Source organism: Coleofasciculus sp. G3-WIS-01 (assembly GCF_040223135.1).
Taxonomy (GTDB): Bacteria; Cyanobacteriota; Cyanobacteriia; order Cyanobacteriales; family Coleofasciculaceae; genus Coleofasciculus.
In genome coordinates, this window is record NZ_JAVJZI010000209.1 from 1 (window position 1) to 53,310 (window position 53,310).

Annotated in this window: 35 protein-coding genes, 2 pseudogenes and 1 riboswitch; of the genes and pseudogenes, 12 read left to right on the forward strand and 25 right to left on the reverse strand. The window is 44.9% G+C overall.

The window, feature by feature from the left end:
• Positions 1-131: 131 nt before the first annotated feature.
• The 5 genes and pseudogenes from RIM23_RS21450 to RIM23_RS21470 all read right to left on the reverse strand — a co-directional run.
• A pseudogene (locus RIM23_RS21450) lies at positions 132-362 on the reverse strand (ferritin family protein); the annotation flags it as partial.
• Between the two features lie 297 nt (positions 363-659).
• Positions 660-5,078, reverse strand: a complete 4,419-nt coding sequence (locus RIM23_RS21455) for a response regulator (RefSeq protein WP_446369132.1) — start codon at positions 5,076-5,078, stop codon at positions 660-662.
• A gap of 594 nt (positions 5,079-5,672) precedes the next feature.
• Positions 5,673-11,144, reverse strand: coding sequence for an AAA family ATPase (locus RIM23_RS21460; protein WP_446369134.1), 5,472 nt, complete (start codon positions 11,142-11,144; stop codon positions 5,673-5,675).
• Positions 11,145-11,503: 359 nt separating this feature from the next.
• A complete protein-coding gene (locus RIM23_RS21465; protein ID WP_446369136.1) occupies positions 11,504-12,490 on the reverse strand; it encodes a type IV pilin-like G/H family protein in 987 nt (328 codons plus the stop codon).
• A 30-nt stretch (positions 12,491-12,520) separates the two neighbouring features.
• Positions 12,521-13,534 (reverse strand): SH3 domain-containing protein, encoded by a 1,014-nt coding sequence (locus tag RIM23_RS21470; protein ID WP_446369138.1) that lies wholly within the window; start codon positions 13,532-13,534, stop codon positions 12,521-12,523.
• A gap of 300 nt (positions 13,535-13,834) precedes the next feature.
• Between RIM23_RS21470 and RIM23_RS21475 the strand changes: the two genes are divergently transcribed.
• The 4 genes from RIM23_RS21475 (at position 13,835) to RIM23_RS21490 (ending at position 17,483) form a co-directional block, all read left to right on the forward strand.
• Entirely contained in the window at positions 13,835-14,884 is a 1,050-nt protein-coding gene (locus tag RIM23_RS21475; RefSeq protein WP_446369140.1) for a hypothetical protein, read from the forward strand.
• Positions 14,885-14,887: 3 nt separating this feature from the next.
• Positions 14,888-16,582: a tetratricopeptide repeat protein gene (locus RIM23_RS21480; protein WP_446369142.1), complete on the forward strand. Its 1,695-nt coding sequence runs from the start codon at positions 14,888-14,890 to the stop codon at positions 16,580-16,582.
• A 170-nt stretch (positions 16,583-16,752) separates the two neighbouring features.
• Positions 16,753-17,079 (forward strand): ATP-dependent Clp protease adapter ClpS, encoded by a 327-nt coding sequence (gene clpS / locus RIM23_RS21485; RefSeq protein ID WP_446335918.1) that lies wholly within the window; start codon positions 16,753-16,755, stop codon positions 17,077-17,079.
• Positions 17,080-17,189: 110 nt separating this feature from the next.
• Entirely contained in the window at positions 17,190-17,483 is a 294-nt protein-coding gene (locus tag RIM23_RS21490) for a DUF2103 domain-containing protein (RefSeq protein WP_446369144.1), read from the forward strand.
• Positions 17,484-17,500: 17 nt separating this feature from the next.
• On the opposite strand, the gene RIM23_RS21495 is transcribed toward RIM23_RS21490, so the two are convergent.
• Positions 17,501-23,731: a CHAT domain-containing protein gene (locus tag RIM23_RS21495; protein WP_446369146.1), complete on the reverse strand. Its 6,231-nt coding sequence runs from the start codon at positions 23,729-23,731 to the stop codon at positions 17,501-17,503.
• A gap of 501 nt (positions 23,732-24,232) precedes the next feature.
• Between RIM23_RS21495 and RIM23_RS21500 the strand changes: the two genes are divergently transcribed.
• Both RIM23_RS21500 and RIM23_RS21505 read left to right on the forward strand, forming a co-directional pair.
• Positions 24,233-25,987, forward strand: a complete 1,755-nt coding sequence (locus RIM23_RS21500) for a hypothetical protein (protein ID WP_446369148.1) — start codon at positions 24,233-24,235, stop codon at positions 25,985-25,987.
• Positions 25,988-26,496: 509 nt separating this feature from the next.
• Positions 26,497-26,670 (forward strand): hypothetical protein, encoded by a 174-nt coding sequence (locus RIM23_RS21505; RefSeq protein ID WP_446334757.1) that lies wholly within the window; start codon positions 26,497-26,499, stop codon positions 26,668-26,670.
• A 171-nt stretch (positions 26,671-26,841) separates the two neighbouring features.
• Here RIM23_RS21505 and dndD read toward each other — a convergent pair whose 3' ends face one another.
• From dndD to RIM23_RS21535, 6 genes and pseudogenes are all read right to left on the reverse strand, one after another.
• The gene (dndD, locus tag RIM23_RS21510; protein WP_446369150.1) at positions 26,842-28,827 is read right to left on the reverse strand and encodes a DNA sulfur modification protein DndD; all 1,986 of its coding nucleotides are present in this window, start codon (positions 28,825-28,827) and stop codon (positions 26,842-26,844) included.
• A 135-nt stretch (positions 28,828-28,962) separates the two neighbouring features.
• Positions 28,963-29,100, reverse strand: a pseudogene (locus RIM23_RS21515) (restriction endonuclease subunit R); the annotation flags it as partial.
• Between the two features lie 110 nt (positions 29,101-29,210).
• Positions 29,211-30,854, reverse strand: coding sequence for a DNA phosphorothioation system sulfurtransferase DndC (gene dndC / locus RIM23_RS21520; RefSeq protein ID WP_446369152.1), 1,644 nt, complete (start codon positions 30,852-30,854; stop codon positions 29,211-29,213).
• 32 nt (positions 30,855-30,886) lie between these two features.
• A complete protein-coding gene (locus tag RIM23_RS21525; protein ID WP_446369154.1) occupies positions 30,887-31,843 on the reverse strand; it encodes an HNH endonuclease in 957 nt (318 codons plus the stop codon).
• Positions 31,840-32,952, reverse strand: a complete 1,113-nt coding sequence (gene dndB / locus RIM23_RS21530; protein WP_446369156.1) for a DNA sulfur modification protein DndB — start codon at positions 32,950-32,952, stop codon at positions 31,840-31,842. Before dndB ends, RIM23_RS21525 begins: the two co-directional genes overlap by 4 nt.
• 73 nt (positions 32,953-33,025) lie before the next feature.
• Positions 33,026-33,217 carry a hypothetical protein gene (locus RIM23_RS21535; RefSeq protein ID WP_446369158.1) on the reverse strand — a complete coding sequence of 64 codons (192 nt, stop codon included), beginning with the start codon at positions 33,215-33,217 and terminating at the stop codon, positions 33,026-33,028.
• A gap of 339 nt (positions 33,218-33,556) precedes the next feature.
• On the opposite strand from RIM23_RS21535, the gene RIM23_RS21540 reads away from it, so the two are divergent.
• Together RIM23_RS21540 and RIM23_RS21545 are read left to right on the forward strand one after the other, a co-directional pair.
• Positions 33,557-35,155: a DGQHR domain-containing protein gene (locus RIM23_RS21540; protein WP_446369160.1), complete on the forward strand. Its 1,599-nt coding sequence runs from the start codon at positions 33,557-33,559 to the stop codon at positions 35,153-35,155.
• A 105-nt stretch (positions 35,156-35,260) separates the two neighbouring features.
• On the forward strand, positions 35,261-35,995 hold the full coding sequence (locus tag RIM23_RS21545; RefSeq protein ID WP_446369162.1) for a class I SAM-dependent methyltransferase: 735 nt from the start codon (positions 35,261-35,263) through the stop codon (positions 35,993-35,995).
• A 1-nt stretch (position 35,996) separates the two neighbouring features.
• Here the strand turns inward: RIM23_RS21545 and RIM23_RS21550 are convergent, their stop codons facing one another.
• The 5 genes from RIM23_RS21550 to RIM23_RS21570 all read right to left on the reverse strand — a co-directional run bounded on the left by RIM23_RS21550 (position 35,997) and on the right by RIM23_RS21570 (position 42,906).
• On the reverse strand, positions 35,997-36,458 hold the full coding sequence (locus RIM23_RS21550) for a hypothetical protein (protein WP_446369164.1): 462 nt from the start codon (positions 36,456-36,458) through the stop codon (positions 35,997-35,999).
• A 6-nt stretch (positions 36,459-36,464) separates the two neighbouring features.
• A complete protein-coding gene (locus RIM23_RS21555; RefSeq protein WP_446369166.1) occupies positions 36,465-38,447 on the reverse strand; it encodes an AAA family ATPase in 1,983 nt (660 codons plus the stop codon).
• Positions 38,444-38,641 (reverse strand): hypothetical protein, encoded by a 198-nt coding sequence (locus tag RIM23_RS21560; RefSeq protein WP_446369167.1) that lies wholly within the window; start codon positions 38,639-38,641, stop codon positions 38,444-38,446. Before RIM23_RS21560 ends, RIM23_RS21555 begins: the two co-directional genes overlap by 4 nt.
• 2 nt (positions 38,642-38,643) lie before the next feature.
• Positions 38,644-40,605 (reverse strand): DEAD/DEAH box helicase family protein, encoded by a 1,962-nt coding sequence (locus RIM23_RS21565; RefSeq protein ID WP_446369169.1) that lies wholly within the window; start codon positions 40,603-40,605, stop codon positions 38,644-38,646.
• A gap of 519 nt (positions 40,606-41,124) precedes the next feature.
• Positions 41,125-42,906 carry a WD40 domain-containing protein gene (locus RIM23_RS21570; protein ID WP_446369171.1) on the reverse strand — a complete coding sequence of 594 codons (1,782 nt, stop codon included), beginning with the start codon at positions 42,904-42,906 and terminating at the stop codon, positions 41,125-41,127.
• A gap of 323 nt (positions 42,907-43,229) precedes the next feature.
• Between RIM23_RS21570 and RIM23_RS21575 the strand changes: the two genes are divergently transcribed.
• A complete protein-coding gene (locus RIM23_RS21575) occupies positions 43,230-43,823 on the forward strand; it encodes a Uma2 family endonuclease (RefSeq protein WP_446369173.1) in 594 nt (197 codons plus the stop codon).
• A gap of 74 nt (positions 43,824-43,897) precedes the next feature.
• Positions 43,898-44,491, forward strand: coding sequence for a Uma2 family endonuclease (locus tag RIM23_RS21580; RefSeq protein ID WP_446369175.1), 594 nt, complete (start codon positions 43,898-43,900; stop codon positions 44,489-44,491).
• Positions 44,492-44,704: 213 nt separating this feature from the next.
• Here the strand turns inward: RIM23_RS21580 and RIM23_RS21585 are convergent, their stop codons facing one another.
• The 8 genes from RIM23_RS21585 to RIM23_RS21620 all read right to left on the reverse strand — a co-directional run bounded on the left by RIM23_RS21585 (position 44,705) and on the right by RIM23_RS21620 (position 51,784).
• The gene (locus tag RIM23_RS21585) at positions 44,705-45,172 is read right to left on the reverse strand and encodes a DNA phosphorothioation-associated protein 4 (RefSeq protein ID WP_446334740.1); all 468 of its coding nucleotides are present in this window, start codon (positions 45,170-45,172) and stop codon (positions 44,705-44,707) included.
• A 172-nt stretch (positions 45,173-45,344) separates the two neighbouring features.
• Entirely contained in the window at positions 45,345-47,186 is a 1,842-nt protein-coding gene (locus RIM23_RS21590) for an N-acetylmuramoyl-L-alanine amidase (protein ID WP_446369177.1), read from the reverse strand.
• A 24-nt stretch (positions 47,187-47,210) separates the two neighbouring features.
• Complete coding sequence (gene cobW, locus RIM23_RS21595; protein ID WP_446369179.1) at positions 47,211-48,245, reverse strand: cobalamin biosynthesis protein CobW; 1,035 nt, start codon at positions 48,243-48,245, stop codon at positions 47,211-47,213.
• A 12-nt stretch (positions 48,246-48,257) separates the two neighbouring features.
• Positions 48,258-48,689, reverse strand: coding sequence for a DUF1636 family protein (locus RIM23_RS21600; protein ID WP_446369191.1), 432 nt, complete (start codon positions 48,687-48,689; stop codon positions 48,258-48,260).
• A 278-nt stretch (positions 48,690-48,967) separates the two neighbouring features.
• Positions 48,968-49,813 carry an energy-coupling factor ABC transporter ATP-binding protein gene (locus RIM23_RS21605; RefSeq protein ID WP_446369181.1) on the reverse strand — a complete coding sequence of 282 codons (846 nt, stop codon included), beginning with the start codon at positions 49,811-49,813 and terminating at the stop codon, positions 48,968-48,970.
• A gap of 14 nt (positions 49,814-49,827) precedes the next feature.
• The gene (cbiQ, locus tag RIM23_RS21610; protein WP_446369183.1) at positions 49,828-50,709 is read right to left on the reverse strand and encodes a cobalt ECF transporter T component CbiQ; all 882 of its coding nucleotides are present in this window, start codon (positions 50,707-50,709) and stop codon (positions 49,828-49,830) included.
• Between the two features lie 10 nt (positions 50,710-50,719).
• Entirely contained in the window at positions 50,720-51,016 is a 297-nt protein-coding gene (locus RIM23_RS21615; protein ID WP_446369193.1) for an energy-coupling factor ABC transporter substrate-binding protein, read from the reverse strand.
• A gap of 9 nt (positions 51,017-51,025) precedes the next feature.
• Positions 51,026-51,784 (reverse strand): energy-coupling factor ABC transporter permease, encoded by a 759-nt coding sequence (locus tag RIM23_RS21620; protein WP_446369185.1) that lies wholly within the window; start codon positions 51,782-51,784, stop codon positions 51,026-51,028.
• A gap of 196 nt (positions 51,785-51,980) precedes the next feature.
• Here RIM23_RS21620 and RIM23_RS21625 point away from each other — a divergent pair, with 196 nt between their 5' ends.
• Both RIM23_RS21625 and RIM23_RS21630 read left to right on the forward strand, forming a co-directional pair.
• Positions 51,981-52,160, forward strand: a complete 180-nt coding sequence (locus RIM23_RS21625) for a hypothetical protein (protein ID WP_446369187.1) — start codon at positions 51,981-51,983, stop codon at positions 52,158-52,160.
• Positions 52,161-52,165: 5 nt separating this feature from the next.
• A riboswitch (cobalamin riboswitch) is annotated at positions 52,166-52,312 on the reverse strand.
• A 353-nt stretch (positions 52,313-52,665) separates the two neighbouring features.
• Entirely contained in the window at positions 52,666-53,139 is a 474-nt protein-coding gene (locus tag RIM23_RS21630; RefSeq protein ID WP_446369189.1) for a TspO/MBR family protein, read from the forward strand.
• The last annotated feature ends 171 nt before the right edge of the window (positions 53,140-53,310 follow it).

A 53,310-nucleotide genomic window follows, 5' to 3' on the forward strand; every position in this document is an offset into this window, starting at 1 on the left:
GTTTGAACTCGTAGGTTAAATTAAACAATTGCATCACCTCCTAACACCATTATACAACTGTTTGACAAAATAACAGGACGATTTATCAAATAAAAAGCCGCCCGATAAGGACGGGGCTTGTATCCCCAATTTTCGGTCAAAGAGGCGAAATCATCTACGGTGAGTTCTGGATGTAGCAAGCGAAAATGAGCAAAAGCGTGTTCAGTTTCTTGATTAGCCGTTTCTTTAAAGAGTTTGGCAAGCTCTTGCATCCCTAGCTTTTTCGTTACTTCGGCAAAAAATAAATACTTGCGATTAGCCATTGATTCTCCACCAAAGGCAGCTTCGAGGTTTTTTGCCGTATTGTTATTAGATAAGTCCATTCTTTGTTCAACTTCCTTGTTTGTTATCGCGATTATATTACAATTTTTACGTTCTATCTGTCAACTCACTTAAAAAATAAACAAACCCTGAATTGAATGATATTATTTAGTGGAATGCAGCCATTTAGGAAATAAACGGGTTAATCTCGGCGGCGATGATTATGTTAGCGATCGCGTGGCGACTCAGCCATTCCCATCCAACCCAGCCAAACTTTTTGCAAGTGGTTAGAGATATTGCTCATTCAGGTGATATCAAATAACAAAGGACAAAGGACAAATGACAAATGACAAATAACATTATCGCATCCGATGCTGACAGCGTTTGAGGTAATGTTGCGCCACTTTATCCTCTGGAATAACCTGCAAACATTCGCTAAAATGTTGAGCCGCTTCTGAGAGGCGATCGCGATAATACAACATTAGCCCTTGCTCGAACCCCGTTTTCGTCGTCCGCTTCGCCCTTCGCATCTGGGGCGGATCAGCCTCAAAGACTTCATAGACGGTCACTTTTTGCGCTTTCCCTTTCACATTCACCTTATCAATGAGGCGCATCCCATAGTCCTCGGAATCCGACAACTTCAAGAACGTATGGTGCGAGATTAACAGTCGAACTTGATAGATTTTGGTTAATTCTTCCAGGCGGGCTGCTAAATTCACCGCATCACTAATCACCGTGCTATCCATGCGGGAAAATCCCCCCACGGTTCCCAGCATCAATTCCCCAGTATTAATTCCTATACCAATCTCAATGGATGTATAGTTACAATTAGCCCGATGTTGATTATATAAAGCCAACCGCTCAAACATAGCAATTCCCGCTTGCAGTGCTTCATCAGCATTGCCACTGAACAGTGCCATAATTTCATCACCAATATATTTATCGACAAAGCCATTATTTTCCCGAATAGCAGGTTCCATGCGACTCAAAAATGCATTAATAAAATTAAAATTTTCCCGAGGATTCATCTGCTCTGATAGAGCCGTAAAGTTACGAATATCGGCAAAAAGAACAGACATTTCCCGTTGGACATGATCTCCTAGTTGTACATCCACAATACTTTTTTTCTGCAAAAACTGGAGAAATTGACCAGGAACAAAGCGTTCGTAGGCTTGATTGAGTTGAAATAGCTCACGAGTAAAAGCTTCCCGTTCCGCTTCCGCTTTTTTGCGATCGCGGATATCTTGAAAGGCGACAATCGCATAAGCAACCTCCCCCTGTTCCTCATAAATCGGAGTTCCCCAAAGCTCAATCGGGATAATCTGATCCCCTCGGTGAATTTCCATATCATTAATTGTGGCAGGTTTACCCTGTAATGCCAGCATGAAGGGCATTTGGTTAGTGGGGTAGAGTTGATCCGTTCCCGCACGATAGGTTTGGTAAACCTCGGCTAATTCTTCAATAGTGACAGATTCGACAATTCCTTGACCTAAAATCTGCTTAGCCGCTTCATTAGCATAGTAGGGTTTGCCCTTGGCATCAAGGATAAAAATCCCCACAGGTACGGCGTCTAAAAATTGCGTCAACCTCCGCTCACTTTCACGCACGACTGAGTAAAGTTTGGCATTTTCTTTAGCAATTATTGATAAGCGTAAATGAGTTTTAATTCTAACCAAAAGTTTATTTTTGGCAATTGGTTTTGTTAAATAATCATTCACGCCCACACTAAATCCTGCCACTAAGTCATTCACTTTCTCGTTCGCCGTCAACATCAACACAGGCAGTTCAGTAGCTGGATAGGATTCACGCAGTTTTTTACAAACATCATACCCAGTCATGCGCGGCATCATCGCATCTAGTAAAACCAAGTCAGGCTGAAAACCATTTTTAATGATGTCTAAGGCTTCTATACCATTGGCGGCTTGGGCAAGTTGATAATTCTCCAACGATAAATAGTTTGCCAATATCTGACGATGCACTGGTTCATCATCGACAATTAAGATTTTGAAGGGATTGATTAAGGGTTCGTCATACTGGAGATCTTGGTGTTGGTGCATGGTTAGGGAAGTCTGATCCAATGTTAGCAAGAGGGGACAAGAATTACCGACACTGGGATATGGAATCCTCGACGAATTAGCACTAAAAGCAGTCTGAGACATTGCCGCCATTGCCTCACCTATATCTGGCATGAAGTGTTCAATCTGACCCTCAAAGATGGGCAACGTAAATGTAAACTGAGAACCGACTCCTAAGGTTGATTGCACCTCAATGGTTCCCCCATGCAACTCCACTAGCTTTTTTGTCAGGGCTAACCCTAACCCTGTACAGCCATACTGACGCCCCAGGAAACCCTCCCCTTGTTCAAAGGATTCAAAAATACTGTTTAATTCAGACTTTGGGATACCAATCCCTGTGTCAGCGACGGTAATAGCCAGCATTTTTTTTTGTGAATGTTGAATGTTGAGTGTGGAGTCTTGAGTTAACTCCTCCCCCTTGCCCCTCTGCGCCTCTGCGCCTGTGCCCTCTACCTTCTGCCTTACTATCACGAATTGGGCGTAAATTTTTACCGTTCCTTTATCAGTAAACTTAATCGCATTTTCCACTAAGTTTTGCAAAATCTGCTGTACGCGATTTTCATCCGCATAGGCGATGGGTAAATCATGAGAAATGGCATTAATCAGTTGCAACTCTTTATCACCAATAAGTGGGTAACTGAGTCTGAGAACCACCTCCGCTATTTCTCGCACACCCACTGGCTGTCGCTGCAATTTAATGTCTTGGTGTCTGAGTTTGGCAAAATCGAGAATGTCATTGACTAAATTGGATAAGCGCTGCCCAGTAGCAACAACTGTGGCTAAGTTAATCTGAGTTTGTAAGGGTAAATTTCCGGTAGCACCATCCATTAGGGATTCAGCAATGCCGATAATGCCCTGGAGAGGAGTACGGAGTTGGTGGGATGTATTTGCCAGAAACTCATCTTTGAGCTTGTCTAGGCGCTGCCAAGCGGCATTCTGATGATCTTTGAATTCTAGTTCTTGGGTAAAACGCATCTGTTCCGCTTCCGCTTTTTTTCGCTCTGTAATATCATTGAGAACGGCAATGGCATAAATAATTTGACCCTGTTCATCAACAATGGGTTGGCTCCAACTTTCAATCGGAATAAGTCGGTCGTCTTGGTGAATTTCAATATCATGAACAATGTGGTGTTCTCCCTGTAAGGCTCGAAAAATCGGTAGGTTTTCAGTAGGATAAGGTTGATCTGTCTCGGCAATATACCAGTGATGAATTCTTGAAAACTTATCGGTGAAAGCGTCTAAACTGAACGCTTTGTTCATGAATTCTTGGGCTTTATCGTTGGTATAGTAGAATTTGCCCTTAGTATCAACCACAACGATACCAACGGGTATAGTTTCTAAAATTTGAGCCAACTGTCTCTCACTTTTAGCCAATACCTCATTTAATATTTTCATCTGATGATTCTGGTCTTTGAGAGTGGCAAATGATTGTTTTAATTGTTCAGCCATTTGATTAAAGGCAGCGCTAAGATTGCCCAGTTCAGTGTTCCGATGAACCTCAATTTTTTGCTCCCATTCACCATTAGCAAGGGCGTTGGCGGCTTGATTTAAGCGCTGGATGGGGTGAATAATCCATTGAGCGGTGCAAATACCGACTCCCGTGGCGATGATTAGGGCGACGAGACAGAGTAGGATTGTCGATCGCGTATTATTATGAATGTGCTGCATGAAGTCAGCTTCAGGGACAACCACGACAATTAACCAGTCCAATCCGTGGCTATTTTGTAAGGGCATTATCTGTAAAAATTGCCGCTGTCCCTGACGTTTAAATTCCAGGTGTTGGGACTTTTGAATTCTATGTAAATCGCCAAATTTTTTAGTTAAATAGGTGGCGGTAGCTTGAATTAATGGATCGCGACTTTGGGTGGCTTTTAACCGAGTAATTTGATCAAGTTTATTTTGAAAGGGGGGTTCTGGGGTGGATGTGGCGACTAATAGTCCCGAACGTTCAATAATAAATAGCCGTCCCGATTTACCAATTTTTAGCGTTTGTAGGAAATCGCTAATGGTGGAAAGACGTAGGGTTGTGTTTAAGACACCTTGAACCTGCTGATGATTGTTATCGTAGACGGGTTGAATGGCGCTGATTAGCAACGTGCGATCGCCTTCGCCAAAAATGGGGTAAATGTCACTCCAGGTGGGTTTACCGGCTTGCAAGGCGGCTTTATACCAGGGTCGCAGGCGGGGGTCGTAGTTGGTGGAACTTTCGATCAGGGTGTTGCGATCGCCTTCGCTGTGAGTGCTATAAGTATAGAAGTTAAACTCTGTCGCGGGATTGGCTTGGATAATCACCAGTTGATCGCTATTTCGTCGTCCAGCCGCAATCAATCCTCGCTGTTCATTCGCCACACCAATATAACTCACAAAATCAAATCGTTGCACTTGTCGCCACAAATGCTGTTCCCACGGTTGTAAATTTTCTAGGGTCAAACTTCCCAGACGAATCGCATCCTGATTACTTTGATTAATCTGATGGGGAATGGCTAAATACGTCTCTAACCTATCCTCAATATGATTCGTAATTTCATCTCGTAATTGAGTCGCTACATCATTCACCGCCTGCTGTCCGTGGCGAGAGGATAACCAGCCAACTACTCCTACTAGGGCAAAAGTTTGTACCAGGAAAGGTACGACGAATACCGTTCGTAGAGGAACGTTGGTTAAACTATTGGCAATCAGGCGCTTGAGAGATCGCATTGACATGGGAAAGTCGCTTGAAGATCGCTAAAATCAAGGAAATAAATTCTACATTTTTAAAGCAGAATTCAATCCTTTTTTTATTCAGTTCAACCCAAATTAGCGATGCACCCAATAAATTCAATCGATCAATGATTGGAATAGTTTTAGGGTAAAACTCAAAAAAGACGTTTTTATCAAATTAGTATGGTTTTGCCAAAAGTCTGAAAAGCATTAGCTAGGGCTTCCTCGTGAACGTTTCCCACCTATCCCATTCACCGGAAAGCTTTACAGCTAAACAGTTTCGACTTTTGTACAGAGACTAATCGCCTCTGTACGTTCAAGGTAGCGGTACTAGACAGAACTGAAAAATTCAGTCCTTTAGCCTCTCTCGCTCAAAGCCATCATTATGTTATACTAGCGTATGACTTGTATTACAACATTTGTATAATATTTTAATTCGCGCCACAGCAGCAATGTGCCAACGGTAGAGTGTCGGCTCAACTCAATGAGAAGGTGAGCTGGGGGAGATGAGGAATATGGGGAAGTCGTGAGTTAACTCAAAACTCTACCTTACACTGTTGCCTGTTGCCTGTTCCCTGTTCCCTGAAAAATGACGAATTATTGCTGTTGACAACGGTTGAGATAGATTGTAGACACTTGATCTTGAGGATTCACCCGGAGAACCTCAGCAAAGCGTTTTTCCGCCTCAGCAAGCGCCTTCAGGTTATAAAATGACCAAGCTTCAGTAAAGGTTTGTAACGTGGCTAATTTAGCCGCTTTAATCTCAGGTAAATCGGCATCAAACACTTCATAAACGGTGACTAATTCCGATTTACCCTTTACTTGAACTTTATCAATCAGACGAATCCCATAATTCCCCGGATTAGATAAACGGGAAAAAGTATGATGAGAAATTAATAAAGGGACTTGATAATATTTGGTTAACCCTTCAATGCGAGAGGCTAAATTCACCGCATCACTAATCACCGTGCTATCCATGCGGGAGACTCCACCAATGGTTCCTAGCATTAACCCTCCCGTATTAATCCCAATCCCAATCCGGATAGGAGGATAGCCGGAATTCTGTCGATGTTGATTATAGCTCCTCAGTTGGTGTAGCATCGCAATTCCCGCCTTAACTGCGTCATCAGCCTCACCACTAAACAGTGCCATAATCGCATCCCCGATATATTTATCAATAAAGCCATTATGGTCAGTAATCGCTGGCTCCATGCGCGACAAATAAGCATTAATAAACTTAAAATTGTCCTCCGGTGTCAGCATTTCCGATAGGGTGGTGAAGGAGCGAATATCAGAAAACAGAATTGACATTTCTTTTTGAACATTATCCCCAAACTGGACATCAACAATACTGTCCTTATTCAAAAAATGGAGAAATTGGCGCGGCACAAACCTTTCATACGCCTGATTCAATTCAGCCAAACTGCTATAGAAACGGGCATTTTCAATCGAGGTAGCAGCTTGCGCGGATAGGAGACGCAAAAGTTCCAATCGTCTAGCCGTAAATGCTCCCGTTGTCAAATTATTTTCTAAATAGACAATTCCGCTCAATTTTCCTTGATTAATCAACGGCGCACAGAGAATTGACTTCGGCTGATAGGTTTGAATATAGGAATCTTGCCTAAATTGTCCCTCATTTAGGGCATCATTTAACACCACAATCTCCTGAGTTCGTGCCACATAGTTAATGATGGCGACGGATACCACTTGCGTCTCTTCTAGGTCAGTCGATGGAAAGACCTGAATTTGATTGCACTCTGTACAGGATTGGGTCAGCGTATTCACCTGTCCCTCGGCTTCAATTCTTAGTTTTCCTTTCGTCTCTAAAATCAGAAATCCTTTTTGCGCCCCCGCATTTTCAATCAAAATCTTCATCAACGCCGCCAGTAATTTATCCAATACAATCTCACCAGAAATCGCTTGCGCCGCTTTCATAACGCTGTTTAAGTCAAGATACTCTGACGAATTTTTGCCATTTTGGGTGGTTGTGGTCAGGGTTGAACTTTTTTGTAATAGCCCCCCAGACTCATTATTATTTACACGAGTCAAAAGCCATTGGGAATAGGTAGCTTCTAACTGTTTGACCTTCGCCATTGCCCCCCATCGGGTATAAACGTAATGAGCTTTTTGTAAATAGGTTTGGGCAATTTCTTCCCGACCTAATCGCTGATAGAAATTGCTGGCTCGTTCATAAGCTAGGGCTTCGTCTTCAAGATAACCCTGTTTTTTAGCACCTTGAATGGCACGATCATAATACTCCATTGCTGGCAATATTTTGCCCCGTAATCCCGCCCGTTCCGCCTCCACTAGGTCATATTTATGCTGAAAGTTAAAAGGGGCATAGTCTGCCCAGGTTTGCATTATTTTTTGTTGTCTGGCTATTTTGTTGAGATAGCGTTTGCGTTTACTGGAACTGGCTAAATGGCACAGAGATAACAGGACTAAAGAGGAATAAAAGTTGGTTAAAACACTATTTAATAAGCCATTCACACTTCCCTTATACTCATCAGCCAACCAAACCAGCCTTTCCGCTTCTTGTTCATCACCAAATAAGTAAGCCAGGAATAACTTCGCCCAATAAACAGACAAAATTGAAATCTGATTCTTTGCTGCTAATAAATCAGGAAGGAGGCGATCAAAAACCGTCCAGTCTAATGTCGGATAATGGTCAGCCTTGATTAAGCATAAAGATAAATTCCGCCAAATTGTGATATACCCAATCTGATAATCTTGTTTAAACTGCCGATTCAGTTCCAGATGTTGAGCTTGTTTGGATTCAACCTCAGTTAAGGGCAGTCCGACGAAAAATGAATAAGTACAGTAGTTTACTGTACAATGACAAGCATATTCAATATCACCATTTTCAATTGCCGTTTGTATCGTATCGAGTAATGAATTTAATGTGTTTATAGCTGGCTCTTTCCAAGGTCGGACAAAAGCATTAAATTGCTGATAGACTTTGGCTTGTACGTCTTTGGCAGGAAAACGGTCTAATAATTTCAATGCTAACTGACCAAAGCGATAGCCTTGATCAATTGTTTCTTGTTGACCACATAATAGCAAACTATAAACGCTATAAGCGTAAGCGGCGAGGGAGGAATTTCCATGGCGAATACAGAGATTGACCATGGTTAAAATCAGCGACGGTAATAGGGAGGGTTTGGCAATATAAGCGGGTGCCATCACAGACATTAAAATTCGCAACGCCGCTAATTGAGTAGGTTCAGTCATTTCCGGCAAATCCACTAACGCCTCAACCCTTTGATAAACCGGAGGTGTTTCAGTTAGCGGGATGTCTAATAGGTTTAACACCTGCTGTGCGGTTTGGATGGCGGACAGCATTTTATTTTGAGAACTATCAAATAAAATTTGTAGTTGATAAACCTTGACTTTATCCATCAGAGTTTGCGCCCGATTTAGCACATCATTGGTTAAAATTTGGGCAGCTTCAACATCGGTCAATAAATAGGCGACTTCGATGGCTTCCAGAAACAAGTTGAGGGTCAAGTCATACTGCACCTGCCAACTCTCTGACGGCAGCAGTTCGCGACCGATGGTTAAGTATTTTCTCGCAGGTTCGTAAGCAGTTGCGGCTTTCGCTTTCTGACCTGCCCAAAGATTCAATTGAGCTAATTCATGGCGTTCTTCAGGGGATTCGATTAACTCAATACTGATATTCAGATGGTTAACAATATCAAACAGAGAGTCTGATACCTGGTCGGCTGGCGTATTTTTCAGTAATAATTGACCGACAGTCCGATGAATTGCTTGGCATTCTTCCTCAGGAATCAGAGAATAAGCGGCTTGTTGAATTCGGTCGTGGACAAATTGGTATTGAATGGTTAAGGTTTGAATGTCTCTGTGTGTTTTAGAGAAGAGGGAATTCAAGGCGCTTCTTTGATGTTGACCCAATAAAGTTTGAGTCATATCCCCCTGACTGATTAACTTATAGTCTTCCCCCAAAGGAACAATTAACCCTGCCGCGATCGCGTGCCATAATTGCACCGCTGTTTCGGACATAGATTCGCCTAAAACTAGGGCTAAGGGTTTCAGTTCAAAAGAATTTCCTAAACAAGCGGCAAACTGTAAAACCCGTTGCATCTGGGGCGGTAATGTTTTGATCTTATCTGCCAAAATAGCAACAACATTATCGGTAAAGTTTTGGGCTTGAATCTGGGCTAAATCCCAGTTCCACTCTCCCTGTTGAGAATTAAACGTGAGCAGCTTTTCTTGATACAAATATTTGATAAACTCATTAATAAAAAACGGATTACCTCCAGTTTTAATCTGGATTAATTCAGCCAAATGGTAGGCATTATCATGGGAACATTTGAGCGTTTCTGCAACTAATTGGATAATGCTGATTAATTCCAAGGGCGCTAAAACCATCTCATGAATAATGGTTCCGCTGGCGCGAATTGTCTCGAATGTGAATCGTAAGGGATGGGAAACTGTCACTTCATTATCCCGATAAGCACCAATCAGAAACATCCCGCCGATATGAAACTCATCCTCACCCTGATCTGAGGAGTTCATCAACGATTCGATCAGTTTCAACGAAGCACTATCCGCCCACTGCAAATCATCCAGAAAAATCACTAATGGATGTTCAGGTTTGGTAAAAACTTGGATAAATTTGTGCAGAACGAACTTAAAACGATTTTGTGATTCTGTGGGAGGTAACTTGGGAACTGGAACAGGTTTGCCAACAATCAGTTTAACTTCAGGAATGACATCAATAATAATTTGAGCATTCCCCCCCAATGCCGCTAAGAGGTGGTTGCGCCACTGGGTTAGTTGCAGGGTAGTTTCTGTTAACAACTGTTTGATTAATTCTCGAAACGCCTGAATCACGGCTGAGTAGGGAATATCCCGTTGATATTGGTCAAACTTGCCGCGAATAAAATAGCCCCGACGTTGAGTAATGGGTTTATATAATTCCTGGACTAGCGCTGACTTCCCTATACCGGAATATCCCGATATAACCATCATCTCCTTGGGGGAGTTTCGAGTCTGTAGGGGCGGGTTTAGGGAATTTTGTGTCGCCGTTGACGATAAGTTTTCTTCAAAACCCGCCCTGATTGAGTTTGGCGTTGGGTCTTCTAATAAACTACGTCCAGTAACCCGAATAAAGGTGTCCAATAGAATTTCAATTTCCCGTTCTCGACCATACAGTTTTTGGGGGATTTGAAACTGCTCAGAAATATCCTGGCGCCCTAGGGGAAATAGTTCGATTGTTCCCTTCATCTGTAATTGCATCAGGCAAACCGTTAAATCGGATTTCAGTCCCCAAGCACTTTGATACCGATCTTCAGCATTTTTTGCCAATAATTTCATTACAATAGCAGAGAGGGCGGGCGAAATCTCTGGATTAATCTGGTGAGGCGGAATGGGTTCTTTTGCCAAATGAGCATGAACTAATTCTAGGGGATCATCGGTTTCAAAGGGAAGGCGATGGGTGAGTAATTCATAGAACGTCATTCCTAAGGAATAAAAATCAGTCCGATAATCCAGCGCCCGATTCATTCTCCCCGTTTGTTCCGGTGACATATAGGCTAATGTGCCTTCTAAGACGGAGGGATTTTTCAGAATTGGGTTTTCTTGGGATAAAACTGTGGCAATGCCAAAATCAATGATTTTCAGTTGTCCGGTTTCAGGATTGAAAACAATATTGGCAGGATTGATATCTTTATGAATAATATGGGCAGCATGAATTCTACCTAAGCTTTCGGTGTTGCGAATGGCGATACTCAAGAATTCTTTGAGCGTAAATCCCCGTTCCTGGAGTAAGAATTTTAACGAGGAACCACCAAAATCTTCAAAGATAATCACCAAGGTGGTTTGATAGGGTTCTAAGCTATAGGCTTGAACCACACCACCAAAATTGAGAGAGCGCGTAATTTGATATTCTTGTTGATAGCGGTTAATTTCTGTGGGTGTAGGATAATCTTGTTTGAGAACTTTGAGGATCACTGACTGCTGATCCAATTCTCGGATACCCCGATAGACTAAAGAGTTACGACTTTCATAGATTTGATCCAGAATCCGACAGCCAGCAACGGTAACCATAGGGTAGATGGGGAAACACTGAGAGGATTGCTTAAAGGTGATAGCCTATCATACTAAATCCGCCTTTATTACCCCATGCAAGGCGATTGAAATCGCTGCTACACAAACAAAGTCCGCCTGCGCGGACTGGTTTATAACAGGGGTAGGAAGCAGTGTAGAGATGTGCCATGGCACGTCTGGAAGCAGTGTAGAGATGTGCCATGGCACGTCTGGGAGCAGGGGGAGCAATGGTACATTTTTCCTGATAGCGGTGCAAGGGTATGAAAGGGTTTTACCCTCCCTCCTTGAAGAGGAGCCAATATCAATACTACTCAAAGCATTGATAGCTAAGGGTTTTGGACTTGTGCAGCAGCCCCTACTTACGGTAAAAGACGAGATCCAGCAGGACATTGAATCTCTTTAGAATCGGCTGAAGGTGGAATGGGCATTGGCGGCGGTGAGGTTGCAGGTTGATCACTCTGACAAATTCCAGAGACGGTTGTTTCAAACCCATTAACGGTGGTGACAAATACCGCGCCAATATAACTAGGAAGTCCCTCATCTTTGGGACGTGCTGTAATCGCTACACCCTGAGCGCGATCGCCTGATGGTACAATTTCGTAGGTATACAAGGCGGTTTCTAGGTTTGTGGCGATTTCTAGCTGTTCAAGGGTATTGGCAAATTGACGATTTTCTAGATAATACACTTGCTGAGCGCGATTTAAGAGACTGATGTACTGCATCGGAATCCCTTGGCTGGATTGGTTGGCGGTGGTTTCCAACTCAATTACAGAAATATCTTCGGATACTGTGGTGTTATCCGATGTTTTTGCCAAGAGTAACGCCGTATCACTAAACGCCGTGGGTCGAGGTTGTCCCGGCGTAACATCTTTAAATTCTAAACGTAGCTTCCCCTCTGGGGTTAACTCAAAAATGGTCAAGGCGATTTCATCGGGTGTAAGTGCCATATCCAGGTGCATCGGTTGAGTCGCCGTCTGAATTTGGTAACCCACCTGGATTGCCACAGCTGACCCATCTTGAGCCGGTAAGATAAAAAATAATTGGTTATCGGGGGCAAATATTAACTGGATGGATTCCCCCGATTCCGGATCAGTAGCTTGCCATTCGCCAATTAATTGCTGGGTAACCGCATCCGTTGGCGATCGCACCTCGGATGCAGGGGATGGATTATCTGGTTCAGATTGCGCTTGAGATGGAACGCCACTAGCGACAAGGAAGGCTAAAAGAACGAATATCAGACGCGATCGGTACAACTTAAGCAATAGAGAAACAGGATTAACCATGGCAATCCAACCCAGCAACTGATTGGATTTTAACAAAGAAAACGAATGGCGAATGACCCCCATTTGACGACTGTTTGGTTACCAAACCCAAACTTAGGTCGCCACCCATCCCGAAAAGACCCAGCCACCGTTAGCCAGCCGTATCCAGTTACCGGCAGTCTGATCCGTGGTTGCGATCGCGGCGCCATCGGCTACGGTATCAACAACCCGATACCCTAAACCCGGACCCGATCGCACATTCAGAGGACTCCCATTCGTCGTCACCACGGCTGTATCTGTCCCTGGATCTCCACCGCCACCTTCACCTGCTATCCAGCGAGAGGCTACCCAGTTGCCATTGCTCAGTTGAGACCAGCCATTAACCCTACGACCACTGAGGCTAACGGTTCGGTTATCGGCTACTGTACCCACCACACGATACCCCAAACCAGGACCCGATCGCACATTTAGGGGACTGTTATTGGTATTGACAACGGCTGTATTCGTCACGGGAGTCCCACCTCCCCCATCCTCACCATATAAGGCGGTTAACGTCGTCGGTCCAGCAATCCCATCCGGTGTCAATCCCCGGGACGCCTGAGCCGTTCTCACAGCGGCTTCAGTGAGGCGACCATAATAGCCGGTGACCGGTCCATTATAGACCCCAAGCTCTTGCAACCGATTTTGCAGATTAGTTACGGCTCCCCCCGTACTACCGGGACGCAAGACACCGGAGGATGGAACAGCACTACCGCCATTCTCACCTGTTATCCAGCGAGAGGCGACCCAGTTGCCATTGCTCAGTTGAGACCAGCCATCGGCATTACGACCACTGAGATTAATTGTGGTTCCATCAGCGAGAGTGCTAACTACGCGATACCCTAAACCGGGACCCGATCGCACATTTAGGGGATTACTATTAGTATCAACCACAGCCGCCCAAGCGCTACTGCTTAAGCTTAATGAAGACAGTGCGATCGCCAACGCTAATCCCTGAATCCAGGCTAAATTCGGTAGTTTCCAATCAAACTCTGACTCCCAGAAAAACCCATCAGCACTCGACTGGGAGTGGGACGTCCTGTTATCGGCTTGGGCGATCGAGAAATGGGTATAGGCTAGTGTTTCCATGAGAACACCTCACTGTTTGTTTATCACGGCGATGAACCTTAACCGTAGACAAGACTGACTCAATACCCTGATCAATTCCCGGTTTACCTGCGACAGAAGGTAGTTGGGGATGGCGAAACGACGACGGCTGGGTTCATCTAAATTTAGAATTTTCTTTTCTTATAGCATTATTAGAAATAATCCAGCTGGCTAACGTCCCTCAAAAGAAAGGTTTAGTTTTCAAATTTATTTGTCGTGAGAGGGGAATGGAGACTATAGTAACGGTTAGCCCTTCTCTATCCATTTCGCGTTCTTATTCTTATGGCTACTGCCACTTGGACTCGCCGCCATGTCCTTTCCCTGGAAGATTTTACGTCGGCTGAATACGACACCCTATTACAAACAGCCGCTAGCTGTCGGGAAATTCTCTCCCGGCGCACGAAAAAAGTCCCGGCTTTGCAAGGTCAGGTGGTGGCAAATATGTTTTTTGAACCCTCAACCCGCACCCGCAGTAGTTTTGAACTTGCAGCAAAACGGTTGAGTGCGGATACACTGAATTTTGCACCGGGAACCTCTTCTTTGACCAAGGGAGAAACCATTCTCGATACCGCAAAAACCTATTTAGCCATGGGAGCGGATATGATGGTAATTCGCCATCGAGAAGCTGGAGTTCCTCACGCGATCGCGACTGAAATGGATCGCCTGGATACGAATGTCGGTATCCTGAATGCGGGAGATGGTCAGCATGAACATCCCTCCCAGGCGTTGCTGGATTTATTTACAATTACATCCCTATTGGATTTTGAGTATCCTCGCTTGAAACTCTTGGCAGACAAAAAAATTGCTATTGTCGGGGATATCATACATTCACGGGTTGCCCGTTCTAATATTTGGAGTCTGACGGCGAGTGGTGCTGAAGTTCATTTAGCCGGTCCACCAACATTAGTACCCCAGGAGTTTACAGAATATATCCATAAGAATGTAGGGGCGAAGCATTCGCGCCCCGATCTATCGGGTTTCTACTCAAATCCAAACGCGAATGCTTCGCCCAACCCCCAACCCCCAATCCCCAATCCCCAACCCCCAATCCCCAATCCCCAACCCCCAATCCCCAATCCCCAACCCCCAATCGCCAATCCCCAATCCCCAATCCCCAATCCCCAATCCCCAACCCCCAATCCCCAATCGCCAATCCCCAATCGCCAATCGCCAATCCCCAACCCCCAATCCCCAATCGCCAATCGCCAATCCCCAATCGCCAACCCCCAATCGCCAATCCCCAATCGCCAATCCCCAACCGCCAATCGCCAATCCCCAACCCCCAATCGCCAATCCCCAGTCACGAGTCACCAATTAACAAACGACAAATGACGAATGACAAATAACAAAATTATTTCTATTTTTCTAAGTACCTGTTTCTGGGTGAGTATTTCTTCCCCCCAGAGTCTAAACGCCCAAGGTGAAGAGGGATTACAATTACAGGATTTTAGTTACTGGGCTAGCCTCTGTACTTCCCAAAAAGATGCTAAAAATTATGAACAAGCCCTAGAAGCCTGTGATCAAGCCATCGCGTTGAATCCCAATGAACCTCAAGCCTGGATTGATCGAGGTGATATTCAACGGGCATTAGATAATTATGCCGAAGCCGCCGCCTCTTATGGACAGGTTATTCGCCTTGAACCGAGACATTCTCAAGCCTGGGCAAAGCGCTGCGCGGCGCACATTCAATTGGCAAACTATGAAGCCGCGATGACTGATTGTGAAACAGCTTTGCAAATTGATGAAAACTGGAATGAAGTGACGCGGGCTTATGCGTTGTATCATCAAGGATTAGCCAATTGGGGACAAGGGAGACGGGAAAATGCGCTATTTTCCTTTGATTTAGCGGTTCAAAGTAATCCGAATTATTCCCTGGCTTGGGCGCAACGGTGTCTGTTATTGTCCCAATTGGATCGGACTTATGACGCCCTTACTTCCTGTGAACGCGCATTACAGGTGGATGGGGATTGGGGAAATCAAAATCCTGCGATCGCGTGGACAAATCGCGGTAAAATTTTGGCTCAGTTGGGACGGTATGACGCCGCCCTCGACTCTTATGATCAAGCTCTGGCGATTAATCCCAAGGATGAAACCGCTTGGACGGAACAAGGTAAAGTTTTATTAAGTATTGGTAAACCGGGAGAAGCATTAACCTCTCAGGAATGGGCGCTAAAAATTAGTCCCAATTATGCTTTAGCCTTAGCCAATCAATGTGCCACGCTGAATCAACTGAGTCAATATGAAGACGCCCTAGCCCCTTGCGATCAAGCCATTCAAGAGGGAGATGGGCGTTGGGGAAAAGAAGGTGCGGCGTATGCTTGGAGTCATCGGGCGGATGCGCTGACAGGTTTGGGGCGATTTGAAGAGGCTTTAGCATCGGCTAATCGGGCGGTAGCACTCAATCCAGACTATGCTGATCCCTGGAGTAGTCGGGGGGCGACACTGTGGTTTATGGGGCGGTTTGAAGAGGCGCTAGGGGCGACAGAACAGGCGATTAATATTAACCCCAATTCCTCGAAGGCTTGGTTTAACTATGCCAGAATTCTGACCACATTGGGACAGTATGATCAAGCCATAGCTGCTTATCAACAGGCGCTCTTAGGGGATGCGAATGTGGGGGATACCTTAACTCTGGCAGAGATTTGGGTGAATCTGAGTGCCTTATATTGGCGTATGCAACGTTATCAAGAGGCGAACACAGCAGCGGAGCGAGCGATTGGGATTAATCCGGATTCGGCGGCGGCATGGTATAATAAGGCGCTGGTACTAATGGCATTAAATCGCTACCCTGAGGCAGTGAATACTTACAATCGCGCGATCGCAATCAATGCAGAGAATGCTGATTTTTGGGCAGGGAAAGGCATTGCATTGCGGTTTTTAGAGCAATATCCCCAAGCCTGGGAAGCCTTGCAAACCGCATTAGAATTGAATCCAGCTCATCCTCAAGCTTTGGTCAATCAAGAGTTTGTCATACAAAAGCTACAAACTCCTAATGGGATGGATGCTTTGCCTAATTCAGGGGTGAGGTAAAGGGAACAGGGAACATCGAATTGCCTGTTTTTACTAATCAGCGGATTTTATCTGGTTGATGGGGTTCTCTGGTGGACGTCCATGATGAATATGAGTAACGGCTACCAAACTGCGGTAAACTAGGAAGATAAGTTTTTGAATTTTTTTAGCAGAACTTTGTTAAAAGCCCTATGACTGTGATAATTTCAGCAGCTCGTTCAGCGACATCTGCTGCACCAACTCAAGCTCCTGAAAAATCGAGTCAAGTTACCCGCAAGCTTTATCCGAACTATAAGGTGATTGTTCTCGATGATGATTTCAATACCTTTCAGCACGTCCATGACTGCTTGGTAAAGTATATTCCGGGAATGAACAGTGATCATGCTTGGAAACTGACCAATCAGGTTCACTTTGAAGGTCAAGCCATTGTTTGGGTTGGTCCTCAGGAACAAGCCGAACTCTATCACCAACAGCTAAGTCGGGCTGGATTAACTATGGCTCCCCTGGAGGCGGCATAATTGTGTAGAGACGTGCCATGGCACGTCTGGAAGTTGGGGTGGGGTGGTAATCATGCTGCTCAAAATTACAAAATTAATCGATATGCAATTTAGATGTACAGCAATTTATCATGGGTAAGTCCAATGGCGGCAGATTGGTTTGGAATCACTCAACTCACTTACCAGGGTTGATTCCGGTTCTAGAACGCCTCACCAGCTATACTGGGATTCAAACGATTACACCGGCTGTCATTGGACGAGCCAGGAGTCATCGTCCCCGCTTAGAGTTAAAAGTGTCTGTACCCATTCGCGGTGGACATAAAATTATTGCTCGCTCTGGCAAAACGGTTCAAGAAGTGTTTATTATCACTGAGTTGAGTAAGCGAGAATTAGAAGGGGCGATTTCGCAAGCATTGAAGAAGTAATAAGTCAATTGTACTTTTTACCACGGACTCCCCACTAAAGTAAATGCACTCCAATAATAAGGATGAGTCAATTCTCTATCGGGTAATTCAGTTAACTGGGGCGGTAAAAGAATCGTACCATTCGGAGTAACCAATTGACCATCTTCTAATCGCACCTCACCCCGAATCATCGCTAACTGTGCTTGTCGCAGGGCTTCAGCTTTAATCGGAACTTGCTTTAACTGGGAATAAAATGTAGTCATTAATCCCAATGTTCCTTCATCGCTGACATACCAAAGACTTCCCAAGGCTGATTTTACTCCTGCTTGTACCGCTAATCCCGTAAATCCTAACTCCGCCTCTTCATCCCCTAACGCCGTGCGACAGGCGCTTAATACCATCAGTTCCACCGGTGGATTACTTAACCCCAATTCTCGAATTTTGTCAAGGGATAGCTTAGTATCCCAAAACTGGATATACGAGTTTTCTGGTTTCCCCGACTTAAACTCACCATGGGTGGCTAAGTGGAGGATACCAAACGGAGTTCGATTGCGAACCGTTTTCAACCGTTGGGGAGTAAACGTATAATTAAGAAAGGATTCACCCTGCCATAATTTATCAGCAATCGTCGCTAACTCAATCGGGACAGCCGGTAAAGGATTTTGGTCAGTAAATTCAGACGCCCCCATCGCCAACACCTCCAGATTTCTCACATCCACATAGCGCGTATCTGTCAGCGATAAACTAGGCATCAACCCGATACTATAGCGTTCCAAAAGAAACCCATCCCCATCATGCAAAACCGCCATCGGTAACGAACGCAACCCCACATCCACAACAAACGCCAAATTATTAATCTCTCGACTCGCCAACTCCGCTTCCAGGGGCGCAATTAACCACTGATAAAGCTGTTGCGCCACCGGAAGATAAGGACGAGGAATCCGCACATCCGTCACAGCGCGACGCAATTGTTGACTCATATTCAAAACCTTCTCTCGCGTCGCCCCCGGCACAGCAAATCGCATCACTTCTCCCTCAGCCGTCACCAAAATCAACTCCAATTGTTCCCCCTCCAAAGACAACAAATCCTCCTCAGACATCGCCACCCAACCGTCATCCCCCTCTGCGAACCTCTGCGCTAACCTCTGCGTTCCTCTGCGTTTCCCTAAACCCTTCACATCCCCACCCTTAACTGATGCATTAGTTGGCACAAACATCGCATAAACCAGCGCAGGTTTTACCCCAGCCACCCGTTCAATTCGTTGTAACGTCGCTTGGGCTTGTGCCAAGGTAATAATTGGCGTATCCCCTAACCCCAAATACTCCTCATATTGACTTGTAAACGCCGCTTCAACTTCAGCCACTGGATTGAAAATCGGGGAACTCGCAATTATCTCACTCTCTTTTGTGATATCTTCAGAATCATCAGTCTCTAGACAATAGGGTGGACAAGTCCCCGTAATTGTCCGGGTAATAATCTGAATATTCCCCAAAGTAAAACTCCCTGGAAACGATTCAAACGGGAAGATAGTAAACTCACCACTACTAATCGCTGCACTCGTTCCATTAGTTGTTCCATCTCCCACATCAAACGAAGTTCCCAGCCATCCACCTCCATGACGAATTGTAATATCACCACCTTCGATTCCGCCAGCCGTAGAGATACTGGTAAGTATCCCATTTTGGTCTATAAAATCATTCGTAGCGCGGAAAAATTGTTCTGTGGTAATATCAACATTACCGCCGTTTCCACTACTCCCGCCTTGTGCATTAATAGAACTGACTTGAATATCGCCCCTGGGGTCTAAGGTAACATTACCGCCATCGCCAACACTGCCACTCGTATTAATTTCGCCCGTTGTAATCGCCTGTTCTGCTTGAATTAAAATATCACCACCGCTGTTTCCTGAACTATTCAGGTTTTCTGTAGTAACGGTTCCATTATCGCTGGTTAAACGAATCTCGCGACTGGGGTTGAAAATATCGCCTGTGCGGATATCTTGGTTGGCGAGTAATGTCAGTGTGGCGTTGTCGTTTCCGAATAGAGTACCACCTGTGTGATTAATCGAATTGGCTTGTAAGGTAACGGGGTCATTAAATGCCGCATCACCCACCAAGGTTATTGTACCCGTGTTATTGTCGCGTCCGATAATAAGTTGAGTAAATCCGTTTTGTAAACGATTGAGTTCATTAGTATCGAGATTCAAGCGAGTATCATTAATCGTGCTACCAATCGTCATGCCTAAAATGGGGTCAAGGGGTTGTATTTGAAGTAGATTATTTCCTTGAATTGTCCCCAATCTGATTTCATTAGCGGCGAGGCTGATATTACCCAGTCCGATAGCGGCAATTCCACCATCATCTCCAACTAAAATACCCTGGCTGGTGTTGTCTGCGCCATTAACAATTCCTTCTAAACTAATATTACCTGTTCCCGTTGTTTGGACAACACCGCCACCAAACCCTAAAACACTAAACCCACCAACCCAAATTCCATAATGATTTGTTCCGGTTCCCTGACTGGTTCCCTGGAGAAAAATATCGCCATTGATTGAAGTAACTCTGGAGTTTTCTTCAATAACGACAATACCCTCATTACTCATCATTCCTTGTCCACCTGTTCCCACGAGAGTAATGTTTCCGCTTCCGGTGGATTCTACACCGCCGCCAGCGACAATGGAAATGCCATCGTTACCGAATACTCCATTACTGGTTGCGTTAGTTGTGCCTGTTATTTCAATTGCGCCTGTTCCTGTTGATTGAACTAAAGCATTCTCTTGAATCGAAACACCATGATTTTCTTGTCCAGTCCCATTGTTCCCCGTACCTATTAGGCTAATATTTCCCGTTCCTGTCGATTGAATGACAGCGCTATCTTGAATTTGAATGCCTGCGTTACCGTCTCCAGTACCATTGCCACCCGTACCTGTAAAACGGATATCTCCATCGACTGAAGAAATTCTCGTTTCTGCTTCCTTTATATAGATGCCATAATTATAATTTGTTCCGATACCACCGATACCATTGAATGTAATATTTCCTTGTCCCGTTGCTTCTACCACACCGCTGATATCAATGCCATAGTTGCCACGAAGTCCCGAACCTCCTTGTCCTGTAAAGCTTATATTTCCATCTACCACAGAAATTCTAGAGTTTCTCAGTATTTCTATCCCGGCGGATAATAATCCTCCTGAACTAGCAGTACCGTTTAGAGTAATATTCCCTCTTCCAGTTGATTCCAACACACTATCTAAAATTGTAATCCCGTCGCTGGTAACACCAGAAGTTCCGGAACCGCTAGTGCCAGTCAGGTTGATAGTGCCATTTACAGAAGAGACTGTACTGTTATCGTTAATGAATATGCCTTGACTACCACCCATTCCATTTGCACCAGTACCTTCTAGAGAAATATTCCCTGTTCCAGTGGAGTTAACTAACACGTTATCTTGGAGTCTAATCCCAGTATTACTTCCTCCAGTTCCACCACCTGTACCTGTTAAGCTGATATCTCCATTTGCTGTAGAAAGACTAGAACTACTCAACAAGTTTATTCCGAGATTAAAATTTGTGCCGTTTCCTCCTGTACCTGTTAGGATGATATTTCCTATTCCAGTTGATTCCACTACAGCGCTATCTTGGATTTGAATACCAGCGTTTCCTCCTCCAGTACCATTCCCACCAGTACCAGTTAGGGTAATATTTCCATTCGTTGTAGAGATTCTGGAGTTTTCGCGAGCAATATCTATCCCGATATTATTCTCAGTGCCATTCCTGTCGCCAATACCATTGAGAGTAATATTTCCTATTCCAGTTGATTCGACTACACCTTCTAATAGGACAATACCATCGTTATTACCATCAGATCCAGAACCGCCTTGCCCTGTCAAGAGTATATTTCCATCTACAGAAGAAACCCTAGAGCTAATTTGAATTTCTATCCCAACTGACCGTGATTCTCCAGAACCACCTGTACCATTAAAGGTAATATTGCCTTTTCCAGTTGATTCCACTACACTACCGTCTAAAACAGTAATGCCATCACTGGTAATACTAGAATCTCCGGCACCACTAATGCCCGTTAAATTGATATTTCCATCAACTGAATAAATATTAGAGTCTGCATTAATATATATTCCTCTATTACTACTTATGCCATCACTACCGATACCTTCCAGCGAAATATTTCCTGTTCCAGTCGAACCCACAACAGCCCCGTCTTGTATATCAATACCAGAGTTACCAACTCCAGTTCCTCCGCCTGTACCGATTATCCTGATATCTCCATTTACCGTGGAGAGAATAGAACTGCTAAAAATCTCTATTCCGTGATTAAAATTAGTGCCATTTCCACCTGTACCTGTTAGAGTAATCGCACCTGTTCCAGTTGTTTCTATTACACTACTATCGTTCACAACAATACCGAAATTGTTGTCGCCACCGTCACCTCCCGTACCTGTAATATCAATACTACCGTCTCCAGTATTAATGGTACTGTTATTAATCGTAACGCCAGCAGTAGAGGCAGCATTACCCATACCACTGCCGATAAAATCTCCACCTCCCGTATCAATCGTGGCATTGGTGATGGCGAGAAGACCACCATTGATGTTATCGAAATCGGCATTAAGGGTAACATTACCCCCATTCGTTCTGATGTTCTGATTAACGGCAATCTCGTTATTAGCTTGGGCAGTAAGCCCGACCCCGCTTTCACTAATATTAATCGGTGCATTAAAAGTAATAGTGTCAGTCGCTTGCAGAATTACATTTGCCACGGCTGCATTAATCGTGCCATTGTTAATCGTGTTATCTTCTCCAGGATCATTAAATGCATCATTTGCGGCTAGTTGATTGGGAGTATTTCCACCTTCAATAACTGTGATATTTTCGGGGTCTAAGAGCAATTTACCCAATTGACCTTGCATCGCTGATAAATTAACGGTGCCAGCATAATCTAGATACTGTTTACCCGATATTTCAGCAAAGCCACCATTACCACTTTCGCTACCGCCTCGTGCTGTAATTGTTCCATAAAATCGGCTGGCTTCATCTGCCCAAACAATAACCCGTCCGCCATTCCCATCGGTTAAAGCATCTGCATTAATGGTTGAATCTTCGCTAACAAAGGTGATATTAGCATTGGGAATTGTGCCTTCTCCTTGATAATCGCCACCAACCCGAATATTACCGCCACTATTAGTACCAGAAGCATCAAGATTGGCGGAAAGTAACCCTATCTTTTTGCCAGTAATATGGATATCACCACCAATTTTGACCTCACTGTTGATTGAGGGTGAGGAAGAGGGCGCACAGCAGTGCGCCCCTACGGTTTCGTCAATGGTTTCGTCAATCGTGGAAACATCGATTGTGCCAGAGATAATCGCGACTCCTGTTTCATTGGGTAGCGTTATCTGAGAGTCTGTTAGTTGCATTTCTCCCGATGGGGTAACATCAACCCCCGTCTCTACCTTGTCCGCTGAACCCGTTAACAACTCGGCGACATCTAATGGCGTGATTGGCAATAATACCCCGTCTTGATTCCGAGGCGCAGTAATCTCTAATGACAGTAACTGTCCCGACTGAGAAATCCTCACCCGATTTGACCCTTCAACCGCCGCAATCGTAATCTGTCCCCCTGGTGCTGTGAGTTCCCCGGTGTTAATCACGGTTCCGCCTAATAGGGTTAAACTCTGTCCCGGAAAAACGGCTAAATTCCCGGCATTGACAATTGTCCCCGATTGGGATAAATCAAAGGCAAATTGATTGGGATCTCCTATCAATTGCGAATAATTATTATCTCCCAATGCATTGAACCAAAGATTATCGCCAAACCCAATACCTGTCGCGGTTGTGGCAATGAAATCAGCGGGAACATTTAATTGAGCATTGATGCCAAATACAATCCCGGCTGGATTCATCAAATATAAATTCGGTGTTCCCCCTGTCACCTGAATCAACCCATTAATCAATGAGGGATTTTCGCCAACCACTCGCCCCAAAATATTCCTCAAATGCGGATTCGCCAAAAAATTAGCAATTTGTCCTGCATCTAAGCCAAACTCCTGGAAACTGTGGAAGAGATTCGCCTCATTTACATCAAGACTCCCCCCGGAAATGTTAAACTGATTCCCCTGCGGTGTAATCACTGTACCCGTACCATCAGGGGCGGCGGTAATCGGTTCAGCGTTCGTAGTCGGCGCTGTCTTTGCCACCAAAATTAAACCCGCAATCAGAAACAACCAGCTAAAGCACCATTGAGCAGATTTCATCGGAGTAAGAGTTAAGGAAGGATCTAGCTCAATTTTTTCGCTTGTGCCAGTCTTTTTTTCATTGATGTTATAAAAATATAAAAAACGATAGCTAATTTAGGTTTAATTAATTTTAATTTACGTCTGAACGTTCCTTGAATAAGAGTGGTATCGGTTATGAATAGCAGAACTATTTGCGGGTATAAAAATTATCACTAACGTGCTATAGTGTCAAGTTAAATTTAAGGAGAGGGCGACCCGACCGTCTGTAGGGGCGGGTTTTACCGATAACCTGTCAGCAAAAACTGGTAACTTACGTAAACCCGCCCTGTTTCTAGCGTTGTTAATTAATGCAAGAAACCTGAGTCGGGGCGGGCGCGAGTCACATCCGGGTGTCACCGAAAAGATAGTAGTGAAACCCGCCTTGAGGAGAGGGCGACCCGATCCAATTGAGTGGATGAGAGTTGTTAATTTATGCAAGCGGGTCGCCCCTACAGGTGCCTTACCAATAACGAATGACCAATGACGAATAACAAAATCCTTTATTTAATCACCGCGTCATTTCTCTTCTGGCTAGGAGGTTCTCATCCTTCCCCAGCAGAAATGATTGATCCAGCTATGTTATCCGGGGATATCCGTTTAATCCTAAAACGTGGCGTGTGGAAAACCTGGGAAGGGGAACCCGTTGATCAGGATATAACTCTAGATTTAGTCTGTGATGCGAATAAGTGCGATCGCGAAGTGTGGGGATTTGCGCCGAAGTTTAATCAGGCGGACCATCAGGGACTTCTCCAGACAAGTCAACGGGGACGGTTATGGAACCTGGATGTGCAGATGCAAATTTATCCTGATCCTTGGCAATCTTTGGCAGGACAAGCAGATTATGATATCCAAGTGCGCTTGCATGATGATAATCAACTAATTGGCACCTATTCTGGAACAGTAAATGACCAACCTGTCAAGGGAGAAGTCCAGGGAATTATTCGCCCCCATTGGTCACAACCCTTGGCAAATCATCGTCCTCTGCGCCCCCAAGAACATCCTCGGTTAATTTTTCGCCCAGATCAACTTCCCCAATTGCGTCAGCAGGCTAAAACGCCCAGGGGTGAGGCGATTCTGGCGCAGTTGCAACGGAGTCTTGATCAACCCATCTATTACGATGGCTATGTACCAACCGGGGGCTATCACGCTGCTGGGTATTGTTTCCTCTCCCTAATCCAGCAGGATCAAGCCGCCGCCACCACCGCTTGGCAGATTACGATTAATTCTATGAACCAACCTGGACCCCGTTTACTGGAACATTCCACGGTAGTCGCGGGAGTGGCGTTGGCGTATGATTTGTGTTATCCGGCTTGGGATGAGGAACAGGTACAACAGGTAGCCGATTGGTTAGCGACTCAAACCGCCCTGCTGGTGAAAGGAACAGCGGGTGATGGCTGGAATCCTAACCCAGCCAGTAACTGGAATGCTAGGGCGCGAGGGGCGGCGGGGTTAGCGGCGTTGGCGCTACTGGAGGAGGGGGATGTAGAGACTCGGCGTTGGCTGAAAATTGCCGAACGGAATATTAAACGCTATCTTACCATTGGCATTGGCGATCGCGGCTTTGGGTCTGAGGGTGATCATTACAGTACAGAACCCTGGTTTCTCACGGTGATGTCCTTTTTACAAGCGTATCAGACGGTGTTAGGGGAAGAGTTGGTGACGCGATCGCACGCGGCTTGGTTTCTACCCCAATATGTAACCCGGATGGTGGGTGAAGATGGGGAAGTGGCGATTCCCAGCTATGGGCGTCATCGCTTAAGCCCCACGGGTTCTATGTTTGCGGTGGGATTGGGGATAGTACCGGAACCGTTGCTACCGGGGGTAATGTGGTTCTTTAACCGTCATTGGGGGAGGAATGGCGATAACAGTTTTGGCATTGAATTACCCCATGAAGCCGCGTATATTTTCGCCGAATATCCTCAATATGTAACCCCCCAGAACCCCGCCAACGTATGGGGGCGGGTATTGGTGGATGAACAAAAAGGCTTCTTTACATTCCGCAATCAGTGGCGGGATAAAAATGATTTTGTCACCAGTATTTATGTCAAGCGAGAGAAACCCAGAGGCGGACATTGGTCATTTCCCGATGCTGGAAGTTTCCGGATTTGGGGATTAGGAGGGCGCTGGGCGACGGCGGGATCTGCATCTGATGGGACACAGAAGGATGAAAATGTGGTGTTGTTACCAGAAAAACAGGCAGGGAATGAAGCACAGTTAACCGGATTTCTCTCATAACGGATTAAAGCAGCAAAGCTTCTCAAATTACTGCGATCAATAAAATTTAAATAGGGCAAGTTCTGTCCAATTTTAAGCCTGTGGACTGGTTGAGTGCCGTCACCGCCAGAGTGAAGCAGGAAGCAATTCGGATAATGTCTAACAAGATCCAATGTTGTCTAGCTTTGTCCAAGTGTTGTAGAACGGAACCTTTATTACACCCTCCGAGGTTAACCTGGAATTTATACCCAGAGAGACGGGGGGAATAATTCAAGCCACAGGGCGCGATCGCTTTATTGTGGTGATGACAGTTCAATCGGGGACAGCGCCTGAGGTTGAGGTTCTCTTAACTCAATTTAATCCTCAAATTCAGGTCGGAAACCAGACTATTGAAATAATAGAGGATAAAATCGTATTGAAATCGCTAAAAGAGGGTGCTAACTAGCTGACTTTTGATCCGGATAGAATTTATTTTATCTTGAAAAATTTCAGCAGACTTGTTTCACGAGTGTCTTTTAGGATTTACGGTTATGATGTCTGGTTTTTTAATGATTGCAATGTATGCCCTATTTTGGATGTGGTTCTTTGGCGGCTTTGCGCCGACGAAAAAACCTCCAGCGAAAAAGAAAACCCCAGAACAAGAGTTAGGAGAAGCCCTGAGTAAATATTTGGCGACGTTGAACAAACCCGGAAATGCCAAATAACCCAGGGTGTGGGGTGTAGGGGCGCAAGGCTTGCGCCCAGAAAGGCTTGCGCCCAGAAAGGCTTGCCCTTGGGTACTTTTTCGTTCTATCCCTTCTGCCTTGTGACCCAGATAGGAATCAGCACAAGTCAACGCGATCGCGAAACCACCCCAACCCATTCTCCCACAATCCTTACCAAAAATAACCCGCTTCCACCACGGTTTGCCGTTCTTTGGGGTCATAATTCAGGCAATACTCTTGGGCAATAGCGTCTATTTCGCGCAGGCGTTTCACCTCAGTTTCTCCAATCTCAGTATCCGTGGATAACAGGATAACTTGATGAGACGCCGTGGGGAAATACCGTTCCACTAAATTACTCCGGTGAGAGGAATCCAACCGTCCCAAGGGTGTATCAATCGCTACTGGAAGATGGCGCCCAGAAACACGGGCAAGTCCCCAAAGAAAGGAAATCGCTAACAGTTGTTTTTCCCCCGCCGATAGACGATGTTTGGGTATCGGTTGTCCTTCTGGATCATAGAGAGAAAGACTAAAGCTTTGGGTGTCAATAGCGACGCGGTGAACTAAGTCCGATTTATGCAGCAGATAACGGAAGCATTCGGTAACTTCGATTTCCAGTTTGTTGAGTTTTTTCAGAGTTAATTTCTCTCGAAATAGTTCCAATGTGGTTTGAACCTTGGCAATCGAATTAATAATATGCTGATTATTTTTCAGTTTAATCGTTTCATCAGCATAAGTTTCTAACTCTTTTTTCGTTTCCCTAATTTGACGCTCTATTTCATCACAGCGGCGAGAAGCATTTTCGTAAGCCGCTTTAACCTTAATCATTTCATTTTGGGCGTCAGTAAATGTCTGTTTCAGAGCGTTGTAGGCTTCAGGAGACGCGGCGGTAGCAATTTGCCGATCCAAGGCATCAATATCCGTTTCTAGGGTTTGCAGACGTTCTCGTTGGCTTTGGGCGTTCTTTTGTGCGGTTGAGAGTTCATACTTTAGCAGGGTTTCTAGGCGAGTGATAGCCGGTTCATCTGCTAATAACCACGGTTCCTCTTGGGCGGAAATTTCTTGATCCAGTGCTTGGTTATCACTCTCTAGAAACGATTGAATCTGATTGACTCGCTCAGGTGTCAAGGAAATCTTTTTGATATACTGAATTAACCGAACATCCCGTTCTTTTAATACATCCCGTGTCAGTTTAACTTGGTGCTGTTTTTGTTCCTGTTCGGCTTGAGATTTCGCTTGTTCCAGTAACGGAGAAATCAAAGAGAGAGGAAGCACACCAGCCGCCAGTTCTCGCATTTCTTGACGCACCTGATTTGCCTGTTCAATCAGGGTTTTCGATTGGGCTTCCAGTTGACTGCGTTCGCTGGCAAGTTTACCGCCTTCGGAGATAAATTTATCCGAGGCTAGCTGTTGTTCTTTTGCCGCATAGTCCAGTTTAGATTTTAGGGCGCTTTTGTCTTGTTGCGCCACGTCTTGTTTTTCTTTTTCCTCAATCAGTTTGGCTTCAATTTTATTTAAGGTTTCCAGTTCTTTCTGATTAGCAATATCCCGGCGCTTACGACTGGCGAGAATATCTAAATCTGTGGACAGGCGTTCAGCGAGTTCTAAACCAAGGAGGGATTGAATCGCACTTACCACCAGAGGAGGTGGGGTTTCTAATTCCGCTAGTTCTTTGACTTGTTCACCGTCAAAGAGAAATAAGTTTGAAATACCCAAGGGAAGCAGATTTTCGATATAATCATCCCAGGTATTTGCCAGGGCTATATCGGGCCACTCTTCATCCACTAAAATACCCAGAGTATCTTTACCATCTTTGGGTTCTTTTGTCCAATAGCGGACGATTCTGAGAATCCTGGGTTTATCCTCTTCTACGACTTCAAATGCTAATTCGATACGGGTTTTTTCTGTGGGGGGAGTGTTACGGTTAACGCATTGAGTGAGAAAGTCGTTATAGCTTAAATTTCCCCTGGTGGAACATTGGGCGCGGGAACCGTAGAGAGAGAGGCGAATGGCGTCCATCAGCGTAGTTTTCCCACCCCCATTCATCCCGCCGAAGAGGATAATTGGATGAGTAGAATTATTCGTTTCGGGACGGAGGTTAATCACTTGTCGCCCTTGATAGGGACCAAAGTTTTGCAGGGCGAGTTCCAGGAATATCATAGTCAGGGGCTAATTTAGACGGGGGTATAAAATCAGGAATAATCTTCAACCTAATATAAATGTCACTAACTTAAGTGTTTGTATTAAGTTTGTAGTAAGCGCTTTAGCGCTTATAACCCTAAAGTGCCAACTACGAACCATTTTGACAGTGTTTTCTAGCAGAGGTGGATATTTGAGTAAATGGATATAACTAGCTTTTACTCGGTCAAGGCGTTACTTGTCTAAGTCAGTAATGTCAGGTAAATCGTCTTGCCATTCACGAGAAAATTGGTCTATCTTACTCAATCCGGGTTCCCACCTCCGTTATAATTGAGTCCGCGTAGGCGGACTTTGTTTGTGTAGCAGCGATTTTAATCGCCGTGGCAAAAAGGGGGAAACAAAGGCTATCCGTCTGCATCTTCAGTATCTGAATCTTGTTCGGGGAATTTCAAACTAGCCCAGGATAACTGTTTGGGTTTCTCTTCCTTAGGCTTATCCCAAGCCTGTCTCAATTCATGAACTTCTGATAAATCCTGTTTGATATCCTGAACCGTGTTTTTCAGATGTCGCTGATAGTGGGCGTGGTCAATCGCGTCTTCTCTAGAACGAGAACTGCTATTAAAGCATTTTTCTATCGCTTCATAGATACCGCGCCGGGATTTAGTCTGATATTGGCGTTCGGTGTCGAGGAGTTTTGCCATGAGTTCCAGGTGCATTTCATCCTCATCACAGATTTCTTCTAAGACTGTCCATTCATCACTACCCAAAAGTTTGCGTTCGGCGCTAGGGCGGGAATCTTGGAAGGGTTCGCCTGTAACCTCTTCATAGATACGAGGTAAGCTGTCGTCAAATTCATGTTTTTCTTCTAACCAGATACGGCGAATTTCACTAAGTTCTTCTGGAGTAATTAGAGTGATATCGCGCATATCTGGGGGCGCAGTATTCCGGATATGAGTTTGGGCTTCTAATACTCGTCTTAACCAATGTTCCCGCCATTCTTTTTTATAAGGACCAGGAATCGGTTTAACTGAGGTGTTGCCTTCAACCTCGCGTTCAAAGAGTTCCACTCTACCGTAGATGCGGCGGAAATCTCTCTTATCATGATCATTCCTTTCATCTAATTCATTGCGAATATCCAGCAGAGGCTGCATCCACTCTTTCTCCTCATCATTTTGAATCATTGCCGCCATGGACTTATCTTGATTAACCATTGTGCAAACCCAACAACCAAACCGGGAATCGCCACAGCTAGGGGTAGAAGTATCAACCACTAAAGGACACTCATTATCGGCTGTCGCCCCTCTATACATCGAAAACAAGTCTTTGTTACTATGTCCCCAAGGATTTTGCCATTGATTCAAATAAATCCAAACTTCATCCGTGCGCCAGTTTTGAATAGGGCTATAGATTAAAGCGTTAGGTAAACTCGCACTATGGTAGAGCAGTGATTTAAGAGAGTTTGAATTGAGGCGGTCACTTATTTTACCTGCCTCATGTTTTTCCATTGATGCAGCACGCCTTGTACTTTCAGCTTTGCGGGTTCCTAAAACTAAAATGACTTCGCCTTTGACTCTCACTACATCCCGAATGAAGTGGTTAGACGGATGAATTTTTAATCGTTCTGTACACCATCTGAATCCATGGCGTGGAGCAGGATAACCTTTACCCATTAGGTTAACCCAAAACGTATTTTTGATATCTGGATGAAGGAGATGGGGTTCTATTGGTAATTTTTGGGCTTGGGCAGTAACTCTCATTTGCTCTAAGGATTTGCGTACCCAAGCCGAAACGATAGGATTCTCGACTAAAGTATCGGTTGTAATAACATAAATTGTTTTTCTGCGTTTCTCTAGAGGTAAAGCTGCAATTGCATTCCAGACAAGCTGTAATGTGGCGCTGCTGTCTTTGCCACCAGAATATCCTAAACACCAAGGTATTTCATCTAAACAGTATAATTCTTGAATTTCTTGAGTGAGTTGTTCTATGTCTTCCACCAACTCCGCAACTGTACGCGGGGGAAAGAGTGACATCTGCTGGTTGTCTGTCATAGTTTAAACCTCTGTAAAGCTACGATATGGGATTAGACGTTCAGCCAAGTTCTGCGATGCCACTGAATAGCCTCTAGTCTGGGATAGTATGTCTCTGAACTAGGCAGTAAAATAGTTTCTCCCTGAAACTCTCGCATGGGTCTAGCGTTTGGTGAGTCCTCCTGCAAATCACTAGGTACTATGATTTTGTAGTCATCATCGATACAAAACCAACCATGATCAAATGCCCAATGATGATTTTTACACAGGGATAGCCCGTTGTCTAAGTTACTATCGTAAGACTCCGAAAATGGGATGATGTGTGCGCCATCTACAACCGTTTGGGTTAGCGATTTAACGACTTTTAAACGACAAAATACACACCTGTAATCATAAATTTGGATAACTGACTTCCGAAAAATGGCGTTTCTAACAACTGACTTTCTCAAAATTGTTTTAGGTTCACTCGCTTGCCTGTCTAACTCATGCTGGGTAAAATCCTGGAAATCTTGATTTATTTTTACAATGTCTTCGATGGCTTTTTGATTAGCTGAAAACCATACCGCAATAATTGTATCAATTAATTCCTGTCTGGCAACTGGATCTTGTAATAAATCAAACAGTTCGTCATCTAGATTGGCATAATCAACCGCCTGTCTCAGCTTGTTGGTTGTTTTAGGCTGTAGACCATTGAATTCAGGTTTAAAGGTTACATGCCAAAACCCCTCGCTTTGTAAGTGAATAAAGGGATAGTGTAAACCTCCTTTATAGGATGAGTCAGCAGCAAGGATATTCCAGTATTTATTAAATGTTTCAATCAGTTCATCAGATACAGTAATCTGATTGCTCTGGATTAATTCTTGGGCAATTAGATCAATAACTGACAAAAGTAAGATTGGCTTATAGTGAGCTTCCCCACGTTTTCGGTTGCTACTGACATTGAGTTCAGAAAAACGTTTACGATAGTATGCTAGATTTCGCTTAGTTTCTGATTGCTGTTCTTGACTCATGTCTCCCTCCCGACTAAACCACTAGCATTTTCTAACTCTTCCTCCTGTGAGGTTAACGGTAAACCCAAATACCCTTTCAAATAAGCCACCATGCGCCTAACACTGGTTCGCGATCGCGAAATCTGACCCTTGACCATAATTCGCCCCTCCCAATCGGGATTAGAACGCGACCAATCAACCCGTCGCAATTCCTGCAACCGTTCCTCCCAGCTATGGGGATAAACCGAGAGTAACACTGACCCTACCGCCCCCAATGCTAAAAGTGCGATCGCATCACTATGAACATAATCCTGTCGCATCTCCCTGGCGCTTACAGTCCGTTGTCTCACCGCCTCCCAATCTGGAATACAATAACTCACAGCTTGCCAATACCGAATTGCCAAATCAATCTGCTGTTCCAATTCAGCCGTCTGCCAATCCGCCAACAGCATAGACGTAGCATTATATAGCGTATGCAGCGTAAATAGCTTCCCCGATCGCACGGCTAATGTCCGATGTTCCTTATCTGTTAGGCTTCGGAACACATTAATATTTCTAATCACTGCTTTGACCACAGTCCCTTGGGGATGGCGATGATCATAGAGAATCGCCAATGAAGCATCAGGATGAACCCCATAACGGTTGAGATCCAAAAACATCTGCTGGGAATAGCGCAACCCAATATCCAACATTAAAATAACCGCCACCGTCTCATACCCCAACGCCGGATTCTGCTTCAGCGCCCACTCAAACGCCGCGCAGCGATGTTGTCCATCAGTAATCTGAAATCGCGCATCCATGGGAACTCGCAAGCGCCCCATTTTTCGCCCTTCTTTCTCTGTACCAATCGGTTCAAAATTAATATCAGCATCAATCGCGGCGGTAATCGCTGAAACGGTATAATTATCAGGATTATTCAAGATATAGTTAGCAATATCTGGGACTCGTTTAAAATTTAGCGATCGCGCCACTCTCTGATCCGGCGGATTCTCTTCATCCTCCCTCGCAAACAGCTTGGGAATAAATCGCACTGGACACATGGATACATAATATTCCCGTCCCGCTTGAATCCCTCGGATTGCGGGTAAAACATACTCGAAGGAAGGAATCAGTCCTTTGTTATTGGTCATTTGTCATTCGTTCTAGTTTGAGGAATAGTGACAAAACGGAATAGAGTTTAGTTGATTTTCATCCATTTACTGATTAGGAATTTTGGTTTTGTAATTCCTCGTGTTCCAGCCGTGCTAATGTTGTTGCTGCATCCGCTAACATTAAGGCAATATTCACACGCGCAACTTGATTTTTTGCAGCTTTCAACTCACCGGCTAAAAATTGCACTCGTGTCCGATACGCCTCGATAGAATTCGGATCTAATACTTTTACTAAATCACTCATTTTAATCACTCCAATTTGGGGTCAGTTATCGGTGACAAGCAAGAGGGGATTCCCCCCAATATTTCCCCTTTATTTATTCCCCCCTTTCAAAGGGGGGCTAGGGGGGATTCCGTTCAAAGGGGGGCTAGGGGGGATTCCGGAGTGGGAGTACACTTCCCCTATGCTTACCAGTAGGGGTTTTCACCTTCAGTGACACGGATGGATGTAGTTAAACCCGCCCCGACAAGCCCTCACAGGTGACATCCCTAGTATGGCACAATTTTAGTTTTTAAAAACCTATTTGACATAAAAATATTAAATTAGTTATTTTTAAAAACAGACTAAAATATTATAAAACAGATGAGTAGCCCCGACAAGCCAAAAGCGGACATCGCCAGCCAAATCCTGGAACAAGACAGCCAGGATCGACAAGCGCTAGCCCTGCTATTGGATCGACATTTAGCCAGAAGCGATCGCCTCCTCGTCCAAAAAACCCAGATGGGGAGTACCGAAGCCTTTATCGGGTCTGTCACCCTCGAATGGTTAGATAGCCGAGTCCGCTTCGCCTCCCAACTCCCCCTATTCCGGCAAAAATTCGACCCCCAAACCGACAACGTCATCCGGGATGAAGAAACCGTCGATGAAATCCTCCAACGACCCCTAGACTGGTCACGTCAAGCCCCCCTCACCCAATACCTCGCCGCCCGCCAAGCCCATAAATTCCCCGCCGTTCTCGTCGTCCACAGCCCCACCTGGGTAGACAATCCCAAAGCCAAGGAATGGGATAAACAAGGACGCGCCCGCCAGTCTGCGGCGGATTTCATTCCCCTCGACCAAAACCAAACCGTGGGACTCTTAGATATCTCCCCCTCCGTGTCCATCTTCGCCCTTGATGGTCAACACCGACTCATGGGTGTTCAGGGACTAATGACTTTACTTAAAACCGGAAGATTGCAACGTTACAACAAAAACAAAAAACCCGTGGGCGGTGTAATTACTATAGACGACCTAATCGACGAATACCAACTCGACCCCGCCTACCTACAAAGTCTCGCCCAGGAAAAAATCGGCATTGAATTCATCCCCGCCGTCGCCAAAGGTGAAACCCGGGAAGCCGCCTTGCGGCGAGTCCGGTCTATTTTCGTCCACGTCAACTTAATGGCATTACGCTTAAGTAAAGGACAACTGGCGCTATTAAATGAAAATGACGGCTTTTCCATCGTCGCCCGCAAAATCGCCGTCAATCATCCCTTATTAAAAGAAGTCCCTGGACGCAACCCCCGCGTCAATTGGGATAGCGCCACCGTCGCCGCCAAATCTACCGTTTTAACCACCCTCCAGGCGTTAACTGAAATGTCTCAACGGTATCTAGAACATAAATTCCCTCACTGGAAACCGCCGGAGAAGAAAGGGTTAATCCCGATGCGTCCCGATGATGAGGAATTAGAAGCGGGAATTGACACCTTTAGTCAGTTTTTTGACCACTTAGCCAGCTTACCCAGTTATCAACGATTAGAACAAGGAGAAGAAACCCCCCAGTTACGCCGCTTCAGCTTTGAGAACAATGGCGGTGAGGGGAATATCCTATTCCGTCCCGTCGGGCAAATTGCCTTTACCCAAGCGTTAGGAATTGTGGTATTTCAGAAAAAGTTATCGTTAAAAACAGTATTTAAGAAACTCTGTAAATACGATACCGAAGGGGGATTTAGTCAGATGGAGACGCCGCAATCGCTGTGGTATGGGGTATTATTTGACCCAAATAAGAAGCGGATCATGGTATCGGGACGGGACTTAGCCGCCCGATTACTGATTTATATTATTGCCGGGACAGAGGATGGAATGGAAAAAGCAGAACTACGGCGAGAATTAGCCGAAGCCAGAACCATTGAAGGGAAAGCGGTAGGGTTTAATGGTAAGTTTGTTAAGCCCAGAGATGTGGGACTTCCGCCTGTGTTGTAGTTAACTGGGCGGTTGAAACCGCAGCTACACAAACCAAACCCGCCTGCGCGGGTTTTAAAACCCCTTCACCTTAGTCCAGCGACTCACCCCCACACCCAATAACCAATGAACATTTTCTTTGAAATTCATCACAACCTACCCAGAGAAGCCCCCGGTGACAACGCTTCCACCCGCCAAGCCTTTTCCCTACTAAGCAACGTACCCCCACAACCCAAAATTTTAGATATTGGCTGTGGTCCAGGGATGCAAACCATTGAACTCGCCAAACTAACTGATGGACAGATTACCGCCGTAGACACTCATCAACCTTTTTTAGACGAATTGCAGCGTCGGGCGGTGGCTGAGGGCGTTTCTGATAACATTAATCTCCTCAATCAATCCATGTTTTCTTTAGACTTTGCCCCCCATAGCTTTGACATCCTCTGGTCAGAAGGGGCAATTTATATCATGGGGTTTGAAACCGGACTAAAATCCTGGCAAACTCTTCTCAAAAGGGAAGGCTATCTCGTCGTTTCCGAACTCTGCTGGTTACAGCCAAATCCCCCAACTGAGGTAAAACAGTTTTGGCAAACCAATTATCCAGATATGAAAACAATTAACGATAATCTTCAGCTTATAGAAGCGTCAGGTTATCGCCAAATCGGTCATTTTGTGCTATCTGAATCATCCTGGTGGAACTATTATACTCCCTTAAAGGAAAGGGTAGAGTATTTACGCCAAAAATATAACAATGATCCGCAAGCGAATCAGGTTCTCGATAATGAGTTCCAAGAGATAGAAATCTATCAGCAGTATTCCGATTGGTATGGCTATGTTTTTTATATCATGCACGTTCAATAATTTAACGTTTACTGTTTAAATCGCTAATACAACGAGAATATTTCCTCAGAAATGTTTCAATTGATCGGGGGCGATCGCCAAAATACTCAGAGAGGACATCAAACCCGCGATGAGCGTATTGATTCATCAGCCGAACCCCTTCATTTGACATATAGGAGGGCGAGTTAGGATCAACCAGTTCGGCGACGCGACGGTAAACATCATCCCGCTCATTTAAATCTATGCCTAAACGGGATAAATGTACCTGAATTAATAGTCCGACTAAGAGACGTCCGCGAGATTGGAACTCTCCCGGAAAGTAGCCAACCAAATCATCGACATTATCCGCTTTAATTTCTGTATTCGGGCGTCCATCAGCAAAACCTGCCATCAAACAAAGATAGTATAGGTCAAAAAGAATCGGGTAATGGTGAGAAATATCCTTAAACCATCTCCGAGCATCCTTACGCAGTTGAAAATCCATTTTTCTTTAAAGTTCCTCATCCAGATCAAAACGTTCAAAAAATTCTTTTCCGGTTACCATTACCCCATCAACGGTTTCTGTGAGTTGATTTGAATCACTATTCTGCCAAAGTGCATCAATGGGAGACGTTTTCCGAAATAAGGTTAAATACTGTACGTTTCCCTGTGCGGCTTGATGTAAACTATCAACAAAACTTTGCCGTTCACTGGAGATAGTAAAGGCGACAAACTGTTTACCCAATTGAGGAACCAGACGCGCCACTTCTGGACGCACATTTAGATCCAGCGCTCCCGCTGGACTATCGACAATAAAGGGTAATTGGTGCTTACTACGGTTAAATAAAGTGGCGAGAAAAGCATAGCTAACGGATAGGGTTTGACCCACGCTTGCACCCCCTCGACCTTGTAGTTTTAGCGAATCTTGGATATCTTCTAACCATACCGGATCTCTGGATAATAACTGGGTAATCCGCTGATTGGTTTCCTCAATCATAATTTTCCGTAGTTCTTCCCTGGCTTGCTGATGCGCTTGATTCAGAATGCGGCGGATAATTTCGGTTTTGCGCTTCAGGGTTAAGGTATGGGTGACTTCGGCGACATCCTCTTCGGCTTTTGTGATCAGGAATTCTAACTCCTTCAGACAGTCCGTATCCTCACTCGGTTTGCTGTGAGGCGATCGCTCAATTTCTTGTAGGCGTTGGTTACACTGATCCAATTGTTCTCGTAGCTGATCTAGATGCTGCTTTTTCGCTTCTAATTCAGAGTCTCCTTGTTTGAGACGTTCCTCTTCCAGAGAATGCAATTCTGTTTTAAATTCATCTCGCTTTCTGATTAATTTTTGTAACCCTTGCAACTGTTCCTGAAGGTCTTGGTGGTACTGTTCTGGATTTCCACCACAATAATCCGCAATATCCGATTTAATCCGATTTAGCACCCCAACTTCATCCTCTCCCAGATATTGCTTGGCGCGATCGCGAACTGCTTGACGAGTCATATCATCCATCTGGCGTCCACAGACACATTCTGGCGCCTCAGCTAGTTCTTCAAAAAATTCCTTGGATGTGGAGGTGGGTAATTTGAGATGGTCTAAGTTAGCTTTCAGGTTAATTAAAGATGCAGCTAAACCAGGAATGACTCTTTGCGGGTCTCGCATTTTCTCCGTTGTTTTTTCCACTTCCCTCTCGACAACTTTTTCCGCCTGATCAAGCTGAACTTTTATCGTTTGCAAACGAGTGCCTATATTTTTATCTTTGCCCAATGCTTGGTCATAGTCTTGCTCCGCATCCTGTATACCTAACTTCAGTTGAGACTGTTGTATCTGTACAGCGTCTCGCTCCCTTTTAATTTTATCTCGCTTAGTTTTCAGCCGATTTAAGTTATTTCGACGCCGAGTTAATCCTTGAGTCGATTTCGAGCTAGAATTTTGAGCATGACGTTCCCAATTATCCTGAAAGTAATCGGCGGCTTTTTTCAGTAACAATAACTGAAAGAGAGAATCTATGGCATCCCGGGCGCGAGTTTGTTTCGGATTAAGTAACCTGTTGGCAAGTTCTCCATCAAATACAAACAGATTGACAAATTCTGGATTGAGAAACTTTTTAATTTCTAGGGGCGGTAAAAAGCCATCTCGAATACCAGAACCATGACTGGAACTGGTGCGGTAGGTAACTTTTCCTTGAATGAAGTCAAGATTTAACTCAAATGTGAGTAACTTGTCATCCATCCCTAATCTGACGACAAATTGACCCGATTTAGTTGAGTCACCACTACGCTGAAATTCGCGAATCTTTTGGCTATTCCACTCTCGTGCAGCCCCTGATAGTGTAGCCCTTAACATATTCAGTGTAGTCGTCTTACCCGTCCCGTTAGGCATCTGTACTAATGTCACTGGATAAGGCGTAGTGTTATTCTCTGGACAGAGATTTACTTGATGATCAGGACATCGTAAACCGGAAGCAGACCAACCTAAGAGAGTAAGTTGTAGACTCATTCTAATTCCTCAGAAGTATCAGTTTCAATGGCATCTAATATGGTTTCTAGGAAAACTACAATATCATCGGGTTTTGATATGCCATCAGATAACTCTTCTAGCAACTTCATTATCCGTTTAGCCACTTTATCGGGTTGATTATGATTGACTACTGCTGCAAAAACAGCTTCATATACTTTGACATCTATCGCCATCGTTAAGTTTCCTCGCCACGAATTTTAGACAAACTCATTAACCATTCTTTACGAAGCTGATCACTATTAAGTTCCTCCGTGTTTTCATCTTGAGTGCGAACAAAGTCAACAACGATCGCCCGCTTATCAGGATTAACTGGGTCTTTCCGCAAACACCGCCCCATCCTCTGAATCGTCTCCAATTTTGCCCGTGCTGATGAGAACAAAATCACGGAACGGAGAGACGGTATATCAATCCCTTGAGAAATGCGATGGCAGGTAATTAAACAAGCAATTCTGTTATTGACAAAATCGCTTAAATGCTGTCGGTCATCTTCAGCATAATAGGTATGGAAGTCATAGCGATAACGATGGACAATATTGATCACTTCTTCACCATAGTCATGGTTTTCCACAAAGATAATGCAGCGATCAAGAACATCGGGATGATCACAGAGAAACATCTCAAAATAGGGAAGTTTGGCACGAGAGGTTTTATAGACTCGCGCTAACGCTATCCAAAACTCCTTATCTGACATGGGATTCCCTTCAGCGTTTCGGGCGGCTTTCTGACTATAGACATGGCGGATACGTTGCCTATCTTCATCCGATAGATGATATTCAATGGGATAGTAATCAAACTCACAAAGAATTCCTCGACGAATTGCATTTTCAAGACTGAAACGATAAATAATAGAACCGACATTCTTTTCGATAAAAGCCGTTCCTTCTTGATCATACTCTCGCTCTGGCGTTGCACTTAATCCCAATCGATAGGAAATATCCTCAGATAACCCGTCTAATTCTTCAATGTTTGCCGGACTTCCCAATCCATGTACCTCATCGTGAATCAATAACAAACGGCTTCGCGTCGGGCGAGTCAGCGATCGCAAGACGTTACGCAGCGCATTTCGTGATAGAATTAAGATGCTGTTTTCTGGGTCTAACTCATACTCATCTTTCTCATAATAAGTGGCATAATGCTTCAGCACCCGAAACCGAGGATTTAATTGACTGGCAACAGCGTACAACTGATTTGACCACTGATCGAGCAAATCTGTTCCTATCGCGGTAATTATGACTGAGTTAATCGCTTGCTGGGCGACTAATTCCCTGATAATATTCAAAGAGGTGCGGGTTTTGCCTGTACCAGTTGCCATCTCCAGAATGCCACAACGTTTCTTGACAAAGGCTATCATTGCCTGATTTTGATGTCGCCACGGATCTAAATCATCTACTTGGTAGGTTCCTCGAAGTTCAGAGACAATCGGCGATTGAGTCGGACATTCTTCCATTGGCGGGGGGTATTCTGGGCGTAATCGTAGGAGCGATCGCGCGGCGGCTTCGGGAAACTCAATTACCTCTACCTTGGGCGTCTGGTTATCCCACAACCGCTGAAAGTTTTCCGCTTTTCTTAAGGCTCGTTCTTTGACACCCAAATGCCAGGAACAGAAGACATCAATACATTCAAAATTAGCAATTAACGCCGATGAACTCTCATTAGCTGAACCCGTAAAGGCGACAATATTATCCTGATTATCAGCAAAAATACCTAACTTTTCATGATAAATTCCCGGTTGATTAAGATTACTAGCTACCGCCAACTTAATTTCTAATATTCCTTGTCCCAATAACCAAGCTAAACAGGCTAATCTATCGCGCACAACTTGCTCAAACTCTTGGTCTAATTCGCGTAAAAGCGTATCAGTAATCACATCCCGGCGTTGCTTCAATCCTGTCGCGATCGCATCAGCATCATCTGGCGACAAATAGGGAGAAGCCACCAACTGCATCGTTCCACCCGAACGAATGAGCGCAGTGATTCCTCTAGCCGCCGCCGCCATTGAGGTACTGGAGAAAAAGCCAACGGCTCGTTTGTAAACAGTAGCATTTTCCAGACAGGGGAGATAGAAATCGCGAATAATATCAACGCGATCGCTACGGTATTCATCCTGAATCGATAAATCGTTTAACCCCACTGTCATAGCCTCTCAATCTAGACATTCTTCATATCTTCATATATAGCAATTCTATTGGAGATGTGAAACTCACGGGTGTAGACACAGGGAACAGGGAAGATCAGGAACGAGATCTGGGGATTTTTTTATTATGAGTACCAATCTGACCAACCGCCTTGGGTTAAAACCCAAGTCTAAAAGCGAAAGTCGTCTAAAGACGACTGGATAAAAGTTTTAGTCCACTTGAGTGGACTTACGCTTTTAGCCAAGAACTTGAGTTCTTGGCGGGAGTCGGGGCTTACTGAAAAGGGTGAAAACTATTTCACAATTATTGCTGTGAATATTGTAACAACCGAAGTTTTCCGTATATTCCTTAACTCGTTTCTCTTGATCAGGAGTTAATTTTGCACCGTTTCCTTTCATTTACTGGATTTACACAGCTACAATGATGGATTAGATTTGCCGATTTTATGGGCGCACGCCATGCGCCCCTACGATTTCTGGACGGAATCCTAATTCCTAAAAAATAAGATATGCCACACTCCATTAATTTAAACCCTGACTGAATTTCTGCAAAAAGGCTTCATACGCCTGATTAATCGCTTGCATTTTGGCTATAGCAGTAGCCGAGGAGTTTATATCCGGGTGATATTGCCGAGCTAATTGATGGTATGCTAACTTAACCCTGTTGATATCGGCGTCCATTTCCACACCCAAAATTTCCCACCATTCACCCGATAATCCCGATTCAAAGGGAGTAGTCTCAACACCCAACTGGTTACGCCAAATCTTAATTGTCCCTGCTTTACCGCCACTGACTAAGATTTGTCCATCCAGACCGAAAACCACAGGACTACATCCAGCAAGCGTACCAAGTAATTGACCTGTGTGTAAATTCCAAAGATAGACAGCATTTTTGTCAGCACTCGCCAATAGTTGTCCATTCGGACTGATGGCAACGGAAACAATTCCCTTTAATTGTTTATCTAGAGTGTTGAGTAATTCTCCTGTATTGATATTCCATAATTTAACTGTACCATCTGCGCTACCACTTACCAGCATTTTGCCATCTGGACTGATAGCAACCGATGTCACCCAGTTAGAATGTCCGATAATAATCTGAGGTTTTTTATAACTGCTTAAAGACCAAACCCGAATCGTTTTATCCGCACTACCACTAACCAGCGTTTGACCATCTGGACTGATAGCAACCGACCAAACTGTGTCTGAATGACCATTGAGAGTGCGTTTAAGTTCTCCAGTGTATTCGCCCCACAATCGGATTGTTTTATCACCACTTGCACTAGCCAGAATGGTTTGATCAGGGCTAAACGTCAGGCAGGAAATAAAACCTAAATGACTGTAAGTGGAATTCGGATAAAAGAAGGGGCGTAGCAGGGCTTTACTGTCTATCTGCCAACTGGTAATTTTATTGTCAAATCCACCTGCAACCAGCCTTTTTCCCTGGGGGCTAATCGCCACAGCAAAAACTTCTTTAGCTTGTCCAAAGAAGGTAAAATCATGTTTTCCGGTTTTCAAGTCCCATAGACTAACGGTTTTATCTTCACTTCCACTTGCCAACGTTTGTCCATCGGAGCTAATCGCGATCGCGGTAACTGTTGCCAAGTGTCCTTTGAGAATATTTATACATTTCCAAATCAGAGACGGTTGAGACTCAATAGCAATAGTTTTGGCTTGATTTTTCGGCTTTTCAAAATTACTGGAAACTTGATCACCTGAAGGAAAATTCGCGGTTGATTGAGCTTGTTTTTGCTGTTTAGCCTTTAGCGCCTCTAACTCTTCCTCAATTTCTAGATCCGCAAATTTTTGTTTCCAACTATCTTCGGTAAATATGGGATCTAATTCCAAAAGTGCTTGAGTATAGGCTTCCATTTCCAGCACTTTAGTTTCCATGCGCCCAAAAGCGTCTACAGCACCGGCCATTCGTTGTCTAGGTTCAGGTTTGCAGGCTTTATACAACCCATAAACACCCAATCCAACCACTCCCCCAGCCGCTGCCATTGTACCCATGCCAATGCCAACAGCGCCAAAACTTCCAGCTAATCCCATACCGCCAATTGTTGAGGATACATAAGCACCACCAACAGCACCCATTCCAATTGCACCAAACGCTTTAGCATCCCCTGCTTCAATTGCCTTAAAAGCACCATAAGTCGCCGCACCTGCTACCGTACCTGCTGCTGTAACTGGAGCCATACCAATGGCTACTCCGCCAAATCCTCCTACTAATCCCATCGTGCCGATTGTGGCAGATACACCAGCGCCAGCCGTAGCGCCACTGGCAATAAATACTACACTATCTTTCATCGGTTATAAGTTATGAATTTATCTTTTTTGTCCAATTTAGCTCATCTGCAGCTTGAGCTTATTATCAACTGATCAGGGCACGATAGTCGAAGTGCCCCTACCGAATTCAATTATCCCCAATCTAGGGTAGGGAACATTGCCGTGCCCTATTATCACCATCGTAGTCTAAACTCCAGTGACAGGCTCTCAAGGAAAATTAGTATCATTTCAAGATACGGACATCCTTACCCCGATTGCAATCAAAGCACAGCGTCAAAGGAGAAAAGGGTGCTTTCCCCTAGACATCGCCGATAATATAATTAATTCAGTTGGCTAACACAGTGATGGAAACTCTAACCCTAAACGTACCCCCCACCGTCGGCTTAACCGACGAGCAATTTTATCAACTTTGTGTGGCGAATGAACAATGGCGCTTAGAACTTACCGCTGATGGAGAATTAATTATTATGCCCCCAACAGGTGGAGAAAGTGGCATTAGCAATGCGGGTTTGACCGCTAAAGTTTACAATTGGAATGAGCAAACCCGACTGGGAAAAGTTTTTGACTCCTCCACTGAGTTTCGCTTACCCAATAATGCCAAACGTTGTCCCGATTTGTCTTGGGTAATTCTGGAACGATGGGAAGCCTTGTCCCCGGAACAACGGCGACGCTTTCCTCCCTTATGTCCAGATTTTGTCATCGAACTTCGTTCTGAAAGCGATTCGCTTCAAGGTTTACGTGCCAAAATGTTAGAGTACCGGGATAATGGTGCCCGTTTAGGTTGGCTGATTGATCCGCAAACGCCCCTAGTGGAAATTTATCGACCATCTGTTGATGTAGAACAGATCAATTTCTCTGTTGACGAACCGCCAATACTTTCAGGGGAAGACGTGTTACCAGGCTTTGTTCTCGATTTAACGGTTATACTGAATCCTTAAAGTGATCAGAATTAGGCATAACTTTGCCCTAGACATCGCCGATAATAGAATTAATTCAGTTGGCTAGTACAACCATGGAAACTCTAACCCTAAACGTACCCCCCACCGTCGGCTTAACCGACGAGCAATTTTATCAACTTTGTGTGGCAAATGAACAATGGCGCTTAGAACTCACCGCTGATGGAGAATTAATTATTATGCCCCCAACAGGTGGAGAAAGTGGTATTAGGAATGCAGATTTAACCACAGATTTGACGCTGTGGAATCGTCGAACCCGACTGGGAAAAGTGTTTGACTCTTCCACTGAGTTTCGATTACCCAATAATGCCAAACGTTGTCCAGATGTGTCCTGGGTAATCCTGCAACGATGGGAAGCTTTATCTCCGGAACAACGGCGACGCTTTCCTCCCTTATGTCCAGATTTTGTGATCGAACTTCGTTCTGAAAGCGATTCGCTTCAAGGTTTACGTGCCAAAATGTTAGAGTACCGGGATAATGGTGCCCGTTTAGGTTGGCTGATTGATCCGCAAACGCCCCTAGTGGAAATTTATCGACCATTCGTTGATGTAGAACAGATCAATTTCTCTGTTGATGAACCGCCCACACTTTCAGGCGAAGATGTGTTACCGGGTTTTGTCCTTGATTTAACGGTTATACTGAATCCTTAGATTTCTGATTCAATCCGCTTTATAGCGTTTCTCATTTTGTGGGCGCAAGCCTTCATCTGTGTCAACTTAAGCCATAACTCATTGCCCATTCTAATTTTCAGCCACCGGAGAAGGGCGGGTTTAGTTAAGTTATCAGTTTTTACCATAAGTTATCTGTAAAACCCGCCCCTACAGCACCCTTTGTATGGGTTTACCTCACGCATTTAGGAACCGTTAGAGAAATCGGCTTAAATCAAACTCGTCTTCAGGAACTTCTTGTTTAAACCGTTGTGCATTCAAAACTAATAATAATCGCTCTGAATAATTCACCGCCCCCCGCAACTCGTCTCGCAATATCTCCAACCCCCCATGGGCATATTCTTCAAAAATATGAATCCTTTCCTCCTCTGCTTTGGCGTCAAAGGAGGAGAGAATTTTGGCATCTTTGGTTTCGACAAGTGCCAAAAGTTTAATCAATGCGTCATATCCCCTCGACACAAATATCTCTAACCCAATCGGTGCGGGTTCTTTCTTCGCAATCGTCCCCAGAGGCGATCGCTTCTTGCGCTTGACACCTAATGCTGCTGCAAATGCGATAACGTCAGCATAAGTTTGAAAAGGTCCGGTTGTCTCGGCTGATGCGGTTAACGCTTTGACTAAATCGGCTTGATCCTTGGCAATTCGGATGCGATTGACACCCATTCCCGTGACATCCTCTTTCGTCAGTGAACAGTTAGCAGTGAACAGTGAACAGTTAGCAGTGAACTCCCCCTGCTTCCCCTGCTCCCCCATCTCCCTCATGGGGATTGGGCGAAGCATTTGCGTTGGGATATTGGCATAAAACCGAGACATCTGAGCGCAAATGCGAGAGCCCCTACTGGGTTTGCTGAATGTAGAGTAAAATACCCCGTGCGATCGCCTGGGCGATTTGGCTGCGAAATTCTGGTGTGGCGAGTCTTGGCGCATCCTCAGCCCCGGTAACAAAACCCACTTCCACTAACGCAGAAGGCATAGAGGTTTGCCGGATCACATAAAATCTGCCTTGTTTCACGCCGCGATTCCGCATCCCTGTACTCTGTAATAAACTGTTTTGAATCGCTTCGGCTAGCCCTCGCCCATTGCTATAGTAATAGGTTTCCACGCCATTCACATCGGGACGACTCATGCTAATCGCATTCGCATGGATACTGATAAATAGGTCAACATTGGTTTGTTGTGCCAGTTGAACTCGCCCTCTGAGGCTAATAAATCGGTCATCCGATCGCGTCAATATCGTTTGTACACCTTGCTGTTCTAAAATGGCGGCAACTTGGAGAGAAATGGGCAAAATCACATCTTTCTCCTGCAAGCCACCAATCCCCACAGCGCCGGGATCTTTACCCCCATGTCCCGGATCAAGCATCACCACAACGCGACTATTGCGAACCCCAGGAAATACACTAGGCGGCGGTGAAATCTGTGGCGGTAACCGTTCTGGCGGCGGTACAGGAAGCGAACCCGTTGGCGGTAAAGAGACTCTCGTCTGTCGCAGGGGAAGTAATAAGAGTTGATCGCTGGGTTGATTGAGTTCGCCAATCTGGGTATTTCGATCCGGTTGAACTACAATCACCACAGTACGTGAATCAGGCTGGCGCAGTCTCACCTGGGATAACGGACTATTCACGCCTAGCTGAGGTCCTTGAACTCCTTGTGCAAGTTGAGCATCTGGGATGGTAATTTGGAACTGGTTGGTGTTGGTATCCCAATTGCCCCTCGCCCGAATCCGTCGATCCGCCCGGATTAATAATTGAGTCCCGTTTTGGGCGATGTCCACCGATTCAATCGTGGCGAGAGAGGTAGCCGCCGTCGGTTCCCGATCAGATCGTCGCGGCGATAACCCCTCAAGCTGCGACGCCGAAACTCCTCTGGGTAGTAATACCAAGCCCCCAACCGAGCTATAATTCATCTGCCAGTCTGGACTCTCGCGATTCACCCGTAAGGTGATGCGAGTTGGGGAGGAGGAACCCGACGGTTGGGACAATTGAATTTGGTTGACCCCATAGCGATTTACTGACACATTTTGATTCAGTAACGCTGGGGGTAGGGTAATTCCTTCTACCTCAAACTCAATTGTCCCGCGATCGCGACTCCGTTGCACCTGAATCTCTTTCGCTTCCCCTTGATTGGTGCGAATAAAAAACCCATCCCTTGTCACCTGAATCGGATCAAGTTGCACCCTTGACTCTGTTGTGTCAGGAGAGGGTTCTGGTGGTGTGGGACGAGGTGCGGGTTGGGGGGGAGGAGTTGTCGGCGCTACGGGACGAGGTGCGGGTGCAGTGATAAGCTGCGGCGTGGGTAGTTGCACAAACCACTGTCTCGGTGACGCCCCACGAAACTGAATCTGTTGGGGGTCTATAGTATAACCCGGTGCAATTTCTACCACAATCCGAGTCGTCTGGCGGTCAAACTGTCCCACCCGAATTTCGCGAATCCCTCCTCCCACAGACTGGCTGACACTGGGACGTCCCAACGTCGTACCCGGTAAATCGATAACCAGGCGCAGGGGGTTCGGAATCAGTTGGGCTGTGGGTTGAACAGTACCATCTGTCGTAAATTCGAGTTGATTTTGACTTGCATCAAATCGCCACAACAGAAGTCTAGCGGCTTGTGCAGGTAATGAAACCAGAATTGTACTCCAGAAGCTAATAAGTAGCAGTAGCCACTGAATTTTCCTCATTCCCCTACCCTCACGATTAATCGTTTAACTGCCAATTGCTTGTTCAATTTCAGCCTGGTCTAGTTTACGTCCAATTAGCACTAACCGAGTTTGGCGAGATTCGCCGTTGTGCCACAGTCGATCATAGAATGAATCGAAGCGATTGCCGACTCCCTGCAAGACTAGGCGCATGGGTTTATTGGGTACAGACACAAAGCCTTTGATCCGGTAAATCTCCTGCTGTTGCACGAGTTGTTGCAGTTTGGCGATTAGGGTTTGGGGTTCAAAAGGTTGATCGGATATAAATTGGACTGAATTAATCTCCTCATCATGGTCGTGGTCGTCCTCAGTATCATGATGACTGGGACGGCTGTCTAAATTATCCTCGACGGCGGCGTTAAAACCCAGCAAGAGTTCCGGCTGAATCTGTCCTTGATCACAAGGGATAACCTTAACGCCTGTGGGTAATTGATCCTGTAACCAGTCTTTGATCCTCCTCAGCGTCGCCTCATCGACTAAATCAACTTTCGTCAGTAAGACTAAATCCGCACAAGCCAATTGGTCTTCAAAGAGTTCCTCTATCGGGGTTTCATGGTCTAAGTTGGGGTCGGCTTTACGTTGGGCTTCTAGGGCGTTGATGTCACCGACTAACGTTCCTGCGGCTAACGCCTGACAATCCACCACTGTGATTACTCCATCCACAGTAGCACCGTTGCGAATAGGAGTCCAACGGAAGGCTTGAACTAAGGGTTTGGGTAACGCTAATCCAGAGGTTTCAATTAGCATACAATCGATGCGATCGCGCCGCTGCAACAGTTGCTGCATTGTCGGGAAGAATTCTTCCTGAACCGTGCAGCACAAGCAGCCATTTGTCAGTTCCACAATATTATCGTTAGGATTGTCCTCCTCATCGCAAATTCGGCAGGAACGCAATAACTCGCCATCAATACCCACTTCACCAAACTCATTCACCAGAACTGCTATTTTACGTCCTTGGTTGTTTTGGAGTAAATGGCGCACCAAGGTGGTTTTGCCAGAACCGAGAAAGCCGGTAATCACCGTTACGGGAATTTTATGCATGATTATTTAACCTCAGGATAGGGGTGGAATTCGTGCCAAAATGCCTTTTTTTAGGGGTTCAGGTCGTTTCGACCAAGGCAATAAACCGTCGGGTTGGCTATGGTATAAACTGGCACAGTCTAAGATAGCTGCTGCTGTTTCTGGTAATGTCTCTACATCTACGGGCAAATCCCCAAATAGATACGTGTATTTAGAGGGTGCGGCTAAGGAAACAGCACAAGGGCGACTACAAGCACTCATACATTCAACCGGTTGAAGTTTAAATTCATCCTGGAGTGACCAATTTTGGTGGAGTTCCTGCAATGGTTCTAGCAGTTTTTCGCCACCACTTTGACCAATGCGCTTGCCATCTTTCCAGGTACTGGCGCAGGTTGTACAAACAAATAAGGTATGTTGATTCATGTTGATTTTACATATTGATTTTACATTCGTACATTCGTACATTTCGTACATTCATACATTCATACATTCATACATTTCATACATTTCATACATTTCGTACATTTCGTACATTTCGTACATTCGTACATTTCGTACATTCGTACATTCGTACATTTCGTACATTCGTACATTTCGTACATTCGTACATTTCGTACATTCGTACATTCGTACATTCGTACATTCGTACATTCGTACATTCGTAGGGGCGAAGCATTCGCGCACAGATGTTTCGGTTTTCTATCAACCTGCCAACGCGAATGCTTCGCCCAAACACGTTCAAATTAACCTGCAATATGTTGTAATTGTTCTTCCAGTTGACGAATCGTTTTCGGAAACGGCATCGTCTTGGGTAAAGATAAACTTGACATTAACACCTGCCAAACCTCCCATAAAATGGGTACATCCAGATGTAATTCTGCCAACCTATCACGTTGGCTAAAAATATCTTGTGCTTCTCCTGACATAATCAGTTGTCCTTCATGTAAAATCAAAATCAAATCTGCCCATTCATAAGCAAAGTTCAAATCGTGAGTAGCAATCACTAGAGTAGTTCCAGCGGCGTGAATCCGTTCTAACTCCTCCAGGAGATTAACCGTTTGCACACTATCTAAATAGGCAGTCGGCTCATCTAATAATAATAGTTCAGGTTGTCGTGCCATCACCCCCGCTAGAGCAACTCGTCGTTTTTGTCCTAAACTCAGGTGATGTAAGGGTTGATCGGCTAAGTCTTGTAAGCCAAATTCGGCTAAGATTTGCCCAAGCCGCTGCTTAATTTCTGCCTGAGATAATTTTAGATTATACAACCCGTAGGCAATATCCTCTGCTACCGTTCCGGCGACTAATTGTTGTTCTGGATCTTGAAACGATAGTCCGATTTTTTGTCGCCACTGATTTAGGGAATAGCGGTCATATTTTAATCGTTCGCTTGCCCAGAGGATTTGTCCATGCTGGGGTTTTAATAGTCCATCGGCTAAGAATAATAGGGTTGATTTACCCGACCCATTTTGACCGAGTAAGGCGATTTTTTTTGTAGCTGTAATGGAAAAATTTAGTCCATTCAGCGCAGGTTTATGTCCCCCTGGATAAGTATAATAAACATTTTCCAATTCTAGTAATTTTTCGCTCATATAGCAAGTCTATTTTAGTTATACATCTCGGCTGAATCAAAGGAACCTAAAACAGGGAGTAAACAACATAAGACATAAGACATAAGACGAAAGACGAAGGACGAATGACAACTAACCAACTCAACTCCTAACAATCCCCCACAACCCAAAACAGCTTCCACTGCATAGCGCTTGGAGTAGCGATAGTGATGGAGTAAGCCAACCGGAAATTCCCCCGTAAACCCCCGTGCGGCTAATCCCAGGGAAAATTGATGATAGCGTTGTAATGTCCGCAAAAATAATTGTCCAACCAGGAGTCCTAAACTATGCATAGTTAAACGCCAAGTGCGATAGCCATTTCGCGCCTGTTGTGCCAATTTTAACTCCTTTGCAGTTTTGAGCAAGATAAACACAAAGCGATACATTAATAGCAGGATATCTGTGAGAATAACTGGTACGTTCAGCCGTCGCATAGTCTGCACAATTTCGATAAAGGGGACAGTACAAAGGATAAAAAACAGACAAGACACACAAGCAAGCGATCGCATGACAACAACGCCAGCCTGCTGACTACCACGGCGACTGATATAGAGATACCAAGAACCCACACTAATCCCACCCCATTGATCGGTTTGGGCAAACTCAATTTGAGTCGTGGGGGCGATATTCACGATTAAAGCAGGTAAGCCCATGAGTAAGAATAGAGAAGCTAGTGCGATTAATCTCAAGTAAACTTGGCAGCGAATTCCGGCATAACCTACTGTCCATATCCCCATCCATAGAATAATCAAAAATTGAGTCGGTGCATGGCTAAAAAGAGCAATAAACAATACCACCAACGCGAAGAGCAATTTGTGGGCGGGGGGAAGATAACGCAGACGATTCCGGTACGCGATCGCATCAATTTCGAGAGTCATGTTAATTTATTTAGTCAGACTTTTCATTCCGTTCCGATCGCCCTTTGTATCGTCCAATAACAAAACCGACAATTCCCGAACCAATTGCACCCTGGGAAACAAATAACAGAGATTCCGTTTCGCCACCAGGCAGTTCAATTAAGGGTTCAAACCAAGGTTCATAGTCAGGATTAACCTCGCCAATTACAGCTTCAGCTTCGCCATCAGCCCCGCCAAATTCCGAGTCCTGAACAATTAACAGTGGCACAACGGCGAGAACCACGACTCCTAATATCAATACCCAATTATTCCACCCTATTTTTTCCATTCTCACGTTTTAAGATCCTCCTTTAACCAAATTCAACAGGGCTAATTCCTCGCGACTGTAAGACATTAGCCAATTCCACACCAAAACGGTTAATAATCCTTCACTAATTGCCAGGGGAATCTGAGTCACCGCGAAAATCCCAGCAAACTTGATAAATGAAGCCATAATACCCCCGGTTGCGGCTGGAAATGCCAGCGCTAACTGGAGAGACGTAACCAGATAAGTGAGCAAATTCGCCAAAGCGGCGGCTAGAAAAATAGCGAATTTCTGCGCCCCACTCACTTGCATAATTAAGCGATAAGTGCCATAAGCCATAAAAGGTCCGACAACTGCCATAGAAAAAGCATTCGCCCCCAATGTCGTCAAACCACCGTGTGCCAGCAGCAAGGCTTGAAACAGGAGAACTAAACTCCCTAGTACACTCATACTTAATGGACCAAACAACACCGCGCCCAATCCCGTTCCTGTGGGATGGGAGGAACTTCCCGTCACCGAAGGAATTTTTAAGGCTGATAAAACAAAAGCAAAGGCACCCGACAGCGCCAGCAGCAATTTCAATTCCGGGTTTTGCTGCGAGATTTGTGTCATTGAACGCAGTCCGAGAAGAAAAAAGGGCAGAAAAACAACCCACCAGAAAATTGCCCAACCTGCGGGTAAAAAACCTTCCATGATATGCATAGCAAAGGCAGGCTGTGGGGCGAAAATAATTAAACCCAAACTCAACCCAGCGATTAAGACTAGATTGATTTTCCGTTGTTTTCGCTTCATTGACAAAACTCTATCCCTCACGGATGTTGTCTGCGGTGGAGGCTTCTTCACCGATTTATTGTTGATCATAATTTTTAGGATTGGGTCAATTGACCAAAAGTTTCTTTTTGCCTCGAACAATAGCGTCCCTAATCGTTGATTTACAGGTTATGAATAGCTTGAGCCTAGGTGACTCTAAATCTGTAACTATCTAGCGATGGAGTCCCGATTAGATGGAAAGGGTAATCCTACCTCAACCTATTGGTCATTAATTCAAATTCGAGCCACCTCAGTTTATCGAATCGTTCCTCTGGCATCAGGGCGTTCTGTAGCGATCGCCTCACCCATTCTAATTGTGGCAAATTTAGACTATGCACCATCCGTACCTCGCAGATGAAGGTTAACGTTTCTTCCACGTCGGCGGGCATTCTGACTCAGAAACCTGGCTTGGTTTCATCACAGTTGCGGGACAGCGCCGGATTTACACCGAACTTTCCCCATTACCTCTAATGGCTGATCCCCATTAGAACCGACTTAGATTAATACTCTACCATGTCGGTTCTGCAATTTGGGGATTGGGGATTGGGGATTGGGAATTGGGGATTGGTCTCTCGCATTTGCGCTATGCGTGTTGGCATAAAACCGAGACATCTGGGCGCAAATGCGAGAGCCCCTACAAACGTTACTCCTCATCTCCCTCATCTCCCCCATCTACCTCATCTCCCCCATCTCCTGATAACTGATAACTGCTCACTGATAACTGATAATTCCCTCATCTCCCTTGAATTACCACAAAACCTGTGTCAAAAGTATAAGCTGGTTTTATAGAGATGATTAGCTCAATCTATAAAACTTGAGATTATCACTCTAGAAGAGTAGTGGGATTTTGACCGGGGAAGAACATGATTAAATCCTGGATGGTAATTGGGACTGTAACCCTGTTAGTGGCGTTGGCTGGTAACTGGTTAACATCCGATGATGTCCGATGGTTCAACCGCTTGCGCCGTCCCCGATGGTTAACGTTTGAGTCGGCGATTCCTTTCATCTGGACGGTTATTTTTATTTGTGGAGGATGGTCTGCTTATGTAGTATGGGAAAGTAATCCAGGGAGTCCTCAAACGTGGCAGATTTTGGGGTTATATTTGCTGTTGGAAATAGTAACAATTGCCTATACGCCAGTGATGTGCCGACTTCGCAGTCTCAAAGTGGGTACAATGATTGGGGGGACGGGGGCTATATTGAGTATTATTTTGGCACTTTTGGTTTATCCTATCTCAGTTTGGGCAGCGGTTTTGCTACTACCTTATATCATTTGGAGTCCGATTGGAACCTATACGACTTGGGCGATGATTCGGCTGAATCCAGAAGCAGAATAGGTGTAGATTGAAGGCTTGTAGTAAGGGCTTTAGCCCTATATTATGTTGGGCTTGTAGTAAGGGCTTTAGCCCTATATTATGTTGGGCTTGTAGTAAGGGCTTTAGCCCTATATTATGTTGGGCTTGTAGTAAGGGCTTTAGCCCTATATTATGTTGGGCTTGTAGTAAGGG

What these genes read in the sequence shown, in the direction of transcription:
- RIM23_RS21455 (WP_446369132.1), bottom strand. Translation starts at nt 5,078, where the DNA reads ATGTCAATGCGATCTCTCAAGCGCCTGATTGCCAATAGTTTAACCAAC.
- RIM23_RS21460 (WP_446369134.1), bottom strand. Translation starts at nt 11,144, where the DNA reads ATGGTTACCGTTGCTGGCTGTCGGATTCTGGATCAAATCTATGAAAGT.
- RIM23_RS21465 (WP_446369136.1), bottom strand. Translation starts at nt 12,490, where the DNA reads ATGGGGGTCATTCGCCATTCGTTTTCTTTGTTAAAATCCAATCAGTTG.
- RIM23_RS21470 (WP_446369138.1), bottom strand. Translation starts at nt 13,534, where the DNA reads ATGGAAACACTAGCCTATACCCATTTCTCGATCGCCCAAGCCGATAAC.
- RIM23_RS21475 (WP_446369140.1), top strand. Translation starts at nt 13,835, where the DNA reads ATGGCTACTGCCACTTGGACTCGCCGCCATGTCCTTTCCCTGGAAGAT.
- RIM23_RS21480 (WP_446369142.1), top strand. Translation starts at nt 14,888, where the DNA reads ATGACAAATAACAAAATTATTTCTATTTTTCTAAGTACCTGTTTCTGG.
- clpS (WP_446335918.1), top strand. Translation starts at nt 16,753, where the DNA reads ATGACTGTGATAATTTCAGCAGCTCGTTCAGCGACATCTGCTGCACCA.
- RIM23_RS21490 (WP_446369144.1), top strand. Translation starts at nt 17,190, where the DNA reads ATGGGTAAGTCCAATGGCGGCAGATTGGTTTGGAATCACTCAACTCAC.
- RIM23_RS21495 (WP_446369146.1), bottom strand. Translation starts at nt 23,731, where the DNA reads ATGAAATCTGCTCAATGGTGCTTTAGCTGGTTGTTTCTGATTGCGGGT.
- RIM23_RS21500 (WP_446369148.1), top strand. Translation starts at nt 24,233, where the DNA reads ATGACGAATAACAAAATCCTTTATTTAATCACCGCGTCATTTCTCTTC.
- RIM23_RS21505 (WP_446334757.1), top strand. Translation starts at nt 26,497, where the DNA reads ATGATGTCTGGTTTTTTAATGATTGCAATGTATGCCCTATTTTGGATG.
- dndD (WP_446369150.1), bottom strand. Translation starts at nt 28,827, where the DNA reads ATGATATTCCTGGAACTCGCCCTGCAAAACTTTGGTCCCTATCAAGGG.
- dndC (WP_446369152.1), bottom strand. Translation starts at nt 30,854, where the DNA reads ATGACAGACAACCAGCAGATGTCACTCTTTCCCCCGCGTACAGTTGCG.
- RIM23_RS21525 (WP_446369154.1), bottom strand. Translation starts at nt 31,843, where the DNA reads ATGAGTCAAGAACAGCAATCAGAAACTAAGCGAAATCTAGCATACTAT.
- dndB (WP_446369156.1), bottom strand. Translation starts at nt 32,952, where the DNA reads ATGACCAATAACAAAGGACTGATTCCTTCCTTCGAGTATGTTTTACCC.
- RIM23_RS21535 (WP_446369158.1), bottom strand. Translation starts at nt 33,217, where the DNA reads ATGAGTGATTTAGTAAAAGTATTAGATCCGAATTCTATCGAGGCGTAT.
- RIM23_RS21540 (WP_446369160.1), top strand. Translation starts at nt 33,557, where the DNA reads ATGAGTAGCCCCGACAAGCCAAAAGCGGACATCGCCAGCCAAATCCTG.
- RIM23_RS21545 (WP_446369162.1), top strand. Translation starts at nt 35,261, where the DNA reads ATGAACATTTTCTTTGAAATTCATCACAACCTACCCAGAGAAGCCCCC.
- RIM23_RS21550 (WP_446369164.1), bottom strand. Translation starts at nt 36,458, where the DNA reads ATGGATTTTCAACTGCGTAAGGATGCTCGGAGATGGTTTAAGGATATT.
- RIM23_RS21555 (WP_446369166.1), bottom strand. Translation starts at nt 38,447, where the DNA reads ATGAGTCTACAACTTACTCTCTTAGGTTGGTCTGCTTCCGGTTTACGA.
- RIM23_RS21560 (WP_446369167.1), bottom strand. Translation starts at nt 38,641, where the DNA reads ATGGCGATAGATGTCAAAGTATATGAAGCTGTTTTTGCAGCAGTAGTC.
- RIM23_RS21565 (WP_446369169.1), bottom strand. Translation starts at nt 40,605, where the DNA reads ATGACAGTGGGGTTAAACGATTTATCGATTCAGGATGAATACCGTAGC.
- RIM23_RS21570 (WP_446369171.1), bottom strand. Translation starts at nt 42,906, where the DNA reads ATGAAAGATAGTGTAGTATTTATTGCCAGTGGCGCTACGGCTGGCGCT.
- RIM23_RS21575 (WP_446369173.1), top strand. Translation starts at nt 43,230, where the DNA reads ATGGAAACTCTAACCCTAAACGTACCCCCCACCGTCGGCTTAACCGAC.
- RIM23_RS21580 (WP_446369175.1), top strand. Translation starts at nt 43,898, where the DNA reads ATGGAAACTCTAACCCTAAACGTACCCCCCACCGTCGGCTTAACCGAC.
- RIM23_RS21585 (WP_446334740.1), bottom strand. Translation starts at nt 45,172, where the DNA reads ATGGGTGTCAATCGCATCCGAATTGCCAAGGATCAAGCCGATTTAGTC.
- RIM23_RS21590 (WP_446369177.1), bottom strand. Translation starts at nt 47,186, where the DNA reads ATGAGGAAAATTCAGTGGCTACTGCTACTTATTAGCTTCTGGAGTACA.
- cobW (WP_446369179.1), bottom strand. Translation starts at nt 48,245, where the DNA reads ATGCATAAAATTCCCGTAACGGTGATTACCGGCTTTCTCGGTTCTGGC.
- RIM23_RS21600 (WP_446369191.1), bottom strand. Translation starts at nt 48,689, where the DNA reads ATGTACGAATGTACGAATGTAAAATCAATATGTAAAATCAACATGAAT.
- RIM23_RS21605 (WP_446369181.1), bottom strand. Translation starts at nt 49,813, where the DNA reads ATGAGCGAAAAATTACTAGAATTGGAAAATGTTTATTATACTTATCCA.
- cbiQ (WP_446369183.1), bottom strand. Translation starts at nt 50,709, where the DNA reads ATGACTCTCGAAATTGATGCGATCGCGTACCGGAATCGTCTGCGTTAT.
- RIM23_RS21615 (WP_446369193.1), bottom strand. Translation starts at nt 51,016, where the DNA reads ATGGAAAAAATAGGGTGGAATAATTGGGTATTGATATTAGGAGTCGTG.
- RIM23_RS21620 (WP_446369185.1), bottom strand. Translation starts at nt 51,784, where the DNA reads ATGAAGCGAAAACAACGGAAAATCAATCTAGTCTTAATCGCTGGGTTG.
- RIM23_RS21625 (WP_446369187.1), top strand. Translation starts at nt 51,981, where the DNA reads ATGGAGTCCCGATTAGATGGAAAGGGTAATCCTACCTCAACCTATTGG.
- RIM23_RS21630 (WP_446369189.1), top strand. Translation starts at nt 52,666, where the DNA reads ATGATTAAATCCTGGATGGTAATTGGGACTGTAACCCTGTTAGTGGCG.